At 41.7% G+C, this 57671-nt stretch carries 42 protein-coding genes, 1 other RNA gene and 1 pseudogene (1 of these 44 cut by a window edge); 26 read left to right on the forward strand and 18 right to left on the reverse strand.

Annotation, left to right across the window (positions count from 1 at the left end):
* Positions 1-1520: pseudogene (locus tag BLS32_RS18565) on the reverse strand (hypothetical protein); the annotation flags it as partial.
* 396 nt (positions 1521-1916) lie between these two features.
* Between BLS32_RS18565 and BLS32_RS17320 the strand changes: the two are divergent.
* The 4 genes from BLS32_RS17320 (at position 1917) to BLS32_RS17335 (ending at position 11766) form a co-directional block, all read left to right on the forward strand.
* Positions 1917-5177, forward strand: coding sequence for a hypothetical protein (locus BLS32_RS17320; protein ID WP_091399061.1), 3261 nt, complete (start codon positions 1917-1919; stop codon positions 5175-5177).
* 44 nt (positions 5178-5221) lie between these two features.
* A complete protein-coding gene (locus BLS32_RS17325; RefSeq protein ID WP_091399063.1) occupies positions 5222-10303 on the forward strand; it encodes a YDG domain-containing protein in 5082 nt (1693 codons plus the stop codon).
* Between the two features lie 182 nt (positions 10304-10485).
* Entirely contained in the window at positions 10486-11067 is a 582-nt protein-coding gene (locus BLS32_RS17330) for a porin family protein (RefSeq protein WP_091399065.1), read from the forward strand.
* 168 nt (positions 11068-11235) lie between these two features.
* A complete protein-coding gene (locus BLS32_RS17335) occupies positions 11236-11766 on the forward strand; it encodes a DUF5004 domain-containing protein (RefSeq protein WP_170227612.1) in 531 nt (176 codons plus the stop codon).
* A gap of 194 nt (positions 11767-11960) precedes the next feature.
* Here the strand turns inward: BLS32_RS17335 and BLS32_RS17340 are convergent, their stop codons facing one another.
* The 3 genes from BLS32_RS17340 to BLS32_RS17350 form a co-directional block, all read right to left on the reverse strand.
* Entirely contained in the window at positions 11961-14876 is a 2916-nt protein-coding gene (locus tag BLS32_RS17340; RefSeq protein ID WP_091399071.1) for a carbohydrate-binding domain-containing protein, read from the reverse strand.
* A complete protein-coding gene (locus BLS32_RS17345) occupies positions 14873-15355 on the reverse strand; it encodes a T9SS type A sorting domain-containing protein (RefSeq protein WP_091399074.1) in 483 nt (160 codons plus the stop codon). Before BLS32_RS17345 ends, BLS32_RS17340 begins: the two co-directional genes overlap by 4 nt.
* 142 nt (positions 15356-15497) lie before the next feature.
* Positions 15498-16466, reverse strand: coding sequence for a hydrogen peroxide-inducible genes activator (locus BLS32_RS17350; protein ID WP_091399077.1), 969 nt, complete (start codon positions 16464-16466; stop codon positions 15498-15500).
* 130 nt (positions 16467-16596) lie between these two features.
* Between BLS32_RS17350 and BLS32_RS17355 the strand changes: the two genes are divergently transcribed.
* The 8 genes from BLS32_RS17355 (at position 16597) to BLS32_RS17390 (ending at position 27749) form a co-directional block, all read left to right on the forward strand.
* The gene (locus tag BLS32_RS17355) at positions 16597-17016 is read left to right on the forward strand and encodes an OsmC family protein (RefSeq protein WP_091399080.1); all 420 of its coding nucleotides are present in this window, start codon (positions 16597-16599) and stop codon (positions 17014-17016) included.
* A 129-nt stretch (positions 17017-17145) separates the two neighbouring features.
* Entirely contained in the window at positions 17146-17415 is a 270-nt protein-coding gene (locus BLS32_RS17360; protein ID WP_091399083.1) for a hypothetical protein, read from the forward strand.
* 94 nt (positions 17416-17509) lie between these two features.
* Positions 17510-17899 carry a hypothetical protein gene (locus BLS32_RS17365; RefSeq protein ID WP_091399086.1) on the forward strand — a complete coding sequence of 130 codons (390 nt, stop codon included), beginning with the start codon at positions 17510-17512 and terminating at the stop codon, positions 17897-17899.
* A gap of 158 nt (positions 17900-18057) precedes the next feature.
* Positions 18058-19140: an efflux RND transporter periplasmic adaptor subunit gene (locus BLS32_RS17370; RefSeq protein ID WP_091399196.1), complete on the forward strand. Its 1083-nt coding sequence runs from the start codon at positions 18058-18060 to the stop codon at positions 19138-19140.
* Positions 19141-19161: 21 nt separating this feature from the next.
* Positions 19162-22329, forward strand: a complete 3168-nt coding sequence (locus BLS32_RS17375) for an efflux RND transporter permease subunit (protein ID WP_091399090.1) — start codon at positions 19162-19164, stop codon at positions 22327-22329.
* Positions 22322-23755, forward strand: coding sequence for a TolC family protein (locus BLS32_RS17380; RefSeq protein WP_091399093.1), 1434 nt, complete (start codon positions 22322-22324; stop codon positions 23753-23755). The genes BLS32_RS17375 and BLS32_RS17380 overlap by 8 nt, the downstream gene beginning before the upstream one ends.
* Positions 23756-23917: 162 nt before the next feature.
* On the forward strand, positions 23918-25879 hold the full coding sequence (locus tag BLS32_RS17385) for a tail fiber domain-containing protein (RefSeq protein ID WP_091399095.1): 1962 nt from the start codon (positions 23918-23920) through the stop codon (positions 25877-25879).
* A 79-nt stretch (positions 25880-25958) separates the two neighbouring features.
* Positions 25959-27749, forward strand: coding sequence for an ABC transporter ATP-binding protein (locus BLS32_RS17390; RefSeq protein WP_091399098.1), 1791 nt, complete (start codon positions 25959-25961; stop codon positions 27747-27749).
* Positions 27750-27781: 32 nt separating this feature from the next.
* Here the strand turns inward: BLS32_RS17390 and BLS32_RS17395 are convergent, their stop codons facing one another.
* From BLS32_RS17395 to BLS32_RS17405, 3 genes are all read right to left on the reverse strand, one after another.
* Positions 27782-32317, reverse strand: coding sequence for an Ig-like domain-containing protein (locus tag BLS32_RS17395; RefSeq protein ID WP_091399101.1), 4536 nt, complete (start codon positions 32315-32317; stop codon positions 27782-27784).
* A gap of 5 nt (positions 32318-32322) precedes the next feature.
* Positions 32323-32751, reverse strand: coding sequence for a hypothetical protein (locus BLS32_RS17400; RefSeq protein WP_091399103.1), 429 nt, complete (start codon positions 32749-32751; stop codon positions 32323-32325).
* Between the two features lie 292 nt (positions 32752-33043).
* On the reverse strand, positions 33044-34216 hold the full coding sequence (locus BLS32_RS17405; protein ID WP_091399105.1) for a proline dehydrogenase family protein: 1173 nt from the start codon (positions 34214-34216) through the stop codon (positions 33044-33046).
* A gap of 174 nt (positions 34217-34390) precedes the next feature.
* Between BLS32_RS17405 and aroB the strand changes: the two genes are divergently transcribed.
* The 5 genes from aroB to BLS32_RS17435 all read left to right on the forward strand — a co-directional run bounded on the left by aroB (position 34391) and on the right by BLS32_RS17435 (position 39320).
* The gene (aroB, locus tag BLS32_RS17410; RefSeq protein WP_091399199.1) at positions 34391-35458 is read left to right on the forward strand and encodes a 3-dehydroquinate synthase; all 1068 of its coding nucleotides are present in this window, start codon (positions 34391-34393) and stop codon (positions 35456-35458) included.
* Between the two features lie 290 nt (positions 35459-35748).
* On the forward strand, positions 35749-37149 hold the full coding sequence (locus BLS32_RS17420) for a type III PLP-dependent enzyme domain-containing protein (protein ID WP_091399111.1): 1401 nt from the start codon (positions 35749-35751) through the stop codon (positions 37147-37149).
* A 92-nt stretch (positions 37150-37241) separates the two neighbouring features.
* Positions 37242-38213 carry a deoxyhypusine synthase family protein gene (locus tag BLS32_RS17425; RefSeq protein ID WP_091399114.1) on the forward strand — a complete coding sequence of 324 codons (972 nt, stop codon included), beginning with the start codon at positions 37242-37244 and terminating at the stop codon, positions 38211-38213.
* A gap of 6 nt (positions 38214-38219) precedes the next feature.
* A complete protein-coding gene (locus BLS32_RS17430; RefSeq protein ID WP_091399117.1) occupies positions 38220-38651 on the forward strand; it encodes a DNA primase in 432 nt (143 codons plus the stop codon).
* A gap of 180 nt (positions 38652-38831) precedes the next feature.
* On the forward strand, positions 38832-39320 hold the full coding sequence (locus BLS32_RS17435) for a DNA-deoxyinosine glycosylase (RefSeq protein ID WP_091399119.1): 489 nt from the start codon (positions 38832-38834) through the stop codon (positions 39318-39320).
* A gap of 157 nt (positions 39321-39477) precedes the next feature.
* Here BLS32_RS17435 and BLS32_RS17440 read toward each other — a convergent pair whose 3' ends face one another.
* The 5 genes from BLS32_RS17440 to BLS32_RS17460 form a co-directional block, all read right to left on the reverse strand.
* Complete coding sequence (locus BLS32_RS17440; protein ID WP_091399122.1) at positions 39478-39996, reverse strand: DinB family protein; 519 nt, start codon at positions 39994-39996, stop codon at positions 39478-39480.
* 3 nt (positions 39997-39999) lie between these two features.
* The gene (locus BLS32_RS17445) at positions 40000-42552 is read right to left on the reverse strand and encodes a phosphoenolpyruvate carboxylase (protein ID WP_091399125.1); all 2553 of its coding nucleotides are present in this window, start codon (positions 42550-42552) and stop codon (positions 40000-40002) included.
* 77 nt (positions 42553-42629) lie between these two features.
* A complete protein-coding gene (locus BLS32_RS17450) occupies positions 42630-43109 on the reverse strand; it encodes an Lrp/AsnC family transcriptional regulator (protein WP_091399129.1) in 480 nt (159 codons plus the stop codon).
* A gap of 76 nt (positions 43110-43185) precedes the next feature.
* The gene (locus BLS32_RS17455) at positions 43186-44340 is read right to left on the reverse strand and encodes a M14 family metallopeptidase (RefSeq protein ID WP_091399132.1); all 1155 of its coding nucleotides are present in this window, start codon (positions 44338-44340) and stop codon (positions 43186-43188) included.
* Positions 44341-44527: 187 nt separating this feature from the next.
* Positions 44528-45097: a 1-acyl-sn-glycerol-3-phosphate acyltransferase gene (locus BLS32_RS17460; protein ID WP_091399135.1), complete on the reverse strand. Its 570-nt coding sequence runs from the start codon at positions 45095-45097 to the stop codon at positions 44528-44530.
* Between the two features lie 58 nt (positions 45098-45155).
* On the opposite strand from BLS32_RS17460, the gene BLS32_RS17465 reads away from it, so the two are divergent.
* A complete protein-coding gene (locus BLS32_RS17465) occupies positions 45156-45818 on the forward strand; it encodes a spermidine synthase (protein ID WP_091399202.1) in 663 nt (220 codons plus the stop codon).
* Positions 45819-45873: 55 nt separating this feature from the next.
* On the opposite strand, the gene BLS32_RS17470 is transcribed toward BLS32_RS17465, so the two are convergent.
* Positions 45874-46434: a fasciclin domain-containing protein gene (locus BLS32_RS17470; RefSeq protein ID WP_091399138.1), complete on the reverse strand. Its 561-nt coding sequence runs from the start codon at positions 46432-46434 to the stop codon at positions 45874-45876.
* 181 nt (positions 46435-46615) lie between these two features.
* Here BLS32_RS17470 and BLS32_RS17475 point away from each other — a divergent pair, with 181 nt between their 5' ends.
* Complete coding sequence (locus tag BLS32_RS17475; RefSeq protein WP_091399141.1) at positions 46616-48052, forward strand: MBOAT family O-acyltransferase; 1437 nt, start codon at positions 46616-46618, stop codon at positions 48050-48052.
* A 1-nt stretch (position 48053) separates the two neighbouring features.
* A complete protein-coding gene (locus BLS32_RS17480) occupies positions 48054-48977 on the forward strand; it encodes a hypothetical protein (RefSeq protein ID WP_091399144.1) in 924 nt (307 codons plus the stop codon).
* Here the strand turns inward: BLS32_RS17480 and kdsB are convergent.
* Both kdsB and BLS32_RS17490 read right to left on the reverse strand, forming a co-directional pair.
* Complete coding sequence (gene kdsB, locus BLS32_RS17485; protein WP_091399146.1) at positions 48974-49699, reverse strand: 3-deoxy-manno-octulosonate cytidylyltransferase; 726 nt, start codon at positions 49697-49699, stop codon at positions 48974-48976. The two genes, BLS32_RS17480 and kdsB, sit on opposite strands and share 4 nt — an antisense overlap.
* Before the next feature lie 63 nt (positions 49700-49762).
* Positions 49763-51187, reverse strand: a complete 1425-nt coding sequence (locus tag BLS32_RS17490) for an ATP-dependent DNA helicase (protein WP_091399149.1) — start codon at positions 51185-51187, stop codon at positions 49763-49765.
* A 95-nt stretch (positions 51188-51282) separates the two neighbouring features.
* On the opposite strand from BLS32_RS17490, the gene BLS32_RS17495 reads away from it, so the two are divergent.
* Both BLS32_RS17495 and BLS32_RS17500 read left to right on the forward strand, forming a co-directional pair.
* The gene (locus BLS32_RS17495) at positions 51283-52104 is read left to right on the forward strand and encodes a DUF3822 family protein (RefSeq protein WP_091399152.1); all 822 of its coding nucleotides are present in this window, start codon (positions 51283-51285) and stop codon (positions 52102-52104) included.
* On the forward strand, positions 52101-52682 hold the full coding sequence (locus BLS32_RS17500; protein WP_091399155.1) for an RsmD family RNA methyltransferase: 582 nt from the start codon (positions 52101-52103) through the stop codon (positions 52680-52682). The genes BLS32_RS17495 and BLS32_RS17500 overlap by 4 nt, the downstream gene beginning before the upstream one ends.
* Here BLS32_RS17500 and BLS32_RS17505 read toward each other — a convergent pair whose 3' ends face one another.
* Together BLS32_RS17505 and rnpB are read right to left on the reverse strand one after the other, a co-directional pair.
* Positions 52683-53936, reverse strand: a complete 1254-nt coding sequence (locus BLS32_RS17505) for a cation:dicarboxylate symporter family transporter (protein WP_091399159.1) — start codon at positions 53934-53936, stop codon at positions 52683-52685.
* A 31-nt stretch (positions 53937-53967) separates the two neighbouring features.
* Positions 53968-54279: RNase P RNA component class A (gene rnpB, locus BLS32_RS17510), an RNA gene on the reverse strand.
* Between the two features lie 129 nt (positions 54280-54408).
* Here rnpB and BLS32_RS17515 point away from each other — a divergent pair.
* The 4 genes from BLS32_RS17515 to dnaX all read left to right on the forward strand — a co-directional run bounded on the left by BLS32_RS17515 (position 54409) and on the right by dnaX (position 57586).
* The gene (locus tag BLS32_RS17515) at positions 54409-54726 is read left to right on the forward strand and encodes a hypothetical protein (RefSeq protein ID WP_091399161.1); all 318 of its coding nucleotides are present in this window, start codon (positions 54409-54411) and stop codon (positions 54724-54726) included.
* Position 54727: 1 nt separating this feature from the next.
* Positions 54728-55804 (forward strand): DNA topoisomerase IB, encoded by a 1077-nt coding sequence (locus tag BLS32_RS17520; RefSeq protein ID WP_091399164.1) that lies wholly within the window; start codon positions 54728-54730, stop codon positions 55802-55804.
* A gap of 1 nt (position 55805) precedes the next feature.
* A complete protein-coding gene (locus BLS32_RS17525) occupies positions 55806-56435 on the forward strand; it encodes a hypothetical protein (RefSeq protein WP_091399168.1) in 630 nt (209 codons plus the stop codon).
* A 65-nt stretch (positions 56436-56500) separates the two neighbouring features.
* On the forward strand, positions 56501-57586 hold the full coding sequence (dnaX, locus tag BLS32_RS17530) for a DNA polymerase III subunit gamma/tau (protein WP_091399171.1): 1086 nt from the start codon (positions 56501-56503) through the stop codon (positions 57584-57586).
* A 16-nt stretch (positions 57587-57602) separates the two neighbouring features.
* Here the strand turns inward: dnaX and BLS32_RS17535 are convergent, their stop codons facing one another.
* Positions 57603-57671, reverse strand: the final stretch of a protein-coding gene (locus tag BLS32_RS17535) for a hypothetical protein (protein WP_091399174.1). Its footprint extends 153 nt past the window's final position; the window shows 69 of its 222 coding nt (coding positions 154-222); the start codon falls outside the window, past its right edge — the gene reads right to left on this strand; the stop codon is at positions 57603-57605.

The raw sequence follows: 57671 nt of genomic DNA on the forward strand, positions 1-57671 counted from the left end.
GTAAAATTCGGTGCAATGCTGTTGCCGACATTTACATGCAGTACAAAATCCGAAGCGCATTGCCCGGCATTCGGAACAAACCGATAATCGCCACTTCCAGTATTATTGATTGCCGCTGGTGTCCAGGTTCCTGAAATCCCATTCGGTGAAATCATATTTAAAACCGGCACTGTTGATCCGGTACAAATGGAAATCGGCGTGGTGAAATTCGGTGCAATGCTGTTGCCGACATTCACATGCAGTACAAAATCCGAAGCACATTGCCCGGCATTCGGAACAAAACGATAATCGCCACTTGCAGTATTATTGATTGCCGCTGGTGTCCAGGTTCCTGAAATGCCATTCGGTGACGTTGTGTTTAAAACCGGCGGAGTTGCTCCGGTACAAATGGAAATCGGTGTGGTAAAATTCGGTACAATGCTGTTGCCTACATTTACATGCAACACAAAATCCGAAGCACATTGCCCGGCATTTGGAACAAATCGATAATCGCCGCTTGCAGTATTACTGACAATTGCAGGCGTCCAGGTTCCTGAAATGCCATTCGGTGAAATCGTATTTAAAACCGGCACTGTTGATCCGGTGCAAATGGAAATTGGTGTGGTAAAATTCGGCGTGCTGCCTGTCGTAATGTTGATATTAATAGTATCCGTAATTTCCAAACCGCAACTGTTCACAGCTGTTAATGTCAAAACTACAATACCTGTTGCAGATGGGCTTATCGTATAATTAGTTGCCAAATTTTCCGGGGTTGAAAAAATCCCCGAAGCAGCTGTCCATCGAATGGTTAACTGCCCTTGCACACTTCCCGCCAAAACAATTGTTGTTCCTGAGCAGGCATTTATTGTGGCTGGACCTGCATCGACTGTAAATGGCGGTACAGGCGCAGAACATCCGTTGTTGATGTAGCTGGCTGTTCCTGATTCGGTAAACAATACGATTGCACCATCCGCAGCTACAGTAGCGCCATTCGTATCTACCAATAAAGCGCGATTGTAAGTGACGGAATCCGAACACGAACCAAATGAAATCGTAAGCGTACGCAAACCGGACCCTGAATTCGCAAAATGTCCAGAGGCTGTCGTCGGATTGTTTTGGTATATAATATAGGTGTCATTTGTGAGTGCGCCAAAAGAATTCATATCCGTATCGAGATTGAAACTGGTTACCAATATGACGTTGGCATTTGCCGGAAGCAAGCCGTTTGTGGGTTCGATCAATTGGCCACAGCCACCGGCATCAAGAATATCTGCGTTCAATGTTGCGGTTTTAGTTGCCGTGACACTATTTCTCACAAGTCCCTGCCACGGATTATTTGGCCAGGAAACCGACATATTGCTTGTATTGATAGCTGTTGCTCCAACCTTGAACCGCACCATTTCATTCAGTCCTTCCTGCGAACTGCACGCATCAACAAGAATGCTTTCGATCTGGAAGCACTGCGCCGATATTTCTTTGGGGTTCAGCAAAACTAGAAGTAAAAAAATAAAGAAAGGTAAAGAGGTATTTTTGATTTTCATTGTTCCGATTTTAAAAACGGCGAAAGATAGAAGTCTGAAATCAATCCCGATCCACAATCAAATTATCAAAATGTTAGGAGTAAATTATGATTAAAACACCAAGTTGTTAAGCTAAAATTAAGCAATTGTAAAGTCGGAAAAAACACACAATTTTCATCGACGAAAAGCATACAAATTCGACCAACTACCACTTCATAATTCGTTAATGATTCCTTAATTATAAGTACAGACAGTTAAAAGACTACTGCTCTATTTTTGTTGAAAATCAACCCTTTACAATGAATAAAATGCTTTACTTAAACATTAACGACCTTGCCCTTAAAAAGGTTTTTAAGCCAATATTTCCATATCACTGCAGTTTTTATGACAACCCATTCGCATCTAAAAATTAAGGCTATGAAAACAAGATTACCCTACCCTTCTTTTCATTACTTTTTTCTTTTCACGGTATTTTTTCTCACTGCGTTTGGTGCTTCGGCACAAATCATCGGCTGGGATGCTTCGACGGTTCCTGCCGGAACTTACGGCCCAAGTCCGTGGACGCCTTCAACGCTCAATGTTCGCCTGACAACTACCGGACTCATACGTGGCACAAACATCGGGACAGATACCAGTGTAACTCCTGCAAATTTATGCTGGGGCGGCCAGGAAGGTTGGGGAACAACACCCAGCGATGCAAACAGTTTCTATTTTACTTTCCAGGCCACAACGGGTTATAAAATCAACCTGAGCACCATTTCATCTGCAACAAGAAGATCCAATAGCGGGCCTACAGGTTGTTCGGTATGGTATTCTTTAAACGGCGGCGCTTACATTAAGATTGCCGATTGGTCGACAAGTTCAACCACCGGAACAACAGGAACGCCAAACAGCACTGCACTAACCGGAATTGCCGCTTTGCAAAACATTCCTGCCGGAACAGCAGTTAAATTCAGGCTAAGCCCGAACGGAACGACCGGAAATTATTACATCACCGGCGGAACCAACTGTTTAAAAATTGACGGAACCGTTGTTCCCGCTGCAGTTATTACAACGCAGATAAACGGAACGGCTCCAATATGCATCGGAGATTCTGCAAACATCAATGTAGCGATTACCGGAGGCGCAAGTCCGTATAAATTAATTTATTCAGATGGATCTGCCCAAACCACGATCAACAATTATGTCAGCGGAACGCCAATATCGGTTACGCCATTAGCAACAACAAATTACACTGTCGTATCGGTTACCGATGCAAATGGTACTGTAAGCGTACCTAACAGCGGATCGGCCACTATTACGGTAAACCCGCTTCCTGTAGTTGCAGCGGCAAACATCGTAACCTGTGCAGTTGGTGAATATACATTTACATCAGGAACTCCAGCAGGAGGAACATACAGCATCCCGAATCCGTATTCAGGACCGAGCACAACTTATACCTATTCTTATACCAATTCAAATAATTGTAGCAAAACGAGCGCAACCTACACGTTTACCAGAAATACACCCGTTGCGATAAATACACAACCTTCAACAGCAACGCAAACCACCTGTCTCGGTGGAAGCTTTAATCCAATTACCGTTGCTGCAACAGGATCGGGAACAATTACATACCAATGGTACAGCAATGCAACTGCATCTACGACAGGCGGAACCGCTTTAATTACCGCACCACATCTTGCAAACGGTTCGCGAACGGCCAGCTTTACACCATTGGCGACAGCATTGGGAACGACTTATTATTATGTTACCGTAACCAACAGCTGCGGTACTATAAAAAGTACGGCCACAACCGGAATATTTACTGTTGAAGCTCAGGCAATTTCTGGTACGGTTAGCCAAAACCAGACGATTTGCGCTGGAACAAGCCCGAATGATCTGACATTATCAGGAAACAGCAGAAGCGTTGTAAAATGGCAGATGGCGGTAGATGCTGCTTTTACGTCAGGCGTACAGGATATCGCCGTGACCAATGTTATTTTACAAGGTTCAGCCGTTGGGAATTTGTTGCAGACGACTTACATCAGGGCATTGGTTTCTAACGGATCATGTCCGGCAGTGCCGACAGCTCCGATTGAAATCAAGATCAAAACGACAACCTGGAACGGAAGCTGGGACAACGGACTTCCGGACAGCGCAACGACGGTGGTATTTGCATCAGATTACAATTCGACCGGCGATCTTCAGGCTTGCGCGGTTGTAGTGAATTCTGGAAATATCGTGATCAATTCCAATCATACTTTAACGGTTCAGAATGCCTTAAAAGTGAATGGCGGATCATTGGTTTTTGAAAACAATTCGAGCCTGATACAAATCAACGATGCTGCAAATTCAGGAAATATTACCTACAAAAGGAATGCGATGCCGATGGTGGGCTTTGATTTCACGTATTGGTCGTCACCGGTTAATTTTCAGATACTGGCAACTTTTTCACCCGATACGCGCTTCGACAAATACTTCTGGTGGAATACGTCAACCTACAGCTGGAATGCAGTTACCGCTCCAGGAATTACTCCGATGGAAGTTGGAAAAGGCTACATCATGCGTGCACCGGCAGCTTACAATTCGACCCCACAGGTTTTTGAAGGAAAATTTATCGGTATACCGAACAACGGAAATTATACAGTTCCGGTTGGCGTAACCAATGTTGCAAAAAACTTCAACCTTTTGGGAAATCCATATCCAAGTGCGATCAGTGCCGATGCGTTTATGTCGGCTCCCGAAAATGCAGCCGCTTTAGGAACCGGAAGCACGATTTATTTTTGGACACACAACACCGGAATCTCTTACCAGGCTTACAACACCAGCGATTATGCGTCGTACAATTACACCGGAGGTACAGGAACAGCTCCGGCTGCCGGGCCAAACACCAACCGCCCGAATGGATTCATTGCAGCCGGACAATCTTTTATGATCAACGGATTGGCCAATGGAACGGCAACTTTCAAAAACAGCATGCGCAGCGCATCCAACAACCAGTTCTTTAAAAATGCTGGTAATGGAATTGAAAAAAACAGGCTTTGGTTGGCGCTTAAAAATGCAACTGGCGTATATAAAGAAACATTGGTGGGTTACATCCAGAATGCGACAAATGGGATCGACCGCGGTTTTGACGGAGAGAACATTCCGTCAGGAAACGGCTATGATTTTTATTCGGTTGCCAATGATATGAAGCTGTCGATACAAGGACGTGCCTTGCCTTTTCACGATTCGGATGTTTTGCCGCTAGGCTTTGCTGCTTCGGCAGCCGGAAGTTTTGAAATTGGTCTCGTTGACTATGACGGATTGTTTGGAAATCAGGATGTTTTTCTCGAAGACCTATTGCTGCATTCGATCCACAACCTGAAACAGGGCGATTATATTTTTACAACAGTTGCAGGCGCTTTTGACGCGCGATTTGTACTTCGCTTTACGGATGCGCAACTCGGTACAAATAATCCATTGAATTCTGACAACCAGGTCGTTGTGTATCGAAAAAACTCGGAAGTCATGATTCATTCGGATTTTGAAGATCTTTCGGAAATCTTCATTTTCGACATTTCAGGAAGGCTGATCCGTACAGAAACTGCTTTGCATACGAAAGAAATCAGCATCAATACCGGAAATGCGACAGCTGTGATGATTGTCAAAGTAGTGCTGAAAAACGGACAGGCATCGATCCATAAAATCATCAATTAAATATTAAAAAATTCAATAAATAAACAACCATTAAATTATTACCAATGAAAACACTTTTACCAAAAAAGTACGTTAGGGCATTACAACTCTTTCTGCTTTTATTAGCCGGAACTTCCTGGGCGCAGGTCGTGCCTACGCACACCGGAAACACCGGTTTTACAGGCTGGACGCAAGCAAATTGCACACAGGGATCAGCCAGTAGCAACGATTACCTGATCATGGGCGTTGCCAATGCATCGGTGACTTCACCAGTGATGAACCTCGACAATTTTACAGGAGAATCGCTTACTTTTCAGGCAAGGATGTATGGCGGCCCGACGACCGCACAAGCGACCATTACCGTTTCTATTTCAGTAAATAACGGATCAAGTTATGCCGTTCTTGGAACCCGTACGCCCACAAATACTACATTAACTGCGCAAACTGCATTCGACCTTAGTTCTTACACAGGAACACAATGCTTTATAAAAATTGAAACCAAAGGTGCATCTGGTGCCAAAGGTGCCGGTGTTGATAACATCGCGATCAGCGGAACAGCAGCACCAACAACAACTGCACAAACGATTACTTTCGCAGGGCCGACAGCAAAAACCTACGGTGATGGAACGTTTGCCTTATCAGCAACAGCTTCATCTAATTTAACAGTCAGTTTTATAAGTTCGAATACTGCTGTAGCGACAGTTTCAGGGACGACAGTTACGATTGTTGGTGCCGGAAGCACGAATATTACGGCTTCACAGGCAGGAAACGCCTCATACAGCGCGGCTCCGAATGTCGTTCGCGCACTTACGGTCAATAAAAAAGCAGCAACGTTGCCAAATGCAGCAGCGGTTGATAAAATCTACAATAGAACGACTACTGCTACAATTACTCCCGGAACAATTTCAGGAATTATAAACAGCGATGCCGTAACCGTTTCCGGCGGCGGAACATTTGCAAGCCTTAATGCGGGCTTAAATATCGGTGTTACGCCTGCGCTGACTTTGGCAGGTGCAAAAGCAGCCAATTATGCGTTGACGCAACCAACAAATTTATCAGCAGACATTACGCCAAAACCTTTGACCATTCCAGGCGCTGCGATATTAAATAAAGTTTTTGATGGGAATACAGATGCTACGTTTTCAGGTACTTTAACCGGAGTCATTTCACCTGATGATGTTGCTTTATCGGTAACGGCAGGTTTTGATTTTCCGTTCGCAAGCCCGGGAATTCCGGTTACCGTTGACGCCTCTTTAGTTGGCGCAGCTGTTAATAATTATAAGCTTCCGGCGTTAACCGGATTTACCGCTGACATTACGCCAAAAGCATTGACTGTTTCTGATGCAAGGGCATTGAATAAAATTTTTGATGGAAATGCCAATGCTATCATTACCGGTACTTTAGAAGGTGTTATTTCGCCTGATGAAGTTACATTTGTTGGAAGCGGATTGTTTGATTCGCCAGCTGTTGGATTGAATGTTCCTGTAACGTCTACAAGTACCATTACAGGCGATATTTCAAATTATACATTGCAGCAGCCAACGGGCTTGAGAGCCAATATTACTGCAGATGCTTTGATTCCGCAAACCATTACTTTCGACAATTTGAATAATTTGATTTATGGAACTGCTAATTTTAATTTATCGGCTACAGCCACTTCAGGTTTGGCGGTGGTTTATGAAAGTTCAGATGCGACAATTGCTTCAGTTTCGGGAAATACGATCACGACTAACAAGACCGGAACCGTTACAATTACTGCAACGCAACCCGGAAACGGAACTTATGATGTTGCCAATCCGGTTACCCAGACATTGACCATTACACCAAAAGAATTGACATTGGCAAACGCCGCTGCAACCAATAAAATATATGACGGAACCAACAATGCTACAGTTACCGGAACTTTGTCGGGAATCGTAAATTCAGATGATGTAACTTTTATTGGAACAGGAAATTTTGCTGCAACTGCGGTAGCACAAAACATCAATGTTACCGCTGTCATTACGCTTGGCGGATCGGCTGCAGCCAATTATTCAATAGTGCAACCAACAGGATTGACTGCTTCTATTACCGTAAAAACGCTAACGATCAGCGGATTGACTGTGTTGGATAAAGTCTACGACAAAACAACTGTCGCAACAAACGACGGCGGTATATTAAACGGAATTGTACAAAATGAAGATGTTACTTTTACCGGAATGGTAGCTTTTACTTCAGCCGATGCCGGAACCAACATTCCAGTAATTTCTTCGTTAGAATTATCAGGAGACACCGCTTCAAACTACGTATTGACACAGCCCACTTCGCTTAACGCGGACATTACACGCGCTGCACTTACCGTGACCGGATTAACAGCGGAAAATAAAGTCTACAATAGAAACACTGCTGCAGTTTTAAATGGAAATCCGGTGCTTCAAAATGTGATTGATGGAGACGATGTGGCGCTTTCAGGCACTGCAACTGCGGTTTTCAACAACAAAAATGTGGGTACAGCCAAACCGATTATTGTCAGCGGTTATACATTAACCGGAACTTCTGCTTCGAATTATTCCGTAACACAGCCAACAGGCATTACTGCCAACATCACTGCTGCAAATGTAACCATCAACAATGCCCTTGCAAACGATAAGACTTTTGACGGAAATGCAACTGCAACGATAACCGGAACGCTTTCGGGCGTCATTTCTCCAGACGTCGTGACTTTGGTTGGAACCGGAACTTTTGCTACATCAGCTGTTGGAACAAACATTGGCGTTACTTCTACTGCTACATTAGGTGGAACGGATGGAGTTAATTATACCATCAACCCGCAACCACAAGGATTGACCGCCGATATTTTAACCGGACCATCGATTTTGGCTGTCGGCGATTTAACGATCATCGGGATGCAGGTCAATACACCGGACAGTTTTGCTTTCGTAAGCTGGGTTCCGTTAAATCCGGGAACGATAATCAAATTTACAGACAATGGTTTTCATGGATCTGTGTCTGCAAATGAAGCGAACAATGCCAGAGGTGGAGAAAACTTTGTATTGTGGAGAAATAACGGAGGTGTAATTCCGGCCGGAACGGTAATTCTATTCACCGATGCGCCTTCCGTTAATTATGGAACCATCGTTTCAGGGAATCTAAACGGCTTAGCCGCAGGCGGAGATACGATTTTTGCGTATCAAGGTCCGGCAACTTCGGGAACTAATCCTGATTTTACTGCGAATACAACTACTACAACCTTTAACGGAACGCTTTTATATGGTATTTCACTGCAAGGTTCGGGCAGCAATACAACCTGGTTAACGACCGGAACAGCTACATCAAACAACTCTTATCTTCCTTCACAACTGAATGTTTCCAATGGAAATATTGCTATTGCAAATTCGGCATCACGCGCGCAATACAACGGTTCGAGATCAAATCAGGTGTCTTTGGATGGTTACAAAGCATTGGTAAACAATCCTGCCAATTGGACATCAGGTTCTTCAGCAGGAACGCAGACTTTCAACACCACAGCGTTTACATTGGCTACAGCACCAACAGCTTCGGTTTTATCAGGTACAGCAACGGTTTGTTCAGGCGCTTCGGCCAATTTAAATGTGGCAATTAGCGGTGGAACAGCTCCATTTAAAGTCGTTTATTCGGATGGCACGTCTGAATTCACGGTGAACAATTACAACAGCGGCAATGCGATTTCAGTAGCTCCGACAGTTACTACAAACTATGCTATCGTATCGGTTACCGATGCCAATTCGCTTGTTGGTACCGGCAATTCGGGATCAGCGATCATTACCGTAAGCGTACCGGCCACGTATTATGCCGATGCCGATCATGACGGTTATGGAAATCCGGATGTTTCTTATTTTGGATGCATCCAATCCGGATATGTTTTGGACAATACCGATTGTAACGATGCTGTAGCGGCAATCAATCCAGGGCAACCTGAAATTCCGTATGATGGCGTTGACAACAATTGCGACGGCCAACTTGATGAAGGTTTCCAGATCAAAACCAAATTGCTGAACAATTTCTGCGGGGCCACTTTGCCTTCTATCGGATCGCTGATCGGCATCATCACATTAGTACAGAGCAACCAGATTACCGGATATAAAATCAGGGTAACCAATGGATCCAATGTTCAGGTTATCGACAGAACGGTTCCAAATTTTAGCCTTACGATGCTGCCGTCGTTTGATTATGCAACAACGTACACCGTTGAAATCCAGCTTCAGAGAAATGGCGTTTACTTGGGCTACTATGGTGATTCCTGCCTGGTTTCTTCTCCGGCCGTACTTGAAGAAGGCGGCGCGACCGCAGTTTCACCATCGCAATGCGGCATCAGGATTCCGGCGATTACGACCTTGATCTCAACAACGAGCCTTGCCAGGGTTACAGGTTACCGTTTCCGCATTACCGATATCACTCCGGGCGGAACAGGATTGGTACAAACCATCGACAGGCCTTTGCATTGGTTTAGTCTGCCAATGTTGGCACAATACAATTACAATGCGACTTATACGATAGAAGTGTCAGTGAAAACTACCGGGGCTTATTCCGGATTCGGATCAGCCTGTGAAATCTCTTCCCCATTGGTTCCGATGACCAAATGCGGATATACGGCAACATCGGTTACCGATAATATCACTGCACTGAGTGCGAGCGGCGCTGCCCAATACCGATTCCTGGTCATAGAAACGCAGCAAGGCGGGTCGACAACAATTGACCGGAATATGAATTACTTTAATTTCAGCATGATTCCGGGTTACCTGCCTGGAGGAAGATATTCTGTTCGCGTCGCTACTTTTACAAATGGAAACTGGTCGGTGTTTAGCGATGCCTGTTCGGTATTTGCTCCTGGCGGAATTGCAGCTAAAGGTTTGATGGATGAAATTGAATCAATTGGGAATGTTTCATTTGGTGCTGCAGTTGCCCCAAATCCTTTTGCATCCGATTTCAATCTGAAATTAACCACTGCTTCGCAAGAACTGATACAAATCAGGGTTTACGACATGCTGGGCAAACTCATGGAATCCAAATCATTAGAAGTGCCTGAGCTTGAAAAACAGCAGCTTGGAAACAATTATCCGTCAGGTGTTTACAACATGATTGTCACCCAGGGCGAACAAGTGAAAACGATCCGTGTGATCAAACGCTAATATATTTTTTTTGACAGTGCTTAAAGGGCAGGTATTTTTACCTGTCCTTTTTGTTTTACAAAAGATTTTAATTGTAAAATACTACAACATTAACCGGACATCCTGTAAAAACGGACGGTTTTAAAGTTGCCATCTTTGCTTTACCGTAACAACGGACTCAAATAAAATCTAAAAACTGCAAAATGAAAAAAATCAACTTATTGGCCGTAATGGCTTTATCAGCATTCGGATTGAGTGCAAATGCACAAATTCAGGAAGGAAATATTATGGTGGGTGGAAATTTAGCCAACATCAATCTGGGGCTTAACGACCCGGCAATTTTTAGTGCCGACATTTCCCCAAAGGTCGCATGGTTCATCCAGGACAACATGGCCGTTGGTGGTTATGTCAATTTCGGGATTGAAACTGCAGAACACAGCAGCACGACAACGAATTACGGCGTGGGCGCATTGGGGCGTTATTATTTGGGAAAAGCCGTGGAAGTGCTTAAACACGGAAGGTTTTTTGGAGAAGCAACTGTTGGTCTTGGCGGTGTCAATGTAAGCGGCGCAGACAATACAAACGGATTAAACCTGAGCGTTGGACCCGGATTTGCTTATTTCATTACACCGAATATCGGGCTGGAATTGTTACTGAAATACAACGGACTTGTCGGATTGGGCAGCGAGCCATATCAAAACAACCTGAATTTATCGTATGGTTTCCAGATTTACCTTCCGGGCAAAAAAACCAAAGATAAAGTAGAAAGCGACGTAAAAATGTAAGCGTCATTTACAATTTATAAAAAGCAATCTTCTGGATCATCCTGAAGGTTGTTTTTTTTGTTTAGCCCCGGTCGTATCTGAAATCATATAATGATTAGCAAAATTGATATAATGACCAAATAGGCATTCATTCTTATGTTTGTAAGATTAAACTTAAACACTACCACTATGAAAAAGATGAAATTTTTATTCGGAATGCTTGCCATCGGCGGGCTATTGTTCACGTCGTGTAACAATGACGATGACAGCAACACCACTCCTGTTGATACCAGCAACGGAATTGCAGGTGCTTACAACCTTGTAGAGTTCAGGACACCAAATGACACCGACATCAACAGGGACGGCACACCGCATCCAAACCAGATGAGTGAAACCGATTGCTATAACGACAGCAAACTAACCTTTAATGCCGACAACACATTTACATACGCATACCGTGCCGTAAATGTTGCTGACGGAATCGGAACCTGTGCTTCTGCTACTTTCACCGGAACCTGGCAAATTTCAGGAACTTCAGGGTCGACAGTAAACCTTGCTGCAACTTATCAGAATGCATCAAACCAAAACGTCACCTTAAACCTGTCAAAAACCGGAAACAGATTGACGCAAACCACTTTACTTGCGCAGTATCCAAACGTAAATAACGACAATGTACTGGTCAATTCAATTGGTACTGTGGTCTTGGTTTTTGAAAAATAAAGATTTGGAATTTAAAATTAAAGGCAGCTTCAGGGCTGCCTTTTTTTATGGAACAGTTTTTAAACGAAGTAATTTGAATTTGTACAAATCTATTCGTGTAAATTCGTGCAGTTCATGGCAAAAAATAAATCCCTAGGATGCAAAAAAAGCCGGTACAAAATGCACCGGCTTTTAAAAACACAATAATTATTAGGTTAGAATGTGATCATGTTTACCCTGTTTGTCGCTGAAGTCGTTGTTGTCGACTTTAATGTTCCTCCTGTTGAAGCGTACGTTCCGCCGGTATACAATCCCCAGGGAGATGATCCGCCTACAAAACTCCCGCCAGTATAAGTTCCGCCAAAATAGATTTTATAGCTGGTGCTTGCAGCTAAATTCGGACTTGAAAAATGAAAATAATACACACCGTTTTTCGGTTTGAAAGTTACCATTTCTGTTCCTGACGCATTTTCAATATGCAACATAGATGAAGCCGCAAGCTGCGCGCTCGATTTGATGTACATGCTCGTTTGCGTAGAAGCCGCTCCCATCGATTTGGTCATATTCGAATTGGATCCCGCCGCGATCAGCGTTCCGCCATTCATCAGGAAAGTTCCGTTAAAATCGATGCCTTCTTCAGGCTGGTTTGTAGGGCCTGAAACAATTGTCGTTCCGCCAGAAATCGTGATATTTCCGTTGCTGTCGATCGCATCGCTTCCGGCTACGATCAAAATTCCTCCGGTCACGAATAAATTGCTTCCGTCGTTTGATTCTGTTCCGCCAGAAACCGTTCCGTAAGTTGCGTTGATTCCGTCGTTTGAAGCCGTAACATTGGTTACGCCTCCGGCAAAAGTAATCGTTGGTGCTTCTACGCCCTCGCCCATGCCCTGTGTTGTTGAAATCGCGTTGATGATCGTATTTCCGCCATTTACCGTTACAGCCAAGTCTGAATGCACGCCGTCATCGGTAGAATTTATGGTATTGTTTCCGTTGTTGATCGTAACTGCTCCAGCGGCAACGACCGTTTTTGGATGTGCATAATCTGTTCCTGAAACCAGGAAACGCGCGCCTGTCGTTTTTATATTTGTTGTCGGGTTTCCTGTAGCACTTCCGATAACAATTGCGCCGTCGGCTTTAAGCCCTTTTCCACCTGCACCTGAAGTCGTCGTCGTTAAAGTGCCGCCAGTTACCGAAATATTTCCATCTGCAGAAAAAGCGGCTGCACTATAAGAATCCATCACGCCGGTTGCATTTCTGTAAGTGGTTCCGCTTCCGTTGTTGGTAATAGTAACATTTCCGGCAGTCATGTCGATGTTTCCGTCAGATGAAATTGCTTTGAAAGCGGCTCCGCTTCCAGAGACTGTTACAGTTGCTCCAGCAAGATTTACATTCGTATCCGATTTAAACCCTGCTGTATACGCAGGATCAAAACCTGAACCTGAAGTTTCTAAAAATACGCCGCCTGTCGCAGTAACATTGACCGTTCCGCCATTCAGGTTGATGTCGCCTTTTGCCATAATTCCTTTAGATTGGTTTCCGCCAACGGTTAAGCCAACCGTTCCGCCGGTTACAAATATGGCACTGTCAGAATCGATACAGGCGCTGTTTTGGTTTGCTACCGATACGATTAAATTTCCATTAGCGATTGTCACATTTCCATCGGCTTTGATGCCTTTTGGCGAAGTGTAATCGGCTGTTGCCGAACCTTCTGTTCCTGAAACCAGGAAACGTGCTGCGGTGTTGGTAACCGTGATTGACGGTGCGCCTGTTGCGCTTCCAATTACAATATTCCCATCTGCAGAAAGCCCTTTTCCACCTGAGCCTGTAATGGTGATGTTGAAAGTTCCGCCAGTAATTGTCACAGCTGTATCTGCAGTAAATCCAGAAGTTGAATAGCTATCTACAACTCCGGCAGTATTCGTATAAACCGCACCTGGCCCGGCTGCATTGAGTGTAAAGTTCCCGTCGGTGATCGTGATTCCTGTTCCCGATGAAAATCCTTTACTGCCATTTGCCGTGTTGGTAAGCGCAATGTTAAATGTTCCTCCGTTTACGATAATTTCAGCATCCGACTTGATCGCTGTGGCATATGAAGGATCGAAGCCGCTTTCAGCCGCAGTAAGCACCGCCGCACCCGAAATGTTTGCTGTAATATTTCCGCCACTGAAAGTGATGTCTCCTTTGGCACTAATTCCTTTTGATTGTGCGCCTGAAACGACTACATTGATCGTTCCGCCACTAATGTTTAAAGTATTTGTTCCGGTTTTGATCGCTTTTACATCTGATCCTGTAGAAGTTACATTTATCGTTCCGGCCGTGATGGCAATCGCTCCGTTACCGGCATCGATGCCATCGCCGAGTGACGTAATGTTAGCAGTTCCTCCGCTCATCGCATAACCTTCCGAATGAAATCCGTCTGATGCCGCTGACGAAACCGTCGTAGTTCCACCCTGGATCGTAATCGTTGAAGACGTATTGATTCCGTGTTTTTTGATTCCGCTGACCAAGATCGTTCCGGTGTTTCCGATAACGATCGGGCCATCGGTTGTAATGGTTCCGTTTTTCGTGCTTGCCGTCCCGTCTGAAAGTGTGTTGGTTGTTCCGGCAGACAGTAAAATGTTCGTGATTTTTCCACCTGAAACCGTTAATGCCGCACCGTTTGGATTGGTCAAAGTCAGGTTGTTGAGGATTAAATTCACAGCTGCATCTGTTGCGATCGTCAGGCTTCCATTGGCCGCAGAGCCAAGAATGTTGTATTCCAGATTTGCAATTCCCGAAGTCGCGGCAACGTTGACAATTCCTGCATTTGCTGTGATTGTTACACCTTGCGTTGCGTATGGATTGATGATCGTTGCATTATCGGTACCGTTGTAAATAATGTAAATCTTATCGAGGTTTATCGTATTTGAGGTAAATGTCAGGCTGTCGATCACTGTTTTTTGCAAGTCCAAAGTGCTTACGGCATCCGAAAGTTTGAACTTCGCATACGTTGGGTCTAATTTGATGCTGTCTACTGAAGTTACCTCTTTGGCATACATGATGTTGCCCGAATTGTGAACCCTGATTTTTTGCTGTCCGAAAGTCATGTTGGCCAGTAAAGAAACGATTGTTATGAAATATATTTTTCTCATTTTTTACTGAATTTTAAAGTGGAACCATTGACCTGGACAAAATACAATCCCGGAGACAAAGTCGAAATATCAATATTTTCCTCCGATTGGTAATTGCCTTGCTTAACAAGTTGTCCGGTTAACGAATAAATTTTAGTATCGAGATCTTTAGCAATTTCCGATTTGATGCGCACATATTCGCCACCCGGATTTGGATACAAAATCAGCTTCTTCGCATTTTCAGCAAATGTATGCGTTCCCAGAGTCGTTGTGAAAGCGATTTTACGGATCAGGCTTACCGGAATCGTAGTTGGCGCAACAGCCGAATCGTCTGTTTTTACAAACAAATTGTCAGAATCAAAGTAAAGTTTGCCCGTCGTGGCGACGCTGAAATTTTGCACATTGCCATCGTAATACGTGACTTGTACCCCGGTTTGCGCAAAGGAGCAAGTCGTCATGAACAACAGCAACAGCAGGATAAAGGTTGGTTTTTTCATCATAATATTTTCGTTTTAAAAGGCAATGATAAGGCACAACTTGGCCGTTAAAAAATTATTGAGGTAAATGGTAAAATTTTGTCGGTTAATGTAAAATAATTGTTACCAATGTTTTGATTATAAGGATTTCAGTAAAATATAACAATCAGAATTTACTCACTTTATCAATAAAATAAGGCGAATCGTTCCATCTGATTTTTTTGTAGCTGAAATCTTTTTTAAGTGCTTCGGGCAGGCAATTCCAGATCGCCTCATTCATTTTATCTAAAAGTAATTTTTTCGAAAAAGTGTCCGAAACCACGAGGCTGATTTCCCTGACCGGTTTCGGGTCTTTGAACGGTTTGAACAGCTGCGATTCCTTTTCATTAATGATCGAAAGCTGCGGAATGATCGCAAAACCCAATTCGGCACGCACCAGGTTTTTTAAGGTTTCTATCGAACTGATGTCATACGAAAACTGTTCTTTGATTTTTCCGGGTTCTTTAATATTACAGATATCAAGCAGCTGCGCGTTGTAGCAGTATTCATGGTGCAGCAGCAGCAATTCGGGTTTGTCTTTGGGTTGGATTTCGTAAAAATCGGCGGCAGCCATCGGATGGTTTTGGCTCAGATAAGCGACAAACGGTTCTTTAAAAACCGGATGTTCGATCAAATGCGGATGGCCCGTTGGCGTGGCCATAATGGCAACATCAAGCATGCCGTTTTCAACTTCCTGCATCAATTGGCCGGTGTTTGCTTCTTTGATGATAAAATTGACTTTCGGGGCAGTTTCGCGCATGGCTTTAATGAACAGCGGAATCAAATAGGGTGACAAGGTCGAGATCACTCCGATCTTTAATTCGCCTTCAAGCAAGTTCTTTTCGTTGATAACAAAATTCCGGATTTCGTTGGTTTCCCGGAGGATCTTTTTGGCGCGGTTGATAATTTCAGTGCCGAGTTTTGTTGGCTTGAGCGGAACTTTTGTGCGGTCAAAAATCTTAATCCCAATTTCTTCTTCAAGATTTTTGAGTTGGATGGTCAATCCTGGTTGCGTCACCGTGCACACTTCGGCGGCACGCGCAAAATGGCGCTCTTCATCAAGTGCGACTATGTATTTTAACTGCTGAATTGTCATGATTATAAATTTATTTTATAAAGCTACAAAATTATCAATTTGATTTAAACGAATCACTGTCCTAAATTTGTATCACCAAATCGGAACAACGGTTTGTAACTCTTAAAAATAATCCTTAAAAATAGAAATCATGAAATTTACAAGAAACGCAAGCGCAAACTGGAAAGGTACAGGAATGGACGGAAAAGGAACCATCAACACCGAAAGCAAAATCCTGAACGACGCACAATTGTCATTCAAAACACGATTTGCAGATGGCGTTGGAACGAATCCTGAAGAACTGATCGCCGCAGCACATTCGGGTTGTTTTACCATGCAGTTGAGCTTTATCCTGACAGAAGCCGGTTTTGTTCCTGAAAATCTCGACACCAAAGCCAAACTGGCTTTTGAAGACGGAACGATCACAACCATCCATTTGGATCTTGAAGCAGCTGTTCCTGGATTGGAAGATACACAGTTCCAGGAACTCGCACAAAAAGCAAAAGCGATCTGTCCGGTTTCAAAATTATTAAATGCCGAGATTACATTGACAGCAACACTATTGTCATAATTTTTAAAAATGACAAGCGAAACTCCGGCTTTAAACGTCGGAGTTTTTTATTAACTTTTTTTTCAATCGATCAAATTGTATCCAATATCCTTGTATCTTGCGCCTCCAATTCAGAATTTCTAAACTCCAATGGAAAAATTCTCTTCAGGCGTATATGTGATGCTAAAAAGCGGTGGTATCAGGATGCGCATCAGATGGTATATCGATGAAACGCATGTAGAAACCAGCTGGTATGTTGGCAATCAGGAAGCAAGCAACGTTTTTAATGAAGTAGAACTCGAGGAAATGCCCGATCCTTTTGCTTTTAACAACATCAGGGTCATAGATGCAACTATCGAATCTGCTGGAAATTCTTCTAATTCTTCGCAAACCAATGGCTTTGAGGAAGTCACATTTTAATCTGCAAAATCAAGAAAACGTTTTCGTATAATATTTTCTTAATTAAGCCTATCTTAATTTGATTTTTGCTTTCTTTTTTTATTTTTGGTGCCAAATGAGAGCACTAATTTTCTTTATATCATTATGTACTTTTCTGCTGGCTGGCGGTCATCAAGCCGTTGCAAACACGCAGCAATTGATTAAAGTAACTGCTGCCCAGCATTTTGAAAAATCAAAACAATCCAAATATTCCGACAGCGATCCAGGTCTTACTTTAATCGACGATGCCGATATCGACCTGACCGAAGAAAGCCATTTAACCGACAACCTCAAGAACGATGTTGCCAATAAATTCCTGACCGGAAAATACAACCTGCCACAATTCTGGCATACTTCAAATTCGCTTTCATTTGTAATTTCTTATGAATGCCCGGATTACAACATTTCCCCGCGCTTTTGCGCCCATTCCCCAATTTACATTACGCAAAGGGTTTTACGCCTTTGATCTCACAATCCATCAGTTGCCAAAGGTAAATTTTACCTGGCGGATGCGTTGTAATACCTTACTTCTTCCCGTTTGACAGATTCATTCTGGCATTGGCAACTCCTGCTTTTTTCATCCTAAACCAAAGCATTCAAAACTGCTCAATTTCATTTAAAACCATGAAGAGAATTGTAATTTCCACAGGCTTAATCGCCCTGGTGTGCCTGTCAAGCTGCACATCTAAACAAGAAGTAAAAGAAGAAGCGTCAAACTACACGGTAACAAATCCGGTCGTGATAGATACTTCGGTTACGAAAGAATATGTTTCCCAGATCAAATCGGTGCGAAACATCGAAATTCGTGCGCTAGAAAAAGGGTTCCTTCAAAATATTTATGTCGATGAAGGCCAATCGGTGAAAGCCGGACAGGTACTTTTTAAAATCGTACCGAAAATGTACGAAGCCGAATCTGACAAAGCCAACGCTGAAGTCAAAGCTGCTGAAATCGAACTCCAAAACACCAAATTACTGGCCGATAAAAATGTTGTTTCCAAAAATGAACTGGCGATGGCAAAAGCAAAATTGGATGGCGCTAAAGCGGAAATGTCGATGGCAAAATTCCACTTAACCGCTACGATCATCAAAGCGCCTTTTGACGGAATCATCGACCGCATCCCGAAAAAACTCGGAAGCTTAATTGATGAAGGTGAATTGTTAACGACACTTTCAGACAACAGCCAGATGTTTGCGTATTTCAACGTTTCCGAACCGGAATACCTGAATTACCAAACCGATGTCAAAGACCGCGGCAGCAAAAAAGTCGGATTGCTATTGGCAAACAACCAGCCTTTAAAATACGAAGGCGATGTAGAAACCATCGAAAGCGAATTCGACAGCGAAACCGGAAATATTGCGTTCCGCGCCAAATTTCCAAATCCTGAAAAACTACTTAAAAACGGCGAAACCGGAAAAGTGCAAATGACTGTCCCACTTAAAAAAGCACTCGTCATTCCGCAAAAAGCAACTTATGAAATCCAGGACAAATTTTATGTTTTTGTAGTTGGAAATGACAATGTCGTGCATTCGAAAAACATCACCATCACCAGCGAAATGCCCGATTTATATGTGATCGGAAGCGGCCTTTCAGCCAATGACAAAATCCTGCTCGAAGGCGTACAGAATGTAAAAGACGACGATAAGATCAAATTTAAATTAGTCAATCCAAAACAAGCCATTTCCGAACTGAAATTAAACGCTGAGTAGCGAACCTTAAAACACAAACAAATGTTTAATAAATTCATACACAGACCCGTACTGTCTATCGTGATCTCGCTGATTATTGTGTTCCTTGGTGCGCTGGCGATGACGAAATTACCGGTAACCCAATTTCCTTCGATCTCGCCTCCAAAGGTGAACATTACTGCAGAATATCCAGGTGCAAATGGCGAACTGATGACCAAAGCAGTACTTATTCCGTTAGAGCGTGCGATTAATGGCGTACCCGGAATGAAATACATGGCTTCAGATGCCGGAAATGACGGTGAAGCATCGATCCAGGTGGTTTTCAACCTTGGAACCGATCCAAACCAGGCATCGATCAACGTGCAGAACCGTGTGGCTTCTGTTGTTAATAAACTGCCGCCGCTTGTCGTTCGGGAAGGCGTGAAAATTACACGTGAAGAATCAAGCATGCTGTTGTACATCAACTTATACAGCAAAGACCCAAAAATGGATGAAAAATTCCTGTTTAATTTTGCCGATATCAACATCTTATCAGAATTAAAAAGGGTTGATGGCGTTGGAGATGCCGACATTCTCGGAAACCGTGAATATGCGATGCGGGTTTGGCTAAAGCCTGACAGAATGCTCGCTTATAAAATTTCTGCAGATGAAGTCCTCAAAGCACTTGACGAGCAAAGTTTGGAAGCCTCACCTGGAAAAACCGGGGAAAGTTCGGGAAAACGCACCGAGGCTTTTGAATATGTATTGAAATATCCGGGACGTTTCAGCACCAAAGAAGGCTATGAAAACATTATCCTGAAATCGAGTAAGGACGGCGAATTGCTGCGTTTGAAAGATGTAGCAGACATTGAATTCGGAAGCTCATTCTATGATATTTATTCGAACCTGAATGGACGCCCATCTGCTGCGATCGTACTCAAACAATCTTACGGAAGTAATGCCAGCCAGGTTATTAAAGACGTAAAAGCGAAACTTGCCGAAATTAAATCGACCTCTTTTCCAAAAGGCGTTGATTATGAAATCAGTTATGATGTTTCGAAATTCCTCGATGCATCGATTGAAAAAGTAATCCACACTTTGGTCGAAGCGTTTATCCTCGTTGGGATTGTCGTATTCTTATTTCTTGGCGACTGGCGTTCGACCTTAATTCCAGCCATTGCCGTACCGGTGTCGCTGGTTGGAACTTTTGCCGTGATGTCATTTTTCGGAATTACGCTGAATTTGATTTCCTTATTTGCACTCGTACTTGCGATTGGAATTGTCGTCGATAACGCGATCGTTGTCGTCGAGGCGGTCCATGCGAAAATGGAAGAAAAGAACCTGTCCCCGCTTTTGGCCACACAGGAAGCGATGCATGAAATCAGCGGTGCTATTATCGCGATTACTTTTGTAATGACCGCAGTATTTATTCCGGTTGCATTTATGTCAGGTCCTGTCGGAATTTTCTACAGACAGTTTTCGATCACCATGGCAACGGCAATCGTGCTTTCGGGAATTATCGCGTTAACACTTACGCCTGCCCTTTGTGCAATAATGCTTAAAAACAACCACGGAAAAGTGCGGAAGCAAACGCCGATGAACAAATTGCTCGACGGATTCAACAATTGGTTCAACCGAATTTCCGGAAGATATCAGGGATTATTAGGTAAAATCGTCAACAAAAGATCAGTGACTTTTATCATGCTGATCGTTTTTTGTGCCGGAATCGGACTTTTAAATGGCAGCCTGCCTTCCGGATTTATCCCGAATGAAGATCAGGGAATGTTTTATGCCGTCATCCAGACGCCGCCGGGTTCTACATTGGAACGTACCAATCAGGTCGCTCAAAAATTGCAGAAAATCGCTGAAAAAATCGATGGTGTAAAATCGGTTTCGTCACTTGCTGGTTATGAAATTTTGACTGAAGGAACTGGGGCCAACTCGGGAACCTGTCTGATCAACTTAAAAAGCTGGGAAGACCGCAAACATTCTGTTGGCGACATTATGAAAGAACTCGAAGAAAAATCCAAAGACATCCAAGGCGCGACGATCGAATTCTTCCAGCCACCGGCAGTTCCTGGTTATGGTGCTGCGGGCGGATTTGAGTTGCGTTTGCTTGACAAAGCTGGTTCCGGCGATTACAAAAAAATGGAAACGGTCAGCAAGAATTTTGTAAAAGAGCTCAACAAGCGTCCCGAACTGGCATCGGTATTTACATTCTACAGCGCGAGTTTCCCGCAATACATGCTAAAGATTGACAATGACATCGCGCAGCAAAAAGGTGTCAGCATCGACAATGCGATGAATACACTTTCGACTTTGGTAGGTAGTAATTATGAAACCAGCTTTATCAAATTCGACCGCCAATATAAAGTAATGGTTCAGGCATTGCCGCAATACCGCGCGTTGCCATCGGATATTTTGAATCTTTATGTGAAAAACGACCGTGATGAAATGGTGCCGTTCTCTGCATTCATGAAAATGGAAAAAGTGTATGGTTTATCCGAAATCACGCGACACAATATGTACAATGCATCTGAGATCAGCGGATCTTCAGCGCCGGGGTACAGTAGTGGTTCTGCGATTGATGCGGTTGCCGAAGTAGCGAAGAAAACATTGCCAAGAGGATTCGGAATCGACTGGGCCGGAATTTCTGCCGATGAAGTCGCCCGTGGAAACGAAGCGATCTACATTTTCCTAATCTGTCTTGCCTTCGTTTACCTGATTCTTGCAGCGCAATATGAAAGTTTCGTGCTTCCGTTTGCCGTAATCCTTTCACTTCCAGCGGGAATTTTCGGTGCCTTTCTTTTACTCAAAATCTGCGGACTTGAAAATAACATTTACGCGCAGGTGGCGATGGTTATGCTGATTGGTTTGCTTGGGAAAAATGCCGTACTGATAGTGGAGTTTGCCGTACAAAGGCATCGCGCCGGGGATTCTGTATTGACAGCCGCAATTGAAGGTTCTGCAGTGAGGTTCCGCCCTATTTTAATGACTTCTTTTGCGTTTATCGCCGGATTGATTCCGCTGGTTTTTGCATCAGGTCCGGGCGCAACAGGAAACCGTACGATTGGTTCTGCCGCTGCCGGCGGGATGTTGATTGGTACTCTTTTCGGAGTCATCGTAATTCCGGGATTGTACTACATATTCGCAAAAATTTCAGAGCGCAACATCATCGTTATTGATGAAAATGAAAATCCATTAACCGAAGAAATCGATCACAATGTATAAATCCAAAATCAATCGGTACTTAATTCCGCTTGGCGTTTGCCTCGCGATCGCAAGCTGTAAAACACCGCAAATCGCAGCGACAGCAACGAATACCGCCGTTCCTGAATCTTACAATACGAGTTCAGATACAACGAATATGGCGTCTGTGCAGTGGCGTAAATTCTTCACAGATAAAAATCTGGTCGACCTGATCGATACCGCCTTAAAGAACAATCAGGAATTGCAGATCACATTACAGGAACTTGAAATTGCTAAGAATGACATTCGTGTCAGGAAAGCCGATTTGCTTCCGACTTTAGGCATCAGAGCCGGAGCTGGAGTTGAAAAAGTCGGCCGATACACGAGCCAGGGCGCGGGTGATGCTTCAACTGAAATCATGCCTGGAAAGGAAGTTCCGGATCCATTAACCGATTTCACGGTTGCCGCTTTCGCAAATTACGAAGTCGACATCTGGAAAAAACTGCACAATTCTAAAAAAGCAGCGGTGACCAGATATTTGTCAAGCATCGAAGGAAAGAATTTTGTTTTAACAAACCTGATTGCTGAAGTTGCCGATTCGTATTATGAATTACAGGCTTTGGACAACCAGATGTTGATCGTAAAACAAAACATCGACCTGCAGAAAAATGCGCTTGAAATCGTAAAAGTGCAGAAAGAAGCCGCGCGTGCGACCGAGCTTGCCGTGCAGAAATTTCAGGCCGAAGTGTTCAAATCGCAAAGTTTGGAGTTTGACATTGCCCAGCAGATCAAGGAAACTGAAAACCGCATCAATTTCTTACTGGCGCGTTATCCACAGGAAATACCGAGAGATAAAGGTGAGTTTTTAAGTTTGGTTCCAACAGCGATCCAGTCGGGAATTCCGTCACAATTATTGGCAAATCGTCCCGATATTAAACAAGCGGAACTGGATCTGGCAGCGGCAAAACTTGATGTAAAAGTAGCCCGTGCCGAGTTTTATCCAACATTAGGGATTTCAGCAGCGGTTGGTTATCAGGCATTTAAAACCTCTTATTTGTTTACGAATCCTGAATCATTATTGTATTCGCTTGCGGGAGATTTAGTGGCACCATTGGTCAACCGGAATGCGATCAAAGCCGAATTCAAAAATGCAAACGCAAGACAGCTTCAGGCGATGTACAATTACCAGCGTGTGGTTTTAAATGCGTATATCGAAGTGGCAAACCAGCTTTCAAACGTCAGCAACCTCGAAAAAAGCTACGATTTAAAATCAAAACAAGTAGACGCTTTGAATAAATCGATCGATGCTTCAAACGATTTGTTCCGATCTGCAAGAGTAGATTATTTTGAAGTTTTGATGACGCAGCGCGATGCTTTAGAATCCAAACTAGAACTCATCGACACCAAAAAAGAACAGCTCAATGCCGTTGTCAATGTATACAAAGGTTTGGGCGGCGGCTGGAAATAAGCTATCGTTTTTAAAATGAATGAGCCGGGCAATTGTCTGGCTTTTTTATTTTTAAAAACGAATCCTTCGGGTAAATCAAAAAAACAGTTCTAAATATTATTTAATCTATTGATTTTTAGTAAATTGTGATATGAAAATGATTAACATCCAATATGATGTACCATGAGAAAATTTTGCTTTTTGCTGATTTTTTTTGCCAACCAATTAAATGCCCAGGTTGGCATCAACACCACTACTCCATTATCAACACTTGACATCCGTGCAAACGATCCTGCGAATCCGACAAATGCCGATGGACTAATGATTCCAAGGGTTGATTCATTTCCGTTCCCGTTTCCAACCGCTTCCCAACAAGGCATGCTCATTTATCTGACCACAACATTCGGTTTATCACCTCCAGGATTTTACTTTTGGGACAATATTTTTAACAGCTGGCTGCCTGTTGGTGGGCGCAATTGGAAACTCGGAGGAAATACCGATCTGCTTGCGACGGATTTCATCGGCAGCATGAATCAAATGGATATCAAATTTAAAAGATACAATATCGGTTCCGGAATTATTTCAGAATTCAATACGGCTTTTGGTTACAACAGCCTAAACAACACCATTTTCTCTTACAGCAACTGCAGCGCTTTCGGAGCTGGCGCGATGTCAAACCATGCCGGAACTTCGAATACTGCTATTGGCGCTAATGCGTTACAAAGCTACGGCGATAGTTCCTACAATACAGCAATCGGCAATGAGTCACAGGCGGCCAGCGGATTTGCTTCAAACCACAATACATCAGTTGGTTATCGTACGTTGGCGGTGCTTACCGTTAATGGAAATGACAACGTAGCAATCGGAAGTCTGGTCCTGGGCAAACTTACAGCCGGAAACAGCAATGTGGCCGTCGGAAGCAAAGCATTTGAAAATCTTCAAAACGGATTTGACAATACGGCCATTGGCTACAAAGCCATGAATTTAGCAACCGGCACAAATGGCAGTACCGCAATCGGTTCGCGTGCGCTGGAGCAAAATATGTTCGGAAACTACAATACTGCTGTTGGATACATCGCTTTAAATACCAATAACGGAAGCAACAATACCGCAATCGGATACCAATCGCTGTCGCAAAATAATGGCGGGAGCGACAATACTGCGGTAGGATCAAATGCCATGCTTCAGGCCCAGGGTTTTGAAAATACTGCTGTGGGTAAAGATGCTTTATATTCAAATGCAAACGGAAACCGCAATACGGCAGTTGGAAAAGATGCCCTTTATATGAATAATTTGGGGCAGGACAATACAGCCGTTGGAAATAGCGCACTCAAAAACAACAATGTCAATCAAAATTCGGCTTTTGGAAAAAATGCGCTTTTAAACAACGATTTTGGCACAAACAATAACGCTTTTGGATTTTCAAGCCTTTTGGACAATACTTCAGGAAACAATAATGTTTCGATGGGAAGTTACGCATTGGGACAAAACCAAACCGCATCCGGAAATACCGCTATTGGAAATTTCGCGCTGGCATATCATATTAATGGCGATGACAATACGGCCATTGGAAACAATGCTTTTTCAGGCAACGGCAACTTTTCAAATTCAACTGCGATTGGCGCCAATAGCGACATTACGGCAAATAAACAAGTTCGGATTGGCGATTCCAATGTGACAAGTATTGGTGGTTTTTCAGACTGGACGAACATATCGGACGGTCGTTTTAAGATGGATGTTAAGGCAAATGTTCCGGGATTGGCTTTCATTGGCAAACTTCGCCCGGTGACGTATCATTTGAACATGCAGGCAATTAATGCTTTTCGGAAACATTCAAATAGCTCAGAAAACCGCAACGAACTCCAAACCGGATTTATCGCACAGGAAGTCGAACAGGCCGCAATAGATTCAGGTTTTGATTTCAGCGGTGTCGACAGGCCTAAAAATGATTCTGATTATTACGGGTTGCGTTATGCACAATTCGTCGTTCCATTGGTCAAAGCCGTTCAGGAACAACAGCAAATTATTGAAAAACAACAACGTGAAATTGAATTGCTAAAACTTCAGGTCAACCAAAATGATTATACCCAGCAGGCGGTTTTGCAAAGGTTGGCGGCTTTAGAACAAAAAGCTTTGCGGGATTAGTTGCAAAAAAACATCTTGACGCATATCTAATAACGATGCTGTTTTTTGCGTATTTTTGTGCTTCAAAATTACTGCAAAAATGGCACGCCCAAAAATCGAAAATGACTTACCTAAGGCAAAAATCAATGCCTATTCCTTAAAAAAAGCATGGCAATTATTCAGTTACGGAAAAAACCACCGCTGGAAATTTTACATCGGTTTACTCTTTTTATTATTGACCAGCGGCACAGCGCTCGCCTTTCCAAAGCTCATCGGATTGCTTGTCGATTGTGCAAAAAATAAAGATCTGGTGCAAGCCAATTATTTGTCATTGATGCTCGTTGGAATCCTGATTTTACAATCGGTTTTCTCTTTTTTCAGATTGTCGCTGTTCATCAATTTCACCGAAAATACCCTTGCAAATATTCGCCTTGCGCTGTATTCAAACCTGATCAAACTGCCAATGACGTTCTTTTCGCAAAAACGCGTGGGCGAACTCAACAGCAGGCTCAGCTCTGACATTGCACAAATCCAGGACACTTTAACGACGACGATTGCCGAATTTTTAAGACAATTCATTTTGATCATCGGTGGCGTAGTTTTTCTGGCGGTGATTAGCATTAAGCTGACTTTAATGATGCTTTCGATTGTACCATTAGTTGCCGTTGCTGCGGTCATTTTCGGGCGTTTTATCAGGAAATATTCGAAGAAAACCCAGGATACGATTGCTGAAAGCCAGGTGATTGTTGAAGAAACTTTACAAGGAATCAGCAATGTTAAAGCGTTTGCCAACGAATGGTACGAAATTGCACGCTATTCGGCCAAGATCAAGGAAATTGTAAAAATCGCGATCAAAGGCGGGCAATACCGCGGTTATTTTGCATCGTTCATTATTTTGTGCCTTTTCGGATCGATAGTCGCTGTGGTTTGGTTTGGCGTGACTTTGATTATTTCGGGTGATATGAAAGATGTCGGGCAACTGATTTCATTTGTATTGTACTCGATATTTGTTGGTGCTTCTTTTGGCGGGATTGCCGAATTGTATGCCCAGATCCAGAAAGCAATCGGCGCTACGGAACGTGTTTTCGAATTGCTCGATGAACAGCCGGAAAACATCAATAGCATCCAAAAACAGCAAACTCAAAAATTGAAAGGCGAAGTCGAATTTAAAAACGTTGCTTTCAGTTATCCGTCAAGGAAAGAAATACAGGTACTCGATAATGTGAGCTTTTCTGCAGGATTCGGGCAAAAGGTTGCGCTCGTTGGCCCAAGCGGTGCAGGAAAATCGACGATTTCTTCGTTGTTGTTGCGATTTTACGATATTGATTCGGGTGAAATATTAATTGACGGAAAAAACATCTTCGATTATGAATTGGAAGACCTTCGCGGCAACATGAGCATCGTTCCGCAGGACGTGATCTTATTTGGCGGAAGCATTCGTGAAAACATCGCTTATGGAAAACCCGATGCGACTGAAGAAGAAATATTCCTCGCCGCCAAACAAGCCAACGCACTGAATTTCATCAACGGATTTCCTGAAAAATTTGAAACGCTCGTAGGCGAACGCGGCATTAAATTATCGGGCGGACAACGCCAAAGGATCGCAATTGCACGCGCATTGCTTAAAAATCCGGCGATATTGATTCTGGACGAGGCCACTTCTTCACTCGACAGCGAAAGCGAAAAACTCGTTCAGGAAGCACTTGAGATTTTAATGGAAGGACGAACCAGCATTATCATTGCACACAGGCTTTCTACCATTCGCAAAGCAGATAAAATCCTGGTGCTTGACAAAGGAACGATCATCGAAGAAGGAACGCATAATGAACTTTTGGAAATCGAAAACGGACTCTATAAAAACCTGAGCAGCCTTCAGTTTTCCAACTCCTAAAAAAAAGCCGCTTTAAACTGAGTGGCTTTTATTTATCTTTTTAATGAAAAGTGCGACTGGAATTTCTTTTTCACATTGTTCTCTGTGTATTCCATGACGAACCAATAATCGTCTGCCGGCAGTAGTTTTCCATCATAAGTTCCGTCCCAGTCTTTATTCTGGAGGTTGATGATCTTCATTAGTTTTCCGTAACGGTCGAAGATTTTTAGCATCGCCGTCGGATCAGATTCCAATCCCGGAATGGTCCAGATATCATTGTAGCCGTCGCCGTTTGGCGTAAAGAATTTCAGGTATCCGATAATCGAAAACGGTTCGCTCAAATCGGTACAACCGCTTTCATCCCTGATTTTAATGGTATGCGCACCTGAACCAACATTCGGGAATACATTTGAAGCCTGGAAAGGGCCGTAATCAAGCTGGTATTCATAAATTCCGTCGCCAACCACCAAAATCGTAATGTCTTGACCTTCAACGAAAGCCGTATTTCCATTTATTGTAATCGATTCACCAATGAATGAACTGGTTACAACTGCAGTTGCAGGTTCAGATAAGCAGCCTGTTGCTTTATTTCTCGCGACAACTGCATACCTTCCGGCTTTGACGGCAGTATGCGTATTTCTGGTTTCGCCGGGTAAGATTTCATCATTTAAAGTCCATTCAAAATCATAATTCGCATTGTCGAGACCTGCATTTAAAACATAGCTTCTTTCTACCTGATTTACAGATTGCCTGATGCAGATAACGCCATCTGTAAGGCTTACTACAGGCAACGGTTTTACCGAAACTACAATTCTGGCACGTACACTTTCACAACCAGCAATGGTTTGGGAAACATAAAAAACCTGATCTCCTGCAACTTCGGTCAAAGGCAATGGCGCGCCTGGCAATGCAGCACCTCCAGTTTGATTGGCGTACCAATTTAACGTGCCTCCAGACGCTGCAATCGCTGTTAAAACCGAAGCCATTTCATATTGACAATACACCACAGGCGATACTGTAGGCAAAGCAGAAGCCCGTACCATAATGGTCATTGGCGTTCTTAAACTTTCACAACCATTCAACGTTTGAGATACATAAAAAGTGGTGTTTCCTGCTACAGCAGTTAATGGCGTTGGTGCATTTGCCAATGGCAGTTCAGCCGGATTGTTGGTAGTGTACCAATTTAAGGTTGCTCCAGCAGTAGTGTTGGCCGTTAAAGCCGTTGCTGTTTCGCCGCTGCAATAAATTACCGGAGTCGTCACTGTTGGTGCCAATGGTTTTTGAATAACTTCAACAGGGATTGCAACACGCGGGCTTTCGCAGCCATTTACAGTTTGTGACACATAATAATTTGTAATTCCAGAATTTGCTGCCGATGGCGTTGGCGAATTTATCGAACTGGTTCCGTTTGTTGCATTGGTTCCGTACCAGTTTAATGTTCCACCTGCACTTGCAGTAGCTGTCAATGCGGCTGTTACTGAGCCTTGGCAATACACAATTGACAAAACCGATGGTGCTAAAGGCATTGGTTTTATCGTCACAACAATTGCCACACGGCTGCTTTCACAACCATCAAGCGTTTGCGACACATAATAATTTCTAACACCCGCTGTAACCGACAACGGATTTGGTGCTGTTGCAGATGCTGTTCCGCCAGTCGCATTTGTTCCGTACCAATTGAGCGTGGCCCCAGGCGATGGTATTGCAGATAATATATTGGTTGGTTCATTTTGGCAATAGCTAAATGTCGCTGTAACGGCTGGGACAGCAGTAGCAGGCAAAACATCTACTACAATGGCAACGCGATCGCTTTCGCAGCCGCTTACAGTTTGTGAAACATAATACGTAAGGCGCCCGGCTGTTGTCGTTAGCGGAATCGTGGCTACATCCGTATCAGTACCACCAGTGGCAGCCGTTCCGTACCAATTTAAGGAAGCTCCCGGTAAAGCGTTCGCTGACAATGCTGATGCTGTTGCTCCGAGGCAATACGTTACAGGTGTAACCGGTACAGGCGGTAATATTGGCAAGCCTACAAGAACGCGAATCAAAGCACGCGGGCTTTCACAGCCGTTTATAGTTTGTGAAACATAAAAATCTGTAGTTCCTGTTATTGCGGTTTGCGGTGTTGGAACAATAGCGGAAGCCGTTCCTCCTGTAGCATTGTTTCCATACCAGTTTAGAGTCGCTCCAGCCAACGGCACTGCATTCAATGGCAGAGACACAGCGCCTTCACAATATCTTACCGGAGAAGTAACATTTGGCGTTACCGGAATTTCATTAACAACAACTGTAATAAAAACCCTCAAGCTTTCACAACCCGAAATGCTTTGGGAAACATAATACCTAAAAGTTCCCACTGTCGCTGTAGAAGGCATTGGTGCCGGGATTTCGGTTCCGCCAGTCGCGTTTGTTCCATACCAATGAAGCACCGCTCCGGATAATGGCGTCGCTGTAAGTGCGGAGGCCGTTTCGTTCTTGCAATATACAAATGGTACTGTCGGAACTGTTGGCGCAATCGCAGCAATATTCACCTGAACTACAATTGCAGATCTTAGACTTTCGCAGCCACCTAAAGTTTGTGACACATAATAAGTAAAGTTTCCGGGTGTAGAAGTTACTGGAGTTGGCGCTGTGGCAGATGCTGTTCCACCAGTAGCATTGGTTCCATACCAATTGAGTGTTGCGCCGGTTAAAGGCGTTGCCTGCAATTGCGAAGGCGTTTCATCGCGGCAATAGATCACCGGAGTTGTTACAATTGGTGCTGTAATCGCGGCGCTGATCGTCACTACTGCTGACAGATTTACAACAGCGTTGCACGGCGTTGGCAGATAGGAATATTGGAAACCATCAATCCAGGCCGACCCTGCGATTCTTGCAATAGTCAGTTTATTTGTTGCAACAGCAGTAGTAAAAATAATCCGTTGTAAAACACCTATCGTTCCAGAGTTGAATATTTGTGTAGCAGTTCCGTCGGTGATGCTGAGCTGGCAGGTGTTGATATTTCTTGCAAGGCTGATTGTGATCGCAGTTCCGGCCGGAACTTGATGCTGCAAAGAAACCACCATAATGGCATTGGTACCATTCATGGAAGCCGAATTGACAACGGTTGCAGTCATACCGGCAGCAGCAATGACACCAATCGCATTGAGCGGATTTTCTCCCCCGGAAATATTTAATGCACGGCCAGTCACTGCTGCAGCGCTAGCCGTAATTCCGGTAGCATGCAATGTTGTTGTCGCAGCAATATTGGGCAGGGTGACGCCAATTGTTCCTGAAGCATTGAGTGTTGTTGTTAATGCCGGCAAAATACCATTGATCGTATAAGAAACGACAGCATTTGGTGTTCCGGTCAGCGTATAAACTGCCGAGCCGCCGCTGCAAGTGGAATTGTTGCTGGTAAGGTTTGACAAAACCGGTAAAGTTTCCGTTAAAACAACCGGGCCGATTGGTGTCGTACAATCTGTAAATGAGGTAAGAATATTTGAATAAGTACCCGCAGATAACCCTGAAATGACAATTTTACCAAGATAATTGCTTCGTAAAGTAACTGCTACCGGAGTGCTGCCCTGAAGGTAAGTAATATTGTAAAATTTGTTTCTTTCAAATCCGGTGAGTGTAATGTAACCGTCGGCAGCACCGCAAACTGTTGGGTTTGCTTTGGTAGCTTCGGGGCAAACAACAGAACAATCAGTAGTTCCGGTTCCGCCATTTTGCTGCATCGAAATGTATCCTGTTGCGCCTTCATAATTGGTTACCAATAATAAATAATATTCTCCTGCATGTGCATTGGGAATATTGGCGGTTTCCTGGCTTGCCAATGAAAAGCTGCAATCGACGAGATTTCCGACAAGGTTTCCGCACCCGGCCACGTCATCTGCATAAGGTCCCCACAATGCAAAATCCACATCGATCTGCGTTCCCGTTCCGTTAGGCCCGCTTGATTGTTTGATGACCAATTGTAATGGGCCGTCATCTGCAATTTTTATGGTATGCCAAACCGGATTTGGCGCTTCGAGCAAACAAGTACTTCCTGTAATGGTTCCTGATGAATTCGGGACGCAATCATTTGAAGTCACATTTGGAAATGGCACTGAAGTATCGGCACAAAATTTCGTACCGCTTTCACAAAAAGAATTTAAAGGCAGGGCTTCATTAATTCCTGGTGTCGTAGAAAGTGAAATGGCTGCTGCCCAGCCTAAAAATTGGCCTGAATTGTCACTTTGAAAGCTAACGGTCAAACAACCGTTCGGGTCACTCGATCTAATGACGCCTCCCAAACACGACATGGGCGAAACGGCACCGTATACTCCTATTATTTCACCATCAGTACCGTCACCTTCGTAAATGGTAAACACATCCCGTGGAAAGGCATCGGTACTATACGCGCTAAAATCCAGGGTTACATAAGTTCCGGGTATTGCCGGGCAAAAAGTGATCGTATAATCTTCATTTGCAAAATAATTTTGCGTAGGCCCATTAGAATCATAGAACATACCAGTGGTCACTGTAAAAGTACCATTTTGCATGTTGTAAACCTGGGCATGCCCGACAGCAGCAAACAGCAGTAAAAAAAGTAGGATTTTTTTCATAAGATCTATTTTAGGGGTTCAATAGATATGAGGTAATCGGTGTTGTCAACCCTGTAAACAAGCTTGTTTTTGCAAACCATGTCGAACTGGTATTTCAGGGCATTGAAATTGTCAGGATCGAAATTTTTATCTCTTTTCAGATTTGAATTGTATTTGTCCTGCAATTCAAGCGAGGAAAGCAACTTAAATTTTTTGCCGCGGTGCTCAGGTAAATTTTGGATAGAGATCCGATTGAAAAAATCAGTGATCAAAGGCAATCTTTTTGAAGAAGATTTGAAAACCAGCGCATCAGCCTGATCTGCAAAAACTTCATTGATGTATTGCTCTATTTTTTGTTTGCTATAAAGTGGTTGTTTCTGAAAATTTATTGTCGTAAAAGAAAACAACAAAAACAGCGACAATAACGCAACGGTATTAAGAAAGGGGTTTTTCATAATAAAGTAGGTTTTGGATATAAATTCGGGGAGAAAAATATCATCTGAAGATGAAGGATAAGAATTTGAGTCGATTCTCATCACAATTGAAGTAGGTTTGCTCCATAATTTGGGTTATAAATGTGGTGCAATATAAAAACTTTTCTAATAGCTTTTAACATATTGGTTAAGTTTCTGTTACCAAATGACTGAAAAACTGATATATAGCATCAAAAAATCGGTAAAAAACACAAAAAAGCCTGTCGGTTTCAAACAACAGGCGTCAATTTTTATAGAAATAAGGCTTAAAATATTATTTTTTTCCTTTCCTGCGGGTTCTTTCGGTCTTGATCAGTGTCAATTCGCGGCTGGTTTGCCCAGCTACCGAAGTGTTTTCTTCAGCGCGGCGAATCAGGTACGGCATCACATCGCGAACCGGCCCAAAAGGCAAATATTTCGCCACATTGTACCCATGTGCAGCCAAATTGTAACTGATGTTATCGCTCATGCCATACAATTGTCCGAACCAAATCCGGTGGTCGCTTTTAGAAATCCCGCGTTCGTTCATAAAATCCATTAATTTATAAGAACTCCATTCATTGTGCGTTCCTGCAAAAATCGACATCTGCTCTAAATGTTCAATCATATAATGCACCGCTGTATCATAATTCTCATCGGTCGCTTCTTTCGAATGGCAAATCGGTGATGGATAACCTTTTTCCTCAGCGCGCTTGATTTCTTTTTCCATATAAGCGCCGCGAACCAGTTTCATCCCGATGTAAAAACTTTGAGATTTTGCCTGTTCGTGAAGTTTTTTCAAATAATTCAAACGATCGTGGCGGTACATTTGAAGCGTATTGAAAACGATCGGTTTCTCTTTATTGTATTTTACCATCATTTCGGCAACCAGGTCATCGGCGGCATCCTGCATCCAGCTTTCCTCACCGTCAATGAGTAAAGCAACATCGGCATCATGTGCGGCTTTGCATACGATATCGAAACGTTCCACTACCCGATTCCACTCTAACTGCTCATCCGGAGTCAATTTTTGGTTTTCACCAAGTTTTTCATACAGATAAAAACGCCCGAAACCTGTTGGTTTGAACACGGCAAATGGGATTGCATTTCGCTCTTTGGCAAACTCAATGGTTTTCAGAGTCATCTCCAAAGCCGCATCAAACTGTTCCTCTTCTTCTTTACCTTCAACGGAATAATCAAGCACTGACGAAACGCCTTTGGTAAACATTTTATCCACAACACTCAAGCAATCGTTTTCATTAACACCACCGCAAAAATGATCAAAAACCGTCGCGCGAATCAGGCCTTCAACCGGCAAATGCGCTTTGATCGCAAAATTCGTTACAGCCGTTCCAATACGAACCAATGGCTGGCTGTCGATCAGTTTAAACAAAAAATAAGCGCGGTCGAGTTCGGTATCGCTTTTTAAAGAGAATGCCACTTGTGTGTTGTCAAATATTTTTTCCATATCGTTTTTAATGATTATGCAAATATAAAAGTTAGTTGGCCAGGAATTAGCCTATTTTAAAAAATATTAGTTCGGTTTTTTGCGAATTTTATCAGAAAAAAATTCCGCATTTCGTGGCACGACAATTTATTAATGACTTATTTTGCACCATCAATTTCACAAAAAAAGATTTTAATGAGTTTTATCCAGGCAAATGGCTATCCTATATACTGTAACGAATTGGCGTATGCTGCGCTGAACGAATACCTGGCTTCCAATAAATATTCGTCTATTTTTATCATTGTCGATACCCATTCGAATGAATTTTGCCTTCCGAACTTCTTGTCAAATTTAGCAACCGAAACTACCATTGAAATCGTCGAATTTGATTCGGGTGAAAGTTCGAAAAATATCGAAACCTGCGTAGAAATCTGGAAAGTGCTGACAGAGCTTGGCGCCGATAGAAAAAGTTTAATCATTAATGTTGGCGGCGGCGTTGTTACGGATCTTGGCGGATTTGTCGCTTCAACATTCAAGCGCGGCATTGATTTTATTAATGTTCCAACGACTTTACTCGCAATGGTTGATGCTTCGGTTGGCGGAAAAAACGGCGTTGATTTAGGCCATTTAAAAAACCAGATTGGAGTGATTAATGTTCCGAAAATTGTTTTGATCGATACGTCATATTTAGAAACGCTTCCGCAGAATGAAATGCGTTCCGGATTGGCTGAAATGCTGAAACACGGATTGATTTACGATAAAAAGTACTGGGAAAAATTCCTGGATTTGAATTTGATTGATTTTGCCGATTTTGACGATCTGATCTTAAAATCTATCGAAATCAAAAATAACATCGTTTTGAAAGATCCGACCGAAAACGGCATCCGCAAAGCATTGAATTTCGGGCACACGCTTGGGCATGCGATCGAAGGTTATTTCCTCGAAAGTGAAACCAAAACGACTTTGCTGCATGGCGAAGCGATTGCTGCCGGAATGATCCTCGAAGCACATGTTTCGATGGCCAAAAACCTGATTTCATCTGATGAGTATTTTCAAATCAAAAGCGGCATCAAAAACATATTCGACGACATTATTTTTGAGGAAAACGACCTCTCGCCGATTCTCGATTTGCTCATCCATGACAAGAAAAATGAATATGGAAGCATCCAATTTGTACTGCTTGACGGCATCGGAAACATCAAAATCAATCAAACGGTTGAAAATGAATTGATTGAAAATGCTTTCAAAGATTACAAATCTTAATATATTTTTAATAAAAAGCATTGCAATTCGCATATAAAATTTTTTACATTTGCCTTCAATGAGAAAAAATCAAAATAGCAATACATACGCTTTTAGCGGAAGCAAAACCAATCAATCGTTCTTTAGGTTATTGAAGCGTATTTTTGCTGTAAAAGGGATTTTGGATTTTGAGGTTCTTCCCCATTCCAGTAACTTTCACGAGAAGCTTCCGATCATTTATGCGAATATCCGGGTTTGAACATTAGATCAATTTCATCCAAATTTTTCTAATCTCAAACAATTCCAAATAAATGAATACAAAATATTTCGACCTGATCAACCAGACTTTTTACTTTCCACAGGAAGAATTTACGCTTAACAAAGACAACTTACAGTTCCACAATATCGACCTGATGAAACTGGTTGAAGAATATGGAACACCACTAAAGTTCACGTATTTGCCTGCCATTACGAATAACATCAACCGGGCTAAAAACTGGTTTCGGAAGGCAATGGAAAAGAACAAATACGAAGGCAAGTATTACTATTGCTACTGCACGAAAAGCTCTCATTTTGAATATATTATGAATGAGGCTTTCAAGAATAACATTCATATTGAAACGTCTTCGGCTTTTGATATTAACATTGTTGAAAATTTGCTTGAAAACGGCAAGATCAATAAAAGCACTTACGTGATTTGCAACGGATTTAAACGCGACCAGTACATTACAAATATTGCGCGCCTGATCAACAACGGACACAAAAACGCCATTCCGATCATTGACAATTTTGAAGAACTCGATTTGCTTCAGGCAGAAATCAAAGGAAAATTCAAAATCGGAATCCGGATTGCCGCAGAAGAAGAACCGAAATTTGAATTTTATACTTCAAGGCTCGGAATCGGATACAAAAACATCGTCAGCTTTTACAAAAAACAGATTCAGGAAAACCCGAATCTCGAACTCAAAATGCTGCACTTTTTTATCAACACCGGAATCAACGATACTTCATATTATTGGAACGAATTGGTCAAATGTATCAAAGTGTATATTGCTTTGAAGAAAGAATGCCCAACGCTTGACGGACTCAATATTGGCGGTGGTTTCCCGATTAAAAACTCCCTGGCTTTTGAATACGACTACCAATACATGATCGACGAGATCCTGAACCAGATTAAGATTGCGTGTGAAGAAGCAGAAGTCGATACGCCAAACATTTTTACAGAATTTGGATCGTTTACCGTTGGCGAAAGCGGCGGCGCGATTTACCAGGTTTTGTACCAAAAACAGCAAAATGACAGGGAAAAATGGAACATGATCGATTCGTCTTTCATTACTACTTTGCCTGATACCTGGGCGATTAACAAGCGTTTTATTATGTTGGCGATCAACCGTTGGAACGATCAGTACGAACGCGTTTTACTTGGCGGAATGACTTGCGACAGCGACGATTATTACAACTCTGAGCAGAACATGAATGCGATTTACCTGCCGAAATACAACAAGGAAAAACCTTTGTACATTGGGTTTTTCAATACTGGAGCTTATCAGGAAACGATTGGCGGTTATGGCGGATTGCACCACTGTTTGATCCCGCAACCGAAGCACATTCTGATCGACCGTGATGAAAATGGGATTTTGGCTACAGAAGTCTTTTCTGAACAACAAACTTCAGAAGATGTGCTAAAAATATTAGGTTACACCAAAAAATAAATTATTTTTGAATATTAATAAACCCGAGGCGCAGCCGTTCCGAAAAGTCGGGAGTATGGAGCGTAGCGGAATAAAACAAGACAACTAAAAAAATGAGCAAAGGACCAATTAGCCAGTTTATTGAAAAGTACTACCTGCATTTCAATTCTGCGACTGTTGTTGACGCGGCAAAAGCCTACGAGCAGCAACTACAAAACGGTGCCAAAATGATGGTGACTTTAGCCGGTGCAATGAGTACGGCTGAAATTGGAAAAATTTTCGCAGAAATGATCCGCCAGGACAAAGTGCAGATTATTTCTTGTACAGGTGCAAACCTTGAGGAAGATATTATGAACCTTGTGGCACATTCACATTATGAGCGCGTGCCAAATTACCGCGACTTAACGCCGCAGCAGGAATGGGATTTATTGGAACGCGGATTAAATCGTGTCACCGATACCTGTATTCCGGAACACGAAGCATTCCGTCGTTTGCAAAAGCACATTTACAAAATCTGGAAAGATGCTGATGACAAAGGTGAACGATTTTTACCACATGAATTCATGTACAAAATGCTGCTTTCAGGCGTTTTGGAAGAATATTACGAAATTGACCTCAAAGACAGCTGGATGTATGCTGCAGCAGAAAAAAACCTGCCAATCATCGTTCCAGGCTGGGAAGACAGTACAATGGGGAACATTTTCGCTTCTTATGTCATCAAAGGCGAATTGAAAGCATCAACCATGAAATCCGGAATTGAATACATGACTTTCCTTGCGGATTGGTATTCGAAAAACAGCAGCAATGGTGTTGGTTTCTTCCAGATTGGCGGTGGAATTGCGGGAGATTTTCCAATTTGTGTCGTGCCAATGTTATACCAGGATATGGAAATGCACGATGTGCCGTTCTGGAGTTATTTCTGCCAGATTTCAGACTCAACAACCAGTTATGGTTCTTATTCGGGCGCAGTTCCGAACGAGAAAATTACCTGGGGAAAACTCGACATCAATACCCCAAAATTTGTGATCGAATCGGATGCGACGATCGTTGCGCCACTAATTTTTGCTTACCTACTAGATTTATAATAAGATATGAAAAGAATTATTGTTGATTATTCAAAACTGACCAATGAAATCCTGAACCTTTTGGTCGAACGATTTCCTGACGGATATGATGATTCCAATATTATCCGGTTTAGAAACGCACAAAACGAATTGATCGAAGCCGTTGAAGTGCGTACGGAAGATACGATTTACCTGGTGAAAGTCAGCACCAAACTCGCCAGCAGATTAGAAAACTTCGACGACGACGAAGATCTTGACGACGTGGTGGAACCAATCGATGCGATCAAAGGAATCGACCTTGATGACGAAGATGCAGTAGATGATGACGAAGAAGAAGTGGATGTAACCAAAGATCCGGGTGGATCAGAAAGTGACGGAGACGATGACGACGACGACGATGATTTCGACGAACCTTCAGACAACAATGACGAAGACGAAGATGACGAAGACGACAGATAAAAAAACAAAAGGAACTTTAATCGGTTCCTTTTTTTTATTTGAATCAATTGGGCAAGTAGAAAATCAGTAAATTAGAAATGATTGGTTTGTGTAAATGAAACTTTTCAATCTACATAAAATTTTCAATTCAGGAGCATAAAATCGTAAATCCAAAAATCGTAAATCAAAAATCTTAAATCAATGATTGCCTCCTTTCCTCCTATTATAAACGATCAAACTGAAATTTTAATCCTCGGAACAATGCCCGGCGCGATGTCACTGGAAAAACAGGAATATTACGCGTATCCGCAAAACCAGTTCTGGAAAATCATATACACTTTATTTGCAGAACTTCCTGTTTCAGTTATTTTTTCAGAAAAAGTAAAATTGCTGCAAGACAACAAAATTGGGCTTTGGGACGTTTTAGCGAATTGTGAGCGCAAAGGAAGTTTGGACATCCACATCAAAAACCACACAGAAAATGACATCGAAAACCTGCTAAAACAACATCCGAAAATAAAAACGATTTTATTCAACGGCAAAGAAAGCTACAAATATTTCGACCGTAAATTCAGGCATATTGAAGGAATTAAATATTACGTCATGCCATCAACAAGTCCGGCTAATACGGTTTCGTTTGATAAAAAATTGGAAGCTTGGCGTGAAGCTTTAATTTTTATAATTATTTGAAGCACGAGAGTTGTTTTTAAAAGAAATTTTTGTCCCGCTGTCCGCTGTATCTTTTTCGTTCCTCAAAAGGATGCCACTTCCATCGGGGCTAACTACAATGAGCAATTTTCAAAACAACTTCCAAAACTCTGTAACTTTTAGCCTTGCAACTTTAAAACTACAAATACCTTTCCTCAAAAACCCGCTGATGGTGGTTCTGATGCCCAACAATTACAAAACCCAAAGCCCGAACAGACATTTCTTTCCCGGATGTCACACCAACGCGCAGCAATTCTTCATCCGAAAAAGCCTTAAACATTAAAATATTTGAATGCCTGATGGCAGAATATTCTGTCAACAACGACATGATCGATCTTTGATCTGCCGGAGCAATTTCGGCATAATCATTTTCTTCAAAAGGCGACAAGGGCGTTTGGTCTTTTCTAGCAAAACGCAAGGCGCGATACGCGAAAATCCGCTCCGCATCCATTAGGTGCTGGATGATCTGTTTGATTGTCCACTTGCCTTCCGCATAACGGAATTCGTGTTTGTCCATCGGAATGTCCTGCACAAATTTAATAAATCGGTGAACTGAAATTTCCAGCTCTTCGGTTAAATTGTATTCGTCGCTGACCTGCGAAATGTAAGTTGCATAATGCGGCGCGTATTCAGTATTTAAAACGTCTTTGATTTTCATAATTTAAGCAGAATTTCTCGCCGCGTTGGTATTTCCAAACAACGATCGTGTTACAATTTTTTCATAGATTTTGACCTGATTTTCATCCGGATTTTCGGAAGCGTTCAATTCCTGAATCCGCTGCAGCGCATATTGCTGGATCGCCAATAACGGAATCACGATTTTCTCTCGTGTGTCAATCGACGCTTTTCCGTCAGGATAATTTTCCATCAGCGTTTCATGTCCGGCAATTTTTAAAAGCATTCGTTTGGTTTCCAGGAATTCATTGTAGATGATTTGCCAGAATGCCCCAAATTCAGGATCGTCTTTCATGTAAGAAGTCAGCGGAAAGAAACATTTCGCCAATGACATCATACTGTTTTCAAGCAACGTTTTAAAGAACAGCGACGTGTCGTATAAATGCTGTACTTTTTCCCAGTTGCCGGTTTCTTCAAAATGTTTTAAGGCTGAGCCAACACCAAAAAACCCCGGAACATTTTGCTTCAGCTGGCTCCACGAACCTACAAACGGAATCGCGCGCAGATCTGCAAAATCCAACTGATCCGATTTTCCGCGTTTTGCAGGACGGCTTCCGATATTGGTTTTCGAATAGTATTTCAGCGTACTCATTTTCTCGAGGTACGGAATGAACTTTGGGTGGTTTTTAAAATCGGTATACTTTTTATATCCGAGATTTGCCAGTTCGTCAAGAATCAATTTTTCTTCATCGGATAATAAATTTTTCTGTTCACTAAAAAGCCCATTTGTAATTCCGGCACTCAGCAAATTCTCGATATTGTAACGACAGGAATCCAATGTCCCGAAATTCGAACTGATCGTTTGTCCCTGAACGGTAATCTGGATCGCTGTATTTTCGATATTCTTGCCTAATGAAGCATAAAATTTATGTGTTTTTCCGCCTCCACGAGCCGGTGGGCCGCCGCGTCCGTCAAAGAAAATGACACTGACGCCATATTTTCTGGACATCGCCGTGATCTTTTCTTTGGCTTTGTAAATGCTCCAGTTTGCCATTAAATAACCGCCGTCTTTGGTTCCGTCAGAAAATCCAAGCATGACCGTTTGGCGGTTTCCGCGGTTTTTGAGGTGCTGCATGTAAGCATCGTTCGTATACAATTCCTCCATGACCAAATCGGCTTTTTGCAGGTCTTCGATAATTTCGAATAACGGCACAATGTCGACAGTCGGGTTTTCCCAGCCTGATAATCTGAACATGGCTAGTGTTTCCATGACATCCAAAGCGCTTTCATTGTTGCTGATAATGTATCGGTTTGAACCTGATTCGCCGTTTTTTTCCTGAATGGTTTTCATGGTTTGTACCGATTCCAACGTCGACTTTGTCATGTCATCTTCAAAATCATTTGGGCTAATGTTGCCTTTCATTTCAGAAGCGGCTTTGAGTTTCTGCTTGTCATCCAAATCAAAATAGAATTTTGGGAAAACCTGTTCGAAAACGGTTTTATGGATTTTACTATTCTGCCGGATGTCTAGCGATGCAAAATGAAATCCGAACATGTTCAGTTTGTTGATCAGGCAATTCAAATCGTCTAAATACAGCGATTGATGCTGTTCTATGATGATTTTTTTTACTTGGTTCAGTGTCGATTTCATTTCATCAACAGTAATAAAAATATCGCCTTTGGAATAAAAAACAGAACGGTAAATTTTGTCTTCCAATTCGGTAATTAAATTGTCAACATTAGAAAAGGTTAGTTTTCTTTTGAGGTTCCGGATGTCTTTGTAATAGCATTTTAATACAGATGAACGCAATCTATCTGCTACTTTCAACGACACTTCATTGGTCACAAACGGATTTCCGTCGCGATCGCCACCTGGCCAGAAGCCCAAATTTAAGATTGAATTGTCGATATTTTTTCCGTAAAAAATATTTTTCTGGATGTATTGCACCATTTCTCCCATGGTTTGGTAAAACACGTTTTCGAGATACCAGGTCAGGCTGACCGCTTCGTCAAACGGCGTGGGTTTTTCTTTTTGGATGAACGGTGTTTTGCCAAGTTGGGAAAGCAGCTCCTTGATTTTTACAAGATCGTCTTCGCGGATGGCATTGGTTAAATCAGTAATGATTCCGAGAACAGACCCCGGATAAAATTGCGTTGGATGTGCAGTTAAAACGGTGCGGACTTTAAAGCTTTCGAGAAATTCGATCAGTTCTTCCTTCATGTCTTTGGCGTCGGCATTTTCTTTTACGTCACGAAGCGAACCGCGTCCTTCGAGGTTGTTGATCACTGGAAAAGCAGCATCTTCAATGGCGTCAAAAAGCACGATCTGCCTTTCGATGTATTGGATGAAACGGAACATGATGTCGATCTTTTGTTCTTCTGTAGCGTTGTCAAGATATTTCTCTGAAAAGAAATTCACGATCTGCTCGGGTGTTTCCTCATTTTTAAAACCTTTTTCGCAGACTTCAGAAAACAATGGAAGCAAAACGCCGGTATTGTCAATAGAATCGAAAGGCAAAGTAATAAAAACACTGTTGTAAACCTGGTATTTGGAAAGCACATTCTGGTTGAATCGCTCTATTTTAGGAAGTGTATACATTAAAAATAATTTTGGATTAAATTAATAAAAAAACCCCAAGCTTTCACTTGGGGTTTTGATTAATTTATGCTTTTTGATTACATATTTTTGAAGATCGTGTGCATCAGGCGTTTTTTGTCGTTGATACTTTCTTCCAATGAAATCATAGTTTCTGTTCTGTAAACACCGTCGATATCGTCGATCATAAAAATCACGTCTTTTGCGTGTTTGGTGTCTTTCGCACGGATTTTACAAAAGATATTGAATTTCCCTGTTGTTACATGTGCAACAGTTACGAACGGGATTTCGTTGATGCGCTCCAATACAAATTTGGTTTGTGAAGTGTTGTTCAAAAATACACCTACATAAGCAATAAAAGAATAGCCTAGTTTTTCATAGTCTAAAGTCAGTGAAGAACCCATAATGATCCCTGCATCTTCCATTTTTTTAACCCTTACGTGTACCGTTCCGGCTGAAATCAGCAATTTTTTTGCGATATCTGTAAAAGGAACTCTGGTATTATCAATCAACATATCTAAAATCTGGTGATCTACTTCATCTAAACGAAACTTGCTCATAATTGTTTATTTATTGTGTAATGTTTTATCGATTAAGCAAAAGAAACACAAATTATCCGATTATAAAACGAAATCGTTAATTTTTTACAATTCCATTAACAACTTTAACATTATTACTGAAATTAAAATCTGCTTTTTGCCCGATTTCAGGAAAATTAACATTTTTACTTTGAAATTCGGCTCCTTCTGCGTCAAATTCAACATGTCCGAAAAATTTATCTAAATTATCAATTTGAACAATATTTGCACAAAATTGAACGGTTTCCTCAACTAATTCCTCGGTATATTGAGCGGCAAAATTCGTGATTATTTTGTTACAATCATAACTAATTTTGACATTTTTATAAACTAAGTCATAAAAATTGATCTTATTTTGAGGAATATTCAAATATTCATCCAATCCATTGCTAACTACAACGTTTTCGTTAATCAATTCAAAACCTGACAATAATGCAATAAATATTAATTTCCTGGTTTCTTCGCGTTCATAATCATTTGGAAAATGCCCTGCTTCAAATAAAACGGTTGGCACATTTAAGGATTGAAAAGTGTCTCCAATGCAATTAATATTGAATGAATCGTCAAAACGCCCAACCTGACCCGGAATAATTTTTTGAAGTTCGATATTCATGGCAGCAATAATGTCAATTGCTTTAGCACGATGTGTATTGATTTCGCGTGCATCATTATACGACGGCGCTAAAAAAGAAACTGTTGCCGGTTTGCCCGATATTCCCGCGCCATAAATTGTACGCTGATCATGCAAATTGTAGCAGTAATGCGGTTTAAATCGATCAAATGCTAAACGCAACGCTTTACTTTCAGGTTGTGTTAAAAGGTTGGCATCGCGGTTTAAATCGACTTTCGCGGCATTCTCGCGGGTGTACAATTTAGCACCATCAGGATTCACCATCGGAAGGCAGCAGAATGTAAAATCCTTTAATAGATTGGTTGCGATTTCAGTTTTACTTTGCAGGAAATTCAGGAAATCAAATAATGCTTTGGTTGTCGTGCTTTCATTTCCGTGCATTTGCGACCATAGTAAAATGCGCGTTTTTCCGGTTCCGGTTTGAAATTGATAGATCGGTCGATTTTCAACAGATTGCCCAATGGTGCTTAATTCGCTGTTTTGATTCCATTTTTGAAGCAATGGCGCGATGTGATCTAACGTGATGTATCTTCCGTGAAGCTCGGGAACTTTATAGGCAGTGGAGATTGATTCGAAATCCATAATGATAAATTTGATATGCAAAAGTAACCATTTGCAGCAAAATCTTCATCAATCAGAATAGCCCTAAAAAATGAAACCTCCGACCATAATGACCGAAGGCTTCAGAACCAATAAAACAAACACAAAAATTATCTTTAACAAGATATTTATTGTACCCTAATTTACGATGGAAGATTGATTTTGGTTTTTAAATATCTAATATTTTTTGTGTACAATATCCATTTTGTGAAATTTTACCTGTAATGCCTTCAAAATGGGATAATAAAATTTTAAAATCTGCTTCGATATTTCCTGTCGGATAAAATTCCAGAGCCACTTTTACTTCTTTTTTCCGATAATCGAAAGCCACCGGAATGATCGGAACATTGGCTTTTAAAGCGATGTAATAAAATCCGGTTTTGAGGTGATCGACTTTTTTTCGTGTGCCTTCGGGAGCGATTGCCATCCGGAAAACTTCGCGGTTTTTGAAAATTTCTGCAATAGAATCAACCTTGTTCAATCCGCCACTTCGGTCTAAAGGTGCCCCGCCCATCCATCTGAAATACCATCCGAATGGAAAACGAAAAAGCTCTTTCTTTCCTACCCAATGCATCCCAACGCCGATAATGCCGCGTGAAAAAAGGCCGATAAAGAAATCCTGCCAACTCGTATGCGGCATGACCATAATGACCGATTTTTTGATTCCAGGATCGAATGTGCCAGAAATGGTCCAGCCCATGATCCTGAAAAACAGCCATTCATAAATTCGTTTCTTCATTTCAGGAATATTTTGGCCAAAAATAATGTTATTCTCTTATTTTTATAAAAAAAAGGCAATGTTTAAAAAATGGCTGAGTTATTTTGTTCCGATATTGATTTACGAGAAAAAATCTGCGTTAAGCAAAAACCTCGAAATTACGTGGAATAACGGTGAGCTTGTCCTGGACTCCAAAAACACCAATTATTCGTATGGAAGTTTGCAGCGGATTTTGAGGATTGGGCTCACGCACATCGGATTCCAGAACGTTTTCAAAATGGAAAATATCCTCGTTTTAGGCGTTGCCGGCGGGAGTGTCATTAAAACATTGGCAAACGAAATCAAATATTCCGGCAGGATCACTGGTGTGGAAATTGATCCGGAAATCATTGCGATGGCGAATAAATATTTTCACCTGGATCAAATCCCAAACCTTCAGATCGTGATTGACGACGCATTTGAATTTGTGCTGAAAACAAAAGAAAAATACGACCTTATTATTATCGACATATTTCAGGACACGACCATGCCGAACTTCCTGTTTGAAAAATTCTTTGCCAACCGACTGGGAATGCTATTAAATGACAAAGGATTTCTGCTTTTCAATACCATGACTTTAACCGAGAGTCATAATTTACGGAATGAAAAATACATTTCAGAATTTGATTCAAGCCAGTTTAAAGTCGAGAAAATCCCGCGCCTTGAAGCACACAATGAATTGCTTGTCATTCAAAAAACATAAAAAAGCCTGCAAACGCAGGCTTTTCAACTAACAAAACAATTAATGAATCTGGTTCTTATTTGTGCATTAATACCGCATCAACAACATGAATTACACCATTTGACTGGTTTACATCTGCAATTGTGACTGTAGATTTCATTCCTTTTTCATCGGTTAGAACCAATTTTTTCCCGTCCATCATCGCCCATAATTTTCCGCCTTGTACGGTCGTCAATTCGGTTTTACCATTTCCGGCTTTGATCGCTTTTGCAATGTCAGCTGCATTCATTTTTCCAGCGACGACGTGGTAAGTTAAAATACCTTGCAGCATTTTTTTATTTTCAGGTTTTAACAGCGTTTCAACAGTTCCTTTTGGCAATTTCGCAAAAGCTTCATTTGTTGGGGCAAAAACGGTGAATGGGCCTTTTCCTGATAAGGTTTCAACCAAATCAGCAGCTTTAACTGCAGCAACTAAAGTCGTGTGGTCTTTAGAATTTACTGCATTTTCAATGATGTTTTTCGATGGATACATTGGCGCTCCACCAACAGTTACCGTTTTCTCCTGTGCAAATGATGCTGTTCCGAAAGCCAGTGCAAATGTCAAAAATGCAGCTGATAAAAATTTTTGCGTTTTCATAAATGTTGATTTTTAAAGTTATTAAAGTCATTTACGCCCGCAATTTCAAATTGGATTTGGCATCGTTGTTTTTAACATTTATTTATGTTTTGTGCAAATTTCATCCTAGAAAAATATTTTTAGCAATCATAAATTAATAGCTTATTTTTGGCGCATTCAAACGCATATAAACCAGTGAAGCATGCTCTTTAATTCGCTTTCGTTCGCAATATTTTTACCTATTGTATTTTTCCTCTACTGGTTTATGCCTAAAAAAACGCTGGCAAAACAAAATGTGCTTTTACTGGCTTCGAGTTACTTTTTCTATGGCTGCTGGGATTGGCGCTTTTTATTTTTGCTCATCTTTTCCACTTTATTGGATTATTACACCGGATTAAAAATAGAAAGTGCAACCGCTCAAAACACTAGGAAATTCTGGTTTTGGTTGAGTATTTCTGTCAATCTCGGATTTTTGGGGATCTTCAAATATTACAATTTTTTCGCTACTTCTTTTGGTGACATGCTATCTGGTATCGGGCTCAAAGTCAATCCGTGGACCTTAAAGGTCATACTTCCGGTGGGCATTTCGTTTTATACTTTTCACGGACTTTCCTATGTGATCGATATCTATAAAAAACGGATCTCCGCTGAGAAAAATTTTGTAGATTATTCGCTGTTTGTAAGCTTTTTTCCATTGCTTGTCGCCGGGCCGATTGAAAGGGCAACCCATTTGCTTCCACAGATCAAACGCGACAGGAAGTTTAATTATACTCAGGCTGTAGACGGTTTAAGGCAGATTTTATGGGGCCTTTTTAAAAAAATCGTCATTGCCGACCAATGTGCAGAAATCGCGAATGTAATTTTTAACGATCCGTCAGCATATAGGGGAAGTACTTTGTGCATGGGCGCCATTTTGTTTGCCTTTCAGATTTACGGCGATTTTTCGGGGTATTCTGACATTGCGTTGGGAACCGCGCGCCTCTTTGGGATAGATTTGCTCAGAAACTTCGCTTATCCATACTTTTCAAGGGATATTGCCGAATTCTGGCGGCGTTGGCACATCTCGCTATCGACATGGTTTCGGGATTATTTGTACATTCCGTTGGGCGGAAGCAAAGGCGGTATTTGGCTCAAAATCAGGAATACATTTATCATTTTCCTCGTGAGCGGATTTTGGCATGGAGCCAATTGGACGTTTATCATTTGGGGACTTTTACACGCGATTTACATCATGCCTTCGATCATATTCAATACCAACAGGAAAAACCTGGAAACTGTTGCCGAAGGAAAAACTTTTCCGCTATTAAAGGACCTTGTTGCGATGGCCGTTACCTTTTTACTGGTTGTCTTTGCATGGATTTTTTTCAGGGCAGAAAGCCTTACACATGCCGTTCAGTATATTTCGGGAATTTTTTCAGAATCTCTTTTCAGCATGCCGCAGAAACAGCCACGGGCTTTGGTTGCCATCATCATTTTATTCCTGATCGTTGAATGGATCGGCAGAACGCAGCAGTATGCGCTTGCTTCTTTCGGATTAAAATGGCCAAAAGTGTTGCGTTGGACATTTTATTACTGTCTGATCGCGGCTATTTTCTATTTTACAGGGCCGGAAAAGCAATTCATTTATTTTCAATTTTAGCATGAAAAAATTTTTAAGAACATTACTCTTTTTTGCAATTCCTGTGATTTTTGCAGGTGTCGCTTTCGAAATTTTATTACGCCGCATCCCGAATGATTACAGTTATAAAAGCAATTTTCTCGATAAAAATGCAAAAAAAATAGAAGTGCTTTTTCTTGGAAATTCACATGTGTATTATGGCATTGACCCAAAATTTATCGAGTCAAAAAGCTTTAATGCGAGCAATATTTCACAACCACTGGATTACGACCTGAAGATTTTAGAAAAATACCAAAACGACTGGAAACATCTTAAATATGTTGTCGTTCCTGTTGATTATTTCTCGCTGTTTACCAGATTGGAATCCGGAATCGAAGCCTGGCGCGTGAAAAATTATGACCTATATTTCGGAATGTATTCTAATTGTGATCCGGCGAATTATTTTGAAATTGTGGCCAACCAAACCAAATACAATCTCGAACGCCTGAGAAAATATTACCTTCACGGTGAATCAGATCTTAGAATCGATTCTTTAGGCTGGGGAACCGCAAACCATTCACAAAACAGCCAGGATCTTATTGAATCCGGGATGGTTTCTGCAAAAAGGCATCGCAGTTCAAGCGAGAAACGTTTTCTAAAAGGGCAAATAAATGTGCTGCAAAAGATGGCAGATTTTTGTAAAGAACGAAATATCAAGCTGATTTTATTTTCAAGCCCGGCATATAAAACCTATGTTGAAAACCTAGATATCAATCAGATGAATAAAAACAAGCAGATTTTGAACACCTTTGCAGCATCTGATAAAACGGTTCAATATTATGATTTATTAACGGATTGCCGATTTGACAGCGTTGATTTTTATGATGCCGATCACTTAAATGAAATCGGTGCGAAAAAACTATCAGGAATTTTCGACAGCATTATCAAATCTGAGCCAAAAAATTAAAGCATTTTCCGCGCTTTTTCTAAATCTTCAGGTGTATCGATTCCGATGCCCACGTGCGAAGTTTCTACCATTTTAATGCGCTTTCCAAATTCGAGATAACGCAATTGCTCGAGTTTTTCCGAAGCTTCGAGGCTTTTCATCGGCAGGCTGTAAAAATCCATGATCGCCTGTTTTCTAAACGCATAAATCCCGATGTGCTGAAAATAGCGCACTCCTGCATTTTTATCCCTTGGATACGGAATTACAGATCGTGAAAAATACAATGCAAATCCAGTTTGGTCTACAACGACTTTGACATTATTCGGGTTGGTGATATCGGCTTCATTGGTGATTTCACGCATCAACGATGCCAGATCTACTTGCCTTGCTTCGTCATTTCTGAAGATTTCGATGACTTTCTCAAGCGGTTCTTTATTAATGAAAGGTTCGTCGCCCTGTACGTTAATAACAATATCAACATCCATGTTGGCAACAGCTTCGGCAATCCGATCACTTCCAGATTCATGCGCTTTAATGCTCATGATCACCTTTCCGCCATTCGAAATAATCTCATTGAAGATCAGGTCAGAATCCGTGACAACGAAAACATCGTCAAATAAATTCGTTTCTACCGCGGCTTCATACGTTCTTAAAATGACGGTTTTCCCGCCCAGATCCTGCATCAGTTTTGCTGGAAATCTTGTTGAGGCATATCTTGCCGGAATGACTGCGATGATTTTCATTTGAAGTTGCTGGTTTACTTAATGGCGAAGATAATGTGTTTTTTTGAAAGTGCTTTGATTGAATTATTCCAAAAAATCATCTTCCTTAAATCCGATCAAATACAATTTGTCCTTCGCACGCGTGACGGCAGTATAAAGCCAGCGGATGTAATCGCGGTTGATGCCTTCTGGCAAGTAAGGCTGCTCGATAAAAACCGTATTCCATTGACCGCCTTGGGATTTATGGCAGGTTATGGCATAAGAAAATTTGACCTGAAGCGCATTAAAATATTCGTTTTCCTTGACTTTGATGAATTTTTTATATTGGGTGCGCTCGTCTTCATAATCGAGCATGACTTCTTGGTACAATTTATTGGATTCTTCGTAGGTCAATGATGGCGATTCGCTGGTAATCGTATCCAATAATAAAACGGTTTCGAATGGTTTCTGGTTTGGATAATCGACCATTCGGATTTTAACTTTTGCAAATTTGAATCCGTATAATTCCTGGATCCCGAACATTTCCAAAACCTCAATGATGTCTCCGTTAGCAATAAATCCTGCTTCATCCGAATCTTTGAGCCAGAAGTAATTGTTTTTGACAACCATTAAATAATCGCCGGTTGACAGGTCGCTTTCTTTGTCTAATATTTTGGTTCGGATTTGCTGGTTGTACGCATTTGCGCGTTTGTTTGACCGCACAATAAACGCCGTATCTTCAATGCTGTAATTGCTGTAAGCCGAATCGATCGCGTCCTGAATGTCATAACCGTCAGACAATCTTATAATATCTTTAAAGTGTTTGACATCGAATTTGAATTCGGTCATAAATTCATCTTTCAGCAATTCCCGAAGTTCTGTCGCATTGAATAAAATCCCTGAATTTTCTTCCTGCCGCATGACTTCATCGAGTTCGATGCTAAAAATTTCCTTGTCGTAATTTGCGGCTAATGTCTGTGTATCAAGTGCAGGACTCACATCCAAATTTACTGGCGGAAGCTGCGCCGTATCGCCCAAAAGAATCATTTTGCAATTTGTTCCCGAATATACATACGAAATCAAATCATCGAGCAAAGATCCATTTTGGTACAATTTTGAATCGGAATTCGTATCCGAGATCATCGACGCTTCATCGACTATAAAAATCGTATTCTTATGCTTGTTCTGCTGCATTGTAAAACTCACGCCACCGCCTGAGCCTTTCTTTGGGAAATAAATTTTCTTATGGATGGTAAACGCCGGTTTGTTCGAATAATTCGCAATGACTTTTGCCGCGCGTCCTGTTGGCGCCAGCAATACATATTTTTTATTGATTTCTGCCAGATTGTTTACAATGGTTGAAATGACTGTTGTTTTTCCGGTTCCGGCATAACCTTTTAGTACGAATATCTCGTTCGTATTGGAATTCGTCACAAATTCGGCGATCTGCTGAAAAAAAATATCCTGTTTGGAAGTCGGGGAAAACGGAAAATTATTCGTTAAAATGCGGTAAAACAATGAGGAACTCATTCGTGCGGATTGGTTTTTAAAACTTGCTCAAAGATAGCGATGAATTTTCGCTGAAAGTGGTTTCCAAATGAAAAAAATTGTAAGTTTGCCAGTCTATGTTAGTCAACAACCCCAACATTACGGAGAAGAAATACAAAAAACTCGCTATTCAGGTTTCGCTGAACGGCTTTGCTTTTTGTAAATCGGACACGCTGAACCACAACATCCTGAATTACAAAAACATTGCATTTGACCTGGCTGACAAATCGACTCCGATCGAGGAATTATTTGCAGATGCTTTTCGCAACAATCCGGATCTGACTGAACAGTATGACGAAATTGTGATCGTTCACAACAACAACCTTTCTACATTTGTGCCGACACCGCTGTTTGATGAGCAGTTTTTAGGCAGTTACCTGCAATATAATACGAAGGTTTTTGAAACCGATTTTTTTGATTTCGATGAAATGCCGACCTATCAAATCAACACCGTTTACATTCCGTATGCGCATATCAATAACTTTTTCATCGACCAGTTTGGCGCGTTTGATTACAAGCATGCCAATACCATCTTGGTTTCTAAATTATTGGAAGCATCAAAAAACATTGATGAAAAGAAAATGTTCGTCCACATGAATTCCGGGCATTTTGAAGTCGTTGTGGTACAAAACCAGAAATTGCTTTTATTCAATTCATTCGAATACCAAACTCCGGAAGACCTGATTTACTACCTGCTTTTTACTGCAGAACAACTGAATTTAAATCCTGAAAGCTTTAAATTGGAATTCCTCGGAAACATTTCAGAAGACGACGCATTTTTCAAAATTGCATACAAATACATCAGAAACGTTTTCTTATTTGAAACCGATGATTTGCAAATCCACAACACTTATTCGCCTGCTGAAAACAGGAAAAACTTTATCCTTTTCCAGTCATGAGAATTATATCAGGGAAATTTAAGGGCCGCAGGATCAATCCGCCAAAAAACCTTCCCGTTCGCCCGACAACCGACATGAGCAAAGAAGCTTTGTTTAATGTGCTGAACAATTTTTTCAATTTCAGCGGATTGAAAGTGCTCGATCTTTTTGCCGGAACCGGAAACATCAGCTTTGAATTTGCTTCTCGCGGCAGCGACAATATTACGTCTGTCGACCAGGATTTCGGCTGTGTGAAATTCATCAAGCAAGTTGCGTCTGAATATGATTTTAACATCGCTGCTATAAAAAGCGAAGTGATTTCATTCATCTTAAAAAGCAATTCTACTTACGATATTATTTTCGCCGATCCGCCGTATGGCTTGGATCAGGCAACTTTTGAGAAAATTGTCGCGTCAATATTTGAAAAATCACTGCTCGATGAAGCCGGAATGATGGTCATTGAACATTCAAAATATACGAAACTAGACCACATGGAAAACTTTTCGTTTAAGAAAACGTATGGTGGATCAATCTTTAGTTTTTTCGAATTTGAATCGGAAGATTCCGGTGACGAAGAAGACGAATCAGAAGAAGAATAATTAAATTTCCGTCAATTTTTGTGCATTGTCAAAATCAGGCGTTTTAAAATCGCCTTCACTGATTGAAATGACAATTGTCGCCACGCTGTTTCCAATCAAATTCGTAATTGCACGCGCTTCGCTCATGAATTTATCTACGCCTAAAAGAAATGCCAAACCTTCTACCGGGATTTTATGAATGGCCGTTAAAGTTGATGCAAGCACGATAAATCCGCTTCCTGTGACGCCGGCTGCACCTTTTGAAGTCACCATTAATATTCCGATAATCGTCAGGATTTCAAAAAAACTCAAATGCACATCATACAATTGGGCGAGGAAAATCACCGACATCGATAAATAAATTGAAGTGCCGTCAAGATTGAATGAATATCCGGTTGGAATCACCAAACCGACAACGGGTTTGCTGCAGCCCATTTTCTCCAATTTGACCATAATGGATGGCAACGCGGCTTCGGATGAAGAAGTTCCGAGAACAATCAGCAATTCTTCTTTAATATATTTAAGCAGTTTGAAAATGCTGATTTTGAGGTATTTTAAAATGCTTCCGAGAATTATGAAAATGAACAATGCCATGGTCAAATAAACCGTTCCCATCAATTTGGCTAGCGGAATCAAAGTTTCCAATCCAAATTTCCCTATCGTATAAGCCATTCCGCCAAAAGCACCGATTGGGGCGAGATACATCACACATTTCAATCCGGTAAAAACGATTTTAGACGCGCGTTCTAAGATGTGGATTGCCTGTTCGCGTCGGCTGTAGTACGTTAGTAAAATTCCGATGACAATCGCAGCAAGTAAAATCTGCAGGGTTGGGTTTGAAAGAAAAAATTCAAGCCAGCTATAATTTTTGGGGTTTGAAGTATATTTTGCCGGATCTTGCAATAACAATCCGGATTTGTCGATTTTTCCGGGTTCGATAAAATACGCAACAGCGACGCCGATCGCGAGTGCAAAAGTCGTGACGATCTCAAAATACAACAGCGACTTCACTCCGATCCTGCCCACTTTCTTCAAATCGCCCATTCCGGAAATTCCCAGGACAATAGTAAGGAAAATAATTGGCGCAATGAATAATTTGATGATGTCGACGAAAGTTTTTCCGACGATTTCCATTTTTACCGCTTTATCCGGAGCGTGTTGTCCGAGTAAAACGCCAGCAATAATCGCGATCAAAACCCAAAACGTCAAATTTGTCAGCAAATGAAAATACCACCTTCTTTGTTTTTTTGGGGAATTATTTTGGGGAAAGTTCATCTGTGAGATTTATAATCTGCGACAAGATAATAAAAAAAGCAGACCTGTAAGCCGGATTCTGTATCTCAATAAATTGAAATCCTTATCATTTATCTAGGCCGGTAATTGCTCACCGGCTCCATCTATCTACCCTTCGGCAACGAGCGGGAAGCCCTTAAATGCCGATATACTTGATATTTCACCGCATAGAGTTTACCTGGTTTCACTACAGCTTAACCTGTACATACTTTCTGTTGCACTTGTCCTGATCATTGCTGACCGGCGGATGTTATCCGCTATGCTTCCCTATGGTGTCCGGACTTTCCTCCCTTTCTGATGAAACGGCGATAAGGCGGTCTGCGGTGCAAACTTACGACAATTTAAAGCCTGTATCCAAATGCATATGATATAACTTTCAGGTCGAATAGTATAAGCATCCAGGCACTTTATAATCGTACTTTTAAACTATAATTAATAATCAAACAACACTATTATGGAACGTCAAATGTATCATTATGCCACAGTTTCTAAAGCTTTGGACGAATTGAAAGAAAAAGGATATACTACAGATTTTAACCTCGCAGAAGACAGAATAGTCAACAATCCTGATGATTTTGAGATTGTTCACATTTACAGATATGAAGGCGAAAGCGATCCCGGAGATGAAGCCACCGTTTACGGAATCAAATCTGGAGATGGCGAAAAAGGGGTTTTTGTGGCTGGTGATTTGTCTCTTGGAGAAAAAAGTGCCACGCAGGTTCTTAATGATTTAACTATCAAAGGCCGCCAGGAAAATCCTGAGTTAAACTAAAATGAACCGATTACAGGCTAAACTTGAAAAAATTGGCAGCGACCCGAAAACAACAGCTAAAGCTGTCGGACTTCGGTACGCTGCCAATTCTGATAAAGGCTATTTCAGAAAAAAAGAAAAAGAAGGTTTCAGTTACATAGATGAAACCGGACATAAAATTAAAGACAAAGATGCTCTTGAACGCATCAAAAAACTTGTTATTCCGCCCGCCTGGGAAAATGTATGGATCTCGCCATACGAAAACGGACATTTACAAGTGACCGGAACCGATGTCAAAGGCCGAAAACAATACCGTTACCACGCCAACTGGAATAAAATCCGGAACCAATCTAAATTTTATCGCCTCCGTAGATTTGCAAAAGCTTTGCCGCTGATCCGGAAACAGGCCGAAAAAGACCTGAACCGTAAAGGCCTGCCATATGAAAAAGTCGTAGCTTTGGTCGTGAAATTGATCGAAATGACAAACATCAGGATTGGAAATGATGCATATAAAAAGTTATACGGTTCGTTTGGATTGACGACACTTCAGGATAAACATGTTAAATTCAGTAAAAGCAATGTGCAGTTTGAATTTGTCGGAAAGAAAGGCGTCAAGCACAAAATCAACTTGCAAAGCCAGAAAATGGCCAATCTGGTGAAGAAATGCAAGGATATTCCGGGTCAGGAATTGTTCCAATATTACGATGATAACGGCAACCGTCATACCATTGGCTCATCTGACATCAACCATTATTTAAAAGAAATTACACAAGAAGATTTTACTGCAAAAGATTTTCGTTGCTGGGCGGGAAGTGTGAATGCACTGCGCGAATTCCAGGAATTTGAAGCGCCGAAAAATATCACCGAAACCAAGCATAAAATTGTAGAAGTTCTCGATGTTGTTGCATCCAAACTTGGAAATACGCGAACCGTCTGCAAAAAATATTACGTGCATCCAACTGTGATCGCCGCTTATGAAAAAGGCACGGTGTGGAATTACAAACCCAAAGCCAACATCAAAAACAACAAGCTGAATCCTGAAGAAGAAGCGCTTGTTAGATTACTCGAAAAAGAAACCATCGCAGAAGTTATTGGATAACATGAAAAAAATCACCTTACTTATTTTCGGGATCGTACTGATTTCGTGCAATAAAAAAGAAACCCCAGAACCGGAAACAATCGTCGTCGATTCATTGGCTACAGCCAAAGTTTCAGAAAATTTAGTCATTGCTCCGGGAGAAAAAATCGGGAATACGATGATTGGTGCCAACGCGGAAACTTTGTCAGCTTTAGGCCAGCCCGATTTGTCTGATGCCGCAATGGGCAAAGCTTGGATGTCATGGTTCAGTAAAAACCCGAACAATCCAGGAACCGAACTGATGGTTTCAACCGGCTACAAAGACAGCGAAATGAAGGAAAAAACCATTAGGGAAATCCGCGTCAATTCACCGGATTTTAAAACTGCTGGTGGAAATGGCGTTGGAAATACCGTTTTGGATATCGTGGAGGAATTTCCAAACATTAAAGCGACAACCGCTTATTCGAATATTAAAACCGGACAGGAAGTCGAGGTTTTTGACGACCAGTTTTCCGGAATCGCATTCGAAATTCAAAAAGAAGCGCCTAAAAAATGCATCGCGATCATCATCCATGAAAAAGACAAACCGGTACGAGTGGATTACACCGTTTTGCACTCGGAATTCCAACTCAAAGACGTGGATAACTTTTGACTTTAGCCGTGAATTTTTTTTAATGTTTGAATATTAAAAAGTATATTTGCGCTCAGTCATTTTCTATGGAACAATTTGTTGTATCAGCCCGTAAATACCGTCCGCAGACATTCAAGGATGTTGTCGGGCAGCAGGCTATTACCAATACTTTGCTCAATGCTATAGAAACCAATCATTTGGCTTCTGCCCTGTTGTTTACTGGCCCGCGTGGCGTTGGAAAAACCACTTGCGCACGAATTTTGGCCCGGAAAATCAACCAGCCAGGTTATGACGATCCGTTTGAGGATTTTGCTTTTAATGTGTTCGAATTGGATGCTGCTTCGAACAACTCGGTCGATGACATTCGGAATTTGATCGATCAGGTTCGGATTCCGCCACAAACCGGACAATACAAAGTCTACATTATTGACGAGGTGCACATGCTTTCTCAGGCTGCTTTCAATGCCTTTTTAAAAACATTGGAAGAACCGCCAAAACATGCCATTTTCATATTGGCTACGACCGAAAAACACAAAATCATCCCAACCATTTTATCGCGTTGCCAAATCTTTGATTTTAAAAGAATCACGGTAAAAGACGCGAAAGACCATTTGGCCGAAGTCGCAAAAAGCCAGGGCGTTTCTTTTGAAGACGATGCTTTGCACATCATTGCACAAAAAGCCGATGGCGCGATGCGTGATGCATTGTCGATTTTTGACCGCGTGGTTTCGTATTGCGGAAACAATTTAACGCGTCAGGCGGTGACCGAAAACCTGAACGTACTCGATTATGAAACGTATATCAATGTCACCGATTTGCTTTTGGAAAACAAAATACCGGAAGTTTTGATGGCATTCAATGATATTTTGGCAAAAGGATTTGATGCGCACCATTTCGTTTCGGGACTGGCGTCGCATTTCAGGGATTTGCTGGTTTCGAAAACACCTGCTACTTTATCTTTACTGGAAGCTGGCGAACAGGCACAAAAAATGTATTTCGCACAATCGCAAAAAGCATCACAGGAATTTTTACTGAAAGGAATCGAAATTGCAAACGACTGTGATTTAAAATACAAAGTCAGCCAAAACCAAAGGCTGCTCGTCGAGCTTTGCCTGATGCAACTCGCCTCTGTCACTTATGACGGAGAAAAAAAAAAGCTAACGGATTTATAATTCCTGCGAAGCATTTTTACGGACGTGTACTCGAAATCGCTGTCGAATCTCCACAAATTTTAGAAAGTCCGGCAATAATTGCTGT

Source organism: Flavobacterium noncentrifugens (assembly GCF_900100375.1).
Classification (GTDB): domain Bacteria; phylum Bacteroidota; class Bacteroidia; order Flavobacteriales; family Flavobacteriaceae; genus Flavobacterium; species Flavobacterium noncentrifugens.

What these genes read in the sequence shown, in the direction of transcription:
- BLS32_RS17320 (WP_091399061.1), top strand. Translation starts at nt 1,917, where the DNA reads ATGAAAACAAGATTACCCTACCCTTCTTTTCATTACTTTTTTCTTTTC.
- BLS32_RS17325 (WP_091399063.1), top strand. Translation starts at nt 5,222, where the DNA reads ATGAAAACACTTTTACCAAAAAAGTACGTTAGGGCATTACAACTCTTT.
- BLS32_RS17330 (WP_091399065.1), top strand. Translation starts at nt 10,486, where the DNA reads ATGAAAAAAATCAACTTATTGGCCGTAATGGCTTTATCAGCATTCGGA.
- BLS32_RS17335 (WP_170227612.1), top strand. Translation starts at nt 11,236, where the DNA reads ATGAAAAAGATGAAATTTTTATTCGGAATGCTTGCCATCGGCGGGCTA.
- BLS32_RS17340 (WP_091399071.1), bottom strand. Translation starts at nt 14,876, where the DNA reads ATGAGAAAAATATATTTCATAACAATCGTTTCTTTACTGGCCAACATG.
- BLS32_RS17345 (WP_091399074.1), bottom strand. Translation starts at nt 15,355, where the DNA reads ATGATGAAAAAACCAACCTTTATCCTGCTGTTGCTGTTGTTCATGACG.
- BLS32_RS17350 (WP_091399077.1), bottom strand. Translation starts at nt 16,466, where the DNA reads ATGACAATTCAGCAGTTAAAATACATAGTCGCACTTGATGAAGAGCGC.
- BLS32_RS17355 (WP_091399080.1), top strand. Translation starts at nt 16,597, where the DNA reads ATGAAATTTACAAGAAACGCAAGCGCAAACTGGAAAGGTACAGGAATG.
- BLS32_RS17360 (WP_091399083.1), top strand. Translation starts at nt 17,146, where the DNA reads ATGGAAAAATTCTCTTCAGGCGTATATGTGATGCTAAAAAGCGGTGGT.
- BLS32_RS17365 (WP_091399086.1), top strand. Translation starts at nt 17,510, where the DNA reads ATGAGAGCACTAATTTTCTTTATATCATTATGTACTTTTCTGCTGGCT.
- BLS32_RS17370 (WP_091399196.1), top strand. Translation starts at nt 18,058, where the DNA reads ATGAAGAGAATTGTAATTTCCACAGGCTTAATCGCCCTGGTGTGCCTG.
- BLS32_RS17375 (WP_091399090.1), top strand. Translation starts at nt 19,162, where the DNA reads ATGTTTAATAAATTCATACACAGACCCGTACTGTCTATCGTGATCTCG.
- BLS32_RS17380 (WP_091399093.1), top strand. Translation starts at nt 22,322, where the DNA reads ATGTATAAATCCAAAATCAATCGGTACTTAATTCCGCTTGGCGTTTGC.
- BLS32_RS17385 (WP_091399095.1), top strand. Translation starts at nt 23,918, where the DNA reads ATGAGAAAATTTTGCTTTTTGCTGATTTTTTTTGCCAACCAATTAAAT.
- BLS32_RS17390 (WP_091399098.1), top strand. Translation starts at nt 25,959, where the DNA reads ATGGCACGCCCAAAAATCGAAAATGACTTACCTAAGGCAAAAATCAAT.
- BLS32_RS17395 (WP_091399101.1), bottom strand. Translation starts at nt 32,317, where the DNA reads ATGAAAAAAATCCTACTTTTTTTACTGCTGTTTGCTGCTGTCGGGCAT.
- BLS32_RS17400 (WP_091399103.1), bottom strand. Translation starts at nt 32,751, where the DNA reads ATGAAAAACCCCTTTCTTAATACCGTTGCGTTATTGTCGCTGTTTTTG.
- BLS32_RS17405 (WP_091399105.1), bottom strand. Translation starts at nt 34,216, where the DNA reads ATGGAAAAAATATTTGACAACACACAAGTGGCATTCTCTTTAAAAAGC.
- aroB (WP_091399199.1), top strand. Translation starts at nt 34,391, where the DNA reads ATGAGTTTTATCCAGGCAAATGGCTATCCTATATACTGTAACGAATTG.
- BLS32_RS17420 (WP_091399111.1), top strand. Translation starts at nt 35,749, where the DNA reads ATGAATACAAAATATTTCGACCTGATCAACCAGACTTTTTACTTTCCA.
- BLS32_RS17425 (WP_091399114.1), top strand. Translation starts at nt 37,242, where the DNA reads ATGAGCAAAGGACCAATTAGCCAGTTTATTGAAAAGTACTACCTGCAT.
- BLS32_RS17430 (WP_091399117.1), top strand. Translation starts at nt 38,220, where the DNA reads ATGAAAAGAATTATTGTTGATTATTCAAAACTGACCAATGAAATCCTG.
- BLS32_RS17435 (WP_091399119.1), top strand. Translation starts at nt 38,832, where the DNA reads ATGATTGCCTCCTTTCCTCCTATTATAAACGATCAAACTGAAATTTTA.
- BLS32_RS17440 (WP_091399122.1), bottom strand. Translation starts at nt 39,996, where the DNA reads ATGAAAATCAAAGACGTTTTAAATACTGAATACGCGCCGCATTATGCA.
- BLS32_RS17445 (WP_091399125.1), bottom strand. Translation starts at nt 42,552, where the DNA reads ATGTATACACTTCCTAAAATAGAGCGATTCAACCAGAATGTGCTTTCC.
- BLS32_RS17450 (WP_091399129.1), bottom strand. Translation starts at nt 43,109, where the DNA reads ATGAGCAAGTTTCGTTTAGATGAAGTAGATCACCAGATTTTAGATATG.
- BLS32_RS17455 (WP_091399132.1), bottom strand. Translation starts at nt 44,340, where the DNA reads ATGGATTTCGAATCAATCTCCACTGCCTATAAAGTTCCCGAGCTTCAC.
- BLS32_RS17460 (WP_091399135.1), bottom strand. Translation starts at nt 45,097, where the DNA reads ATGAAGAAACGAATTTATGAATGGCTGTTTTTCAGGATCATGGGCTGG.
- BLS32_RS17465 (WP_091399202.1), top strand. Translation starts at nt 45,156, where the DNA reads ATGTTTAAAAAATGGCTGAGTTATTTTGTTCCGATATTGATTTACGAG.
- BLS32_RS17470 (WP_091399138.1), bottom strand. Translation starts at nt 46,434, where the DNA reads ATGAAAACGCAAAAATTTTTATCAGCTGCATTTTTGACATTTGCACTG.
- BLS32_RS17475 (WP_091399141.1), top strand. Translation starts at nt 46,616, where the DNA reads ATGCTCTTTAATTCGCTTTCGTTCGCAATATTTTTACCTATTGTATTT.
- BLS32_RS17480 (WP_091399144.1), top strand. Translation starts at nt 48,054, where the DNA reads ATGAAAAAATTTTTAAGAACATTACTCTTTTTTGCAATTCCTGTGATT.
- kdsB (WP_091399146.1), bottom strand. Translation starts at nt 49,699, where the DNA reads ATGAAAATCATCGCAGTCATTCCGGCAAGATATGCCTCAACAAGATTT.
- BLS32_RS17490 (WP_091399149.1), bottom strand. Translation starts at nt 51,187, where the DNA reads ATGAGTTCCTCATTGTTTTACCGCATTTTAACGAATAATTTTCCGTTT.
- BLS32_RS17495 (WP_091399152.1), top strand. Translation starts at nt 51,283, where the DNA reads ATGTTAGTCAACAACCCCAACATTACGGAGAAGAAATACAAAAAACTC.
- BLS32_RS17500 (WP_091399155.1), top strand. Translation starts at nt 52,101, where the DNA reads ATGAGAATTATATCAGGGAAATTTAAGGGCCGCAGGATCAATCCGCCA.
- BLS32_RS17505 (WP_091399159.1), bottom strand. Translation starts at nt 53,936, where the DNA reads ATGAACTTTCCCCAAAATAATTCCCCAAAAAAACAAAGAAGGTGGTAT.
- BLS32_RS17515 (WP_091399161.1), top strand. Translation starts at nt 54,409, where the DNA reads ATGGAACGTCAAATGTATCATTATGCCACAGTTTCTAAAGCTTTGGAC.
- BLS32_RS17520 (WP_091399164.1), top strand. Translation starts at nt 54,728, where the DNA reads ATGAACCGATTACAGGCTAAACTTGAAAAAATTGGCAGCGACCCGAAA.
- BLS32_RS17525 (WP_091399168.1), top strand. Translation starts at nt 55,806, where the DNA reads ATGAAAAAAATCACCTTACTTATTTTCGGGATCGTACTGATTTCGTGC.
- dnaX (WP_091399171.1), top strand. Translation starts at nt 56,501, where the DNA reads ATGGAACAATTTGTTGTATCAGCCCGTAAATACCGTCCGCAGACATTC.